Origin of the sequence: Flavobacterium terrisoli, assembly GCF_030167905.1 — a bacterium.
In the GTDB taxonomy this organism is placed as follows: domain Bacteria; phylum Bacteroidota; class Bacteroidia; order Flavobacteriales; family Flavobacteriaceae; genus Flavobacterium; species Flavobacterium terrisoli.
Map to the genome: position 1 here is coordinate 1 of NZ_JARGNA010000008.1, position 57,671 is coordinate 57,671.

Annotated in this window: 61 protein-coding genes and 1 pseudogene (1 of these 62 running past the window's edge); 33 read left to right on the forward strand and 29 right to left on the reverse strand. The window is 36.2% G+C overall.

Translation table 11 applies throughout. From position 1 onward, the window contains the following. From P1K33_RS11880 to P1K33_RS11920, 10 genes and pseudogenes are all read left to right on the forward strand, one after another. Positions 1 to 587: HAD-IC family P-type ATPase (locus P1K33_RS11880; RefSeq protein WP_284653196.1), on the forward strand; the 587-nt coding region annotated here is incomplete at its 5' end. 18 nt (positions 588 to 605) lie between these two features. Then, positions 606 to 944 (forward strand): annotated as a pseudogene (locus P1K33_RS11885) (MerC domain-containing protein); the annotation flags it as partial. 51 nt (positions 945 to 995) lie between these two features. After that, positions 996 to 1,214, forward strand: coding sequence for a GDCCVxC domain-containing (seleno)protein (locus tag P1K33_RS11890; protein WP_284653442.1), 219 nt, complete (start codon positions 996 to 998; stop codon positions 1,212 to 1,214). 105 nt (positions 1,215 to 1,319) lie between these two features. Further along, complete coding sequence (locus P1K33_RS11895; RefSeq protein ID WP_284653197.1) at positions 1,320 to 2,192, forward strand: DUF2911 domain-containing protein; 873 nt, start codon at positions 1,320 to 1,322, stop codon at positions 2,190 to 2,192. Between the two features lie 4 nt (positions 2,193 to 2,196). Further along, the gene (locus P1K33_RS11900; RefSeq protein ID WP_284653198.1) at positions 2,197 to 2,664 is read left to right on the forward strand and encodes a heavy metal-binding domain-containing protein; all 468 of its coding nucleotides are present in this window, start codon (positions 2,197 to 2,199) and stop codon (positions 2,662 to 2,664) included. A 35-nt stretch (positions 2,665 to 2,699) separates the two neighbouring features. Continuing rightward, a complete protein-coding gene (locus tag P1K33_RS15365) occupies positions 2,700 to 2,915 on the forward strand; it encodes a helix-turn-helix domain-containing protein (protein ID WP_350028980.1) in 216 nt (71 codons plus the stop codon). Between the two features lie 94 nt (positions 2,916 to 3,009). Beyond that, positions 3,010 to 3,303 (forward strand): helix-turn-helix domain-containing protein, encoded by a 294-nt coding sequence (locus tag P1K33_RS11905; protein WP_284653199.1) that lies wholly within the window; start codon positions 3,010 to 3,012, stop codon positions 3,301 to 3,303. A 7-nt stretch (positions 3,304 to 3,310) separates the two neighbouring features. Then, positions 3,311 to 4,138 (forward strand): transcriptional regulator, encoded by an 828-nt coding sequence (locus P1K33_RS11910; protein WP_284653200.1) that lies wholly within the window; start codon positions 3,311 to 3,313, stop codon positions 4,136 to 4,138. Then, positions 4,071 to 4,733 (forward strand): P-loop NTPase family protein, encoded by a 663-nt coding sequence (locus tag P1K33_RS11915; protein WP_284653201.1) that lies wholly within the window; start codon positions 4,071 to 4,073, stop codon positions 4,731 to 4,733. Before P1K33_RS11910 ends, P1K33_RS11915 begins: the two co-directional genes overlap by 68 nt. 18 nt (positions 4,734 to 4,751) lie before the next feature. Further along, positions 4,752 to 5,411: a hypothetical protein gene (locus tag P1K33_RS11920; protein ID WP_284653202.1), complete on the forward strand. Its 660-nt coding sequence runs from the start codon at positions 4,752 to 4,754 to the stop codon at positions 5,409 to 5,411. 74 nt (positions 5,412 to 5,485) lie between these two features. On the opposite strand, the gene P1K33_RS11925 is transcribed toward P1K33_RS11920, so the two are convergent. The 12 genes from P1K33_RS11925 to P1K33_RS11975 all read right to left on the reverse strand — a co-directional run bounded on the left by P1K33_RS11925 (position 5,486) and on the right by P1K33_RS11975 (position 20,515). Beyond that, entirely contained in the window at positions 5,486 to 6,244 is a 759-nt protein-coding gene (locus P1K33_RS11925) for a methyltransferase family protein (RefSeq protein ID WP_284653203.1), read from the reverse strand. 236 nt (positions 6,245 to 6,480) lie between these two features. Then, positions 6,481 to 7,077, reverse strand: a complete 597-nt coding sequence (locus tag P1K33_RS11930; RefSeq protein WP_284653204.1) for a hypothetical protein — start codon at positions 7,075 to 7,077, stop codon at positions 6,481 to 6,483. A 10-nt stretch (positions 7,078 to 7,087) separates the two neighbouring features. After that, positions 7,088 to 9,103, reverse strand: a complete 2,016-nt coding sequence (locus P1K33_RS11935; RefSeq protein ID WP_284653205.1) for an LTA synthase family protein — start codon at positions 9,101 to 9,103, stop codon at positions 7,088 to 7,090. Positions 9,104 to 9,114: 11 nt separating this feature from the next. Beyond that, positions 9,115 to 9,273 (reverse strand): hypothetical protein, encoded by a 159-nt coding sequence (locus P1K33_RS11940; protein ID WP_284653206.1) that lies wholly within the window; start codon positions 9,271 to 9,273, stop codon positions 9,115 to 9,117. A 103-nt stretch (positions 9,274 to 9,376) separates the two neighbouring features. Beyond that, positions 9,377 to 9,937 carry a hypothetical protein gene (locus P1K33_RS11945; protein WP_284653207.1) on the reverse strand — a complete coding sequence of 187 codons (561 nt, stop codon included), beginning with the start codon at positions 9,935 to 9,937 and terminating at the stop codon, positions 9,377 to 9,379. Between the two features lie 3 nt (positions 9,938 to 9,940). Further along, on the reverse strand, positions 9,941 to 12,046 hold the full coding sequence (locus tag P1K33_RS11950; RefSeq protein ID WP_284653208.1) for a heavy metal translocating P-type ATPase: 2,106 nt from the start codon (positions 12,044 to 12,046) through the stop codon (positions 9,941 to 9,943). A 70-nt stretch (positions 12,047 to 12,116) separates the two neighbouring features. Further along, on the reverse strand, positions 12,117 to 13,016 hold the full coding sequence (locus tag P1K33_RS11955) for a cation diffusion facilitator family transporter (RefSeq protein WP_284653209.1): 900 nt from the start codon (positions 13,014 to 13,016) through the stop codon (positions 12,117 to 12,119). 21 nt (positions 13,017 to 13,037) lie between these two features. Further along, on the reverse strand, positions 13,038 to 13,511 hold the full coding sequence (locus P1K33_RS11960; protein ID WP_284653210.1) for an MgtC/SapB family protein: 474 nt from the start codon (positions 13,509 to 13,511) through the stop codon (positions 13,038 to 13,040). A 24-nt stretch (positions 13,512 to 13,535) separates the two neighbouring features. Next, positions 13,536 to 14,723, reverse strand: coding sequence for an efflux RND transporter periplasmic adaptor subunit (locus P1K33_RS11965; RefSeq protein WP_284653211.1), 1,188 nt, complete (start codon positions 14,721 to 14,723; stop codon positions 13,536 to 13,538). A gap of 20 nt (positions 14,724 to 14,743) precedes the next feature. Next, positions 14,744 to 19,111, reverse strand: a complete 4,368-nt coding sequence (locus tag P1K33_RS11970) for a CusA/CzcA family heavy metal efflux RND transporter (RefSeq protein WP_284653212.1) — start codon at positions 19,109 to 19,111, stop codon at positions 14,744 to 14,746. Between the two features lie 98 nt (positions 19,112 to 19,209). Then, entirely contained in the window at positions 19,210 to 19,536 is a 327-nt protein-coding gene (locus P1K33_RS15370; RefSeq protein ID WP_350028977.1) for a DUF6660 family protein, read from the reverse strand. Between the two features lie 100 nt (positions 19,537 to 19,636). Beyond that, positions 19,637 to 20,515 carry a bestrophin family protein gene (locus P1K33_RS11975; protein ID WP_284653213.1) on the reverse strand — a complete coding sequence of 293 codons (879 nt, stop codon included), beginning with the start codon at positions 20,513 to 20,515 and terminating at the stop codon, positions 19,637 to 19,639. Positions 20,516 to 21,839: 1,324 nt separating this feature from the next. On the opposite strand from P1K33_RS11975, the gene P1K33_RS11980 reads away from it, so the two are divergent. From P1K33_RS11980 to P1K33_RS11995, 4 genes are read left to right on the forward strand one after another with little or no spacing between them, the layout of a single operon-like run. Next, complete coding sequence (locus P1K33_RS11980; RefSeq protein ID WP_284653214.1) at positions 21,840 to 22,259, forward strand: DUF6943 family protein; 420 nt, start codon at positions 21,840 to 21,842, stop codon at positions 22,257 to 22,259. Positions 22,260 to 22,280: 21 nt separating this feature from the next. Continuing rightward, a complete protein-coding gene (locus tag P1K33_RS11985; protein ID WP_284653215.1) occupies positions 22,281 to 22,460 on the forward strand; it encodes a hypothetical protein in 180 nt (59 codons plus the stop codon). Between the two features lie 16 nt (positions 22,461 to 22,476). Next, positions 22,477 to 22,830: a PcfK-like family protein gene (locus P1K33_RS11990; RefSeq protein ID WP_284653216.1), complete on the forward strand. Its 354-nt coding sequence runs from the start codon at positions 22,477 to 22,479 to the stop codon at positions 22,828 to 22,830. 4 nt (positions 22,831 to 22,834) lie between these two features. Continuing rightward, positions 22,835 to 24,124 carry a PcfJ domain-containing protein gene (locus tag P1K33_RS11995; RefSeq protein ID WP_284653217.1) on the forward strand — a complete coding sequence of 430 codons (1,290 nt, stop codon included), beginning with the start codon at positions 22,835 to 22,837 and terminating at the stop codon, positions 24,122 to 24,124. A gap of 219 nt (positions 24,125 to 24,343) precedes the next feature. On the opposite strand, the gene P1K33_RS12000 is transcribed toward P1K33_RS11995, so the two are convergent. From P1K33_RS12000 to P1K33_RS12015, 4 genes are read right to left on the reverse strand one after another with little or no spacing between them, the layout of a single operon-like run. Further along, a complete protein-coding gene (locus P1K33_RS12000; RefSeq protein WP_284653218.1) occupies positions 24,344 to 24,562 on the reverse strand; it encodes a hypothetical protein in 219 nt (72 codons plus the stop codon). Between the two features lie 7 nt (positions 24,563 to 24,569). Beyond that, complete coding sequence (locus P1K33_RS12005; protein WP_284653219.1) at positions 24,570 to 25,493, reverse strand: hypothetical protein; 924 nt, start codon at positions 25,491 to 25,493, stop codon at positions 24,570 to 24,572. A 12-nt stretch (positions 25,494 to 25,505) separates the two neighbouring features. Then, positions 25,506 to 25,901, reverse strand: coding sequence for a DUF5675 family protein (locus P1K33_RS12010; protein ID WP_284653220.1), 396 nt, complete (start codon positions 25,899 to 25,901; stop codon positions 25,506 to 25,508). After that, positions 25,901 to 26,662 (reverse strand): hypothetical protein, encoded by a 762-nt coding sequence (locus P1K33_RS12015; RefSeq protein ID WP_284653221.1) that lies wholly within the window; start codon positions 26,660 to 26,662, stop codon positions 25,901 to 25,903. The genes P1K33_RS12010 and P1K33_RS12015 overlap by 1 nt, the downstream gene beginning before the upstream one ends. Before the next feature lie 1,108 nt (positions 26,663 to 27,770). On the opposite strand from P1K33_RS12015, the gene P1K33_RS12020 reads away from it, so the two are divergent. Continuing rightward, positions 27,771 to 30,110 carry a GAF domain-containing protein gene (locus P1K33_RS12020; RefSeq protein WP_284653222.1) on the forward strand — a complete coding sequence of 780 codons (2,340 nt, stop codon included), beginning with the start codon at positions 27,771 to 27,773 and terminating at the stop codon, positions 30,108 to 30,110. Here P1K33_RS12020 and P1K33_RS12025 read toward each other — a convergent pair. Beyond that, positions 30,091 to 31,275 carry a Pycsar system effector family protein gene (locus P1K33_RS12025; protein ID WP_284653223.1) on the reverse strand — a complete coding sequence of 395 codons (1,185 nt, stop codon included), beginning with the start codon at positions 31,273 to 31,275 and terminating at the stop codon, positions 30,091 to 30,093. The genes P1K33_RS12020 and P1K33_RS12025 overlap by 20 nt on opposite strands. A 23-nt stretch (positions 31,276 to 31,298) precedes the next feature. Between P1K33_RS12025 and P1K33_RS12030 the strand changes: the two genes are divergently transcribed. Continuing rightward, a complete protein-coding gene (locus tag P1K33_RS12030; protein WP_284653224.1) occupies positions 31,299 to 35,006 on the forward strand; it encodes a metallophosphoesterase in 3,708 nt (1,235 codons plus the stop codon). On the opposite strand, the gene P1K33_RS12035 is transcribed toward P1K33_RS12030, so the two are convergent. The 6 genes from P1K33_RS12035 to P1K33_RS12060 form a co-directional block, all read right to left on the reverse strand. Continuing rightward, complete coding sequence (locus P1K33_RS12035) at positions 34,989 to 35,858, reverse strand: hypothetical protein (protein WP_284653225.1); 870 nt, start codon at positions 35,856 to 35,858, stop codon at positions 34,989 to 34,991. The two genes, P1K33_RS12030 and P1K33_RS12035, sit on opposite strands and share 18 nt — an antisense overlap. A gap of 435 nt (positions 35,859 to 36,293) precedes the next feature. Beyond that, positions 36,294 to 38,924, reverse strand: a complete 2,631-nt coding sequence (locus tag P1K33_RS12040) for a multicopper oxidase domain-containing protein (RefSeq protein WP_284653226.1) — start codon at positions 38,922 to 38,924, stop codon at positions 36,294 to 36,296. A 7-nt stretch (positions 38,925 to 38,931) separates the two neighbouring features. Continuing rightward, on the reverse strand, positions 38,932 to 39,183 hold the full coding sequence (locus P1K33_RS12045; protein ID WP_284653227.1) for a heavy metal-binding domain-containing protein: 252 nt from the start codon (positions 39,181 to 39,183) through the stop codon (positions 38,932 to 38,934). 30 nt (positions 39,184 to 39,213) lie between these two features. Continuing rightward, positions 39,214 to 39,936 (reverse strand): heavy-metal-associated domain-containing protein, encoded by a 723-nt coding sequence (locus P1K33_RS12050; protein ID WP_284653228.1) that lies wholly within the window; start codon positions 39,934 to 39,936, stop codon positions 39,214 to 39,216. A gap of 84 nt (positions 39,937 to 40,020) precedes the next feature. Beyond that, positions 40,021 to 40,581 carry a helix-turn-helix domain-containing protein gene (locus tag P1K33_RS12055; protein WP_284653229.1) on the reverse strand — a complete coding sequence of 187 codons (561 nt, stop codon included), beginning with the start codon at positions 40,579 to 40,581 and terminating at the stop codon, positions 40,021 to 40,023. Next, on the reverse strand, positions 40,581 to 41,099 hold the full coding sequence (locus tag P1K33_RS12060) for a DUF3347 domain-containing protein (protein WP_284653230.1): 519 nt from the start codon (positions 41,097 to 41,099) through the stop codon (positions 40,581 to 40,583). The genes P1K33_RS12055 and P1K33_RS12060 overlap by 1 nt, the downstream gene beginning before the upstream one ends. A 679-nt stretch (positions 41,100 to 41,778) precedes the next feature. On the opposite strand from P1K33_RS12060, the gene P1K33_RS12065 reads away from it, so the two are divergent. Next, the gene (locus P1K33_RS12065) at positions 41,779 to 41,982 is read left to right on the forward strand and encodes a YgaP family membrane protein (RefSeq protein ID WP_284653231.1); all 204 of its coding nucleotides are present in this window, start codon (positions 41,779 to 41,781) and stop codon (positions 41,980 to 41,982) included. 1 nt (position 41,983) lies between these two features. Beyond that, a complete protein-coding gene (trxA, locus tag P1K33_RS12070) occupies positions 41,984 to 42,286 on the forward strand; it encodes a thioredoxin (protein WP_284653232.1) in 303 nt (100 codons plus the stop codon). A gap of 104 nt (positions 42,287 to 42,390) precedes the next feature. On the opposite strand, the gene P1K33_RS15375 is transcribed toward trxA, so the two are convergent. Then, on the reverse strand, positions 42,391 to 42,762 hold the full coding sequence (locus tag P1K33_RS15375) for an anion permease (RefSeq protein WP_350028981.1): 372 nt from the start codon (positions 42,760 to 42,762) through the stop codon (positions 42,391 to 42,393). On the opposite strand from P1K33_RS15375, the gene P1K33_RS15380 reads away from it, so the two are divergent. From P1K33_RS15380 to P1K33_RS12085, 3 genes are all read left to right on the forward strand, one after another. Then, a complete protein-coding gene (locus P1K33_RS15380) occupies positions 42,674 to 42,928 on the forward strand; it encodes a PfkB family carbohydrate kinase (RefSeq protein WP_350028982.1) in 255 nt (84 codons plus the stop codon). The genes P1K33_RS15375 and P1K33_RS15380 overlap by 89 nt on opposite strands. 262 nt (positions 42,929 to 43,190) lie before the next feature. Next, entirely contained in the window at positions 43,191 to 43,853 is a 663-nt protein-coding gene (locus tag P1K33_RS12080; RefSeq protein ID WP_284653234.1) for a BON domain-containing protein, read from the forward strand. 1 nt (position 43,854) lies between these two features. Further along, on the forward strand, positions 43,855 to 44,409 hold the full coding sequence (locus tag P1K33_RS12085; protein WP_284653235.1) for a hypothetical protein: 555 nt from the start codon (positions 43,855 to 43,857) through the stop codon (positions 44,407 to 44,409). Between the two features lie 17 nt (positions 44,410 to 44,426). Here P1K33_RS12085 and P1K33_RS12090 read toward each other — a convergent pair whose 3' ends face one another. Both P1K33_RS12090 and P1K33_RS12095 read right to left on the reverse strand, forming a co-directional pair. Continuing rightward, positions 44,427 to 45,473 (reverse strand): response regulator, encoded by a 1,047-nt coding sequence (locus P1K33_RS12090; RefSeq protein WP_284653236.1) that lies wholly within the window; start codon positions 45,471 to 45,473, stop codon positions 44,427 to 44,429. Beyond that, positions 45,470 to 46,654, reverse strand: coding sequence for a PAS domain-containing sensor histidine kinase (locus P1K33_RS12095; RefSeq protein WP_284653237.1), 1,185 nt, complete (start codon positions 46,652 to 46,654; stop codon positions 45,470 to 45,472). The genes P1K33_RS12090 and P1K33_RS12095 overlap by 4 nt, the downstream gene beginning before the upstream one ends. 133 nt (positions 46,655 to 46,787) lie before the next feature. Here P1K33_RS12095 and P1K33_RS12100 point away from each other — a divergent pair, with 133 nt between their 5' ends. The 12 genes from P1K33_RS12100 (at position 46,788) to P1K33_RS12150 (ending at position 56,539) form a co-directional block, all read left to right on the forward strand. Continuing rightward, the gene (locus P1K33_RS12100; RefSeq protein WP_284653238.1) at positions 46,788 to 47,240 is read left to right on the forward strand and encodes a hypothetical protein; all 453 of its coding nucleotides are present in this window, start codon (positions 46,788 to 46,790) and stop codon (positions 47,238 to 47,240) included. Between the two features lie 15 nt (positions 47,241 to 47,255). Beyond that, positions 47,256 to 48,008, forward strand: a complete 753-nt coding sequence (locus P1K33_RS12105) for an MlaE family ABC transporter permease (protein ID WP_284653239.1) — start codon at positions 47,256 to 47,258, stop codon at positions 48,006 to 48,008. 1 nt (position 48,009) lies between these two features. Continuing rightward, the gene (locus P1K33_RS12110; protein ID WP_284653240.1) at positions 48,010 to 48,741 is read left to right on the forward strand and encodes an ABC transporter ATP-binding protein; all 732 of its coding nucleotides are present in this window, start codon (positions 48,010 to 48,012) and stop codon (positions 48,739 to 48,741) included. A gap of 5 nt (positions 48,742 to 48,746) precedes the next feature. Further along, positions 48,747 to 49,721 carry an MlaD family protein gene (locus P1K33_RS12115; protein WP_284653241.1) on the forward strand — a complete coding sequence of 325 codons (975 nt, stop codon included), beginning with the start codon at positions 48,747 to 48,749 and terminating at the stop codon, positions 49,719 to 49,721. 88 nt (positions 49,722 to 49,809) lie between these two features. Further along, complete coding sequence (locus P1K33_RS15385; protein WP_350028978.1) at positions 49,810 to 50,013, forward strand: YgaP family membrane protein; 204 nt, start codon at positions 49,810 to 49,812, stop codon at positions 50,011 to 50,013. Positions 50,014 to 50,023: 10 nt separating this feature from the next. Then, on the forward strand, positions 50,024 to 50,539 hold the full coding sequence (locus P1K33_RS12120) for a hypothetical protein (protein ID WP_284653242.1): 516 nt from the start codon (positions 50,024 to 50,026) through the stop codon (positions 50,537 to 50,539). A 30-nt stretch (positions 50,540 to 50,569) separates the two neighbouring features. Continuing rightward, a complete protein-coding gene (locus P1K33_RS12125; protein WP_284653243.1) occupies positions 50,570 to 51,406 on the forward strand; it encodes an ATP cone domain-containing protein in 837 nt (278 codons plus the stop codon). After that, a complete protein-coding gene (locus P1K33_RS12130) occupies positions 51,403 to 52,758 on the forward strand; it encodes an MBL fold metallo-hydrolase (RefSeq protein ID WP_284653244.1) in 1,356 nt (451 codons plus the stop codon). Before P1K33_RS12125 ends, P1K33_RS12130 begins: the two co-directional genes overlap by 4 nt. Positions 52,759 to 52,769: 11 nt before the next feature. Then, on the forward strand, positions 52,770 to 53,603 hold the full coding sequence (locus P1K33_RS12135) for a DUF6544 family protein (protein WP_284653245.1): 834 nt from the start codon (positions 52,770 to 52,772) through the stop codon (positions 53,601 to 53,603). 55 nt (positions 53,604 to 53,658) lie between these two features. Further along, positions 53,659 to 55,017, forward strand: coding sequence for an oxygen-independent coproporphyrinogen III oxidase (gene hemN, locus P1K33_RS12140; RefSeq protein WP_284653246.1), 1,359 nt, complete (start codon positions 53,659 to 53,661; stop codon positions 55,015 to 55,017). 41 nt (positions 55,018 to 55,058) lie between these two features. Continuing rightward, positions 55,059 to 55,790: a sulfite exporter TauE/SafE family protein gene (locus P1K33_RS12145; protein ID WP_284653247.1), complete on the forward strand. Its 732-nt coding sequence runs from the start codon at positions 55,059 to 55,061 to the stop codon at positions 55,788 to 55,790. Positions 55,791 to 55,816: 26 nt separating this feature from the next. Next, a complete protein-coding gene (locus tag P1K33_RS12150; RefSeq protein WP_284653248.1) occupies positions 55,817 to 56,539 on the forward strand; it encodes a YoaK family protein in 723 nt (240 codons plus the stop codon). A gap of 73 nt (positions 56,540 to 56,612) precedes the next feature. On the opposite strand, the gene P1K33_RS12155 is transcribed toward P1K33_RS12150, so the two are convergent. The 3 genes in view from P1K33_RS12155 to P1K33_RS12165 are tightly spaced (at most 21 nt apart) and all read right to left on the reverse strand, a layout consistent with a single transcriptional unit that may run on beyond the window. Next, positions 56,613 to 56,846: an HP1242/YdcH family protein gene (locus tag P1K33_RS12155; RefSeq protein WP_284653249.1), complete on the reverse strand. Its 234-nt coding sequence runs from the start codon at positions 56,844 to 56,846 to the stop codon at positions 56,613 to 56,615. Between the two features lie 21 nt (positions 56,847 to 56,867). Next, entirely contained in the window at positions 56,868 to 57,569 is a 702-nt protein-coding gene (locus P1K33_RS12160; protein ID WP_284653250.1) for a sulfite exporter TauE/SafE family protein, read from the reverse strand. Beyond that, positions 57,569 to 57,671, reverse strand: partial view of a FixH family protein gene (locus tag P1K33_RS12165; RefSeq protein ID WP_284653251.1) — the 3' end only. 350 nt of this gene lie beyond the right edge of the window; only the last 103 of its 453 coding nucleotides appear in the window; the start codon falls outside the window, past its right edge — the gene reads right to left on this strand; its stop codon occupies positions 57,569 to 57,571. Before P1K33_RS12165 ends, P1K33_RS12160 begins: the two co-directional genes overlap by 1 nt.

Genomic DNA, 57,671 nt, shown 5'->3' on the forward strand with positions numbered 1-57,671 from the left:
ATGGCATTGCAGTTGGTTTTGTATCAATAACAGACGCCATTAAAACCTCCAGCAAAGATGCCATAAAAGAGTTAATGCGCCAAGGTGTCGAAGTAATCATGATGACTGGTGACAATGTCAATACAGCTAAAGCAGTTGCTGATGAATTGGGATTAAAAACCTATAAAGCTGGATGCTTACCCGAAGACAAACTCAAAGAAATTAAAAAATTGCAGGCAGAAGGCAAAATTGTAGCCATGGCTGGCGATGGTATAAATGATGCGCCGGCATTGGCACAAGCCAACATTGGAATAGCAATGGGAACAGGAACAGATGTCGCTATTGAAAGTGCCAAAATAACTCTGGTCAAAGGCGATTTACAGGGTATCGTAAAAGCCAAGAATTTAAGCCATGCTGTTATGAGAAATATTAAACAAAATCTATTTTTTGCCTTTTTCTATAATGTACTTGGTGTCCCAATTGCAGCTGGTGTGTTATATCCGGTTTTCGGAATTTTACTATCTCCTATGATTGCAGCTTTGGCAATGTCTTTCAGCTCCGTATCTGTTATTATCAATGCCTTGAGACTAAGAGGTTTAAAACTATAATAATTAACGATAACACGAATGAAACTAAAAAATAACATAGATAAATTAGGAACAATCGGGATGTTCTTTACAGCATTGCTTTCGCCTTGCTGTTTCCCTCTTTTTGCATTTGTAGCATCTGCTTTAGGTTTAGGTAGTTTTGAACTTTTTGGAGGCTGGACGATGTGGATTTTTCAGGGCATGGTTGTTATTTCTATTATTGGTTTTTTCCTCTCCTATAACAAACATAAATGCATTTATCCTTTGTTAATAGCAATTCCAAGTGCAATTGTCATTTTTTACAGCTATTATTTTTGCAATAATGCGTATCAGGCATATTTTTTATATGCTGGTATGTTCGGACTTCTTATGGCTACAATAGTCAACTATTACAGAAACAAATTACACGGGACTTGCGACACATGCACTATCTACAATGGAAAATTAGTCGAGTTGAAATCAACTTTAACATGTCCAAACTGTGGACATAAAAAAGAAGAAATAATGCCAACCGATGCTTGTCAATTCTTTTATGAATGTCAAAGTTGCAAAACAATATTGAGCCCTAAACAAGGTGATTGTTGTGTTTATTGCAGCTATGGCACTGTAAAATGTCCTCCTATTCAATCAGGTGATAAGTGTTGCTAAAATATAGTTCAAGTCAGCAAGTGAAAATTATTTAAATTAAAGCAAAGTTTAAAGAATTAGATTAACATCTCAACATAATTAAAGAATTATTTAAAATTAAAATAAATGAAAAAAACCATCCTATTAAGTTTTATGCTTTTGCAATCTGTAATACTGTCAGCACAAGACAAAGTTCAAATAAGACTAACTGCCGCGAGCCCTGCCTCATCGTTTGAACAAGAAGTGGGCAGCGCAAAAATAAAAATGGCATATAGCAGACCATTAGTAAGAAGTCGAAAAATATTTGGTGAGTTAGTGCCTTTCGATAAACTTTGGCGTACCGGTGCAAGTGATTGTACAGTAATAACCACTTCCGAAGATATTTTATTTGGTAACAATGTATTAAAAATAGGTAGTTATTCCATATTCACCATTCCTTCAATAAATGAATGGACTATAATTGTCAACACCGATACTACTTTACATGGTGAAACTGGCTATGATGAAAAAAAGGATGTGATGCGTTTCAAAGTCCATATTGAAAAAAGTCCTAACTTCTATGAAACATTTACAATTGAATTAAATGACATCAATAGCAAAGGTGAAGCCTTTCTAAAAATACTTTGGGAAAATACAATGGTCAAAATACCAATAAAAAGTAAGGAGGACGATACCATAATGGCATTGATAGATCAACATGTTGTTAATGTGAAAACACAAGATGCCAACCTGTTATTTCAGGCTGCTAATTATTATTACAGCACTAATAGAGATTATAAACAAGCCATAGCATGGGTTTTAGAAGCAGAAAAATTAAAACCTGAAAATTTCAATTACCCAAATTTGAGACAAAAAATAGCATCCGAATTAAAGGACTATACTAATGCAATTGCAGCAGCAAAAAGAGCAATTACATTGGCTGATAAGGAAAAAATGAAAAGTACAATCGAGACACTAAATAAAAGAATAGCGGATTGGGAAATATTGTTAAAAAAATAAAGTCATGAAAACCAAATTATCAATTATCGTTTTTCTTTTTTTTATAAATCAATTTGTTGTTGCTCAAAGCAACTCACAGCAAACTTTTTACACTTGTGTTATGCACCCTGAAATCCATTCTCCAAAACCTGGGAAATGCCCAAAATGTGGAATGGCGTTGGTAAAAGAAAAACCAAAGAACGTAACTCTAAAAGCAAGTGCAAAACAAAAAATCATAACACCTGAAAAAAAGGAAACACTCGAAAAAACTAAATCCGAGTCGATAGATAACCTCGACAAGGAGAAAGACCATGATATGAAAAACATGGAAAACGTAAAAGTGAATTTACCTGTAAAAAAGAGAGTGATAAAAGATGAACCACCAAAAGTTGTACGATACGATTTATATGTTCGCGATACTGTGGTGAATTTTTCAGGAAAATCAAGAAGAGCAATAGCAGTAAATGGTCAAATACCAATGCAAAATACGTAACTAAAGTCATTGCACGGCATCGCGGGAAAGGTACAATAGAGTATATCACAGATCTTAAACTTGATTATATTATACACCTACTTAAAACAGAGAGCCGCTATCGTAATTACACGCACAAAGCACTGGGAGATGAAGTCGGTTTCGGTTCTACCCAAAATTTTACACGGGCTTTCAAAGCACGTACTGGCATCTCACCAACTTATTTTATCGGAAAACTAAGAAAATCTTCCAATGCTGATAATTTGGATTGATTTGCTTTTTTTCTTTCACAACTTGTGATTGACTTGTGAAACAAACTAAATCAATCTATTCAATTTTGCTCCATAACATTCAAACTTATCTATTATGGCAGTTGAAATTATCACCAAGCAGGACCTCAATGATTTTCGCATTTTACTGCTAAATGATCTAAAGGAAATCTTCCAAACCAACACCGAACAACCAAAACAATGGTTGAAGTCTAAAGAAGTCAGAAAGCTGCTCAATATCTCACCGGGCACTCTACAAACCTTACGGATAAACAAAACTCTCTCTTATACAAAAATAGGCGAAACTATATTTTATGCTCAAAAGGATATTGATAAAATCCTGGAGGAAAACAAAGTCAATTCCGAGAGAACGCTTTTCAACTCAAAGTAATTCGGTCATGAATTACATTAAGCACCTTACTGGCTTTTTTGATAAAGTGGCAATCGATCGTACTCTGAATCCGACTCATATAAGCTTGTATATGTCATTGTTTCAATTCTGGAACTGCAACCGGTTCAAAAATCCAATCAGCATTTCCCGGGATGAGATTATGCGTATCAGTAAAATCAGTTCTAAGGCAACGTATCATAAATGCCTTAAAGCCTTGCATTCACAGGGATACATAAAATACGAACCATCATACAACCCTTTTAGGGGTAGTCATGTTTTTATGTTCAATTTTTCAGAGAACCTCAAGCCATTTTCAAAAACCGAAAAGTCAGCTACTCCAATTTTTGAACCTGTTGATGAACAGGTTTTAAACAAGCAAGAGACAACTCCCAATACAAGTAATGTACAAGCTGTTGAACAGGCCTTAGTACCTTATATAAACGATACAAACAATACAAACGCTGAAAACAATCCAAAAATTTCAAACTTGGATGAGCCCGAAAAAAAAATTGAAGAAGAACAATTCATTTATAGGAATGATGACAACCCAAAAGAAAAAGATTCCGCGCAAAAAGAAAAGGTAATACCGCCAGAACTTGACGAGATACTTGAATATTTTCGGAATAAGGAATATCCCGAAATCGAAGCAAACAAGTTTTTCAATTATTTCAAAAGTATTGGTTGGCTTGTGGGAGGCAAAACACCAATGGCCAACTGGCAGGCAGCAGCAAATAACTGGATGCTAAATGCTCCAAAATTCATTTCAAATGAACGAACAGACAGATCACAACAACTCGACACCTCATCAGGAAAAGACTATTCAGAGCCTTTATAATTACGAAGATGTGATAAAGTGGATTGAGACAAAAGGAATTGAATTATATGGCAGTCATTTCAAAATAATGGAAAGTGATCATGCCGTTGTTTACCGATTGATTGCTTACTTCTTAAAGGACGAGGAAACAGCATTCAGATATAACCTAAACCTCAGCAAAGGAATTATCCTTTCCGGCCCCGTTGGTTGTGGCAAAACATCTTTGCTCACCATTATGAAATACTTAACACCTGTTCCGAATAAATTTTCCGTAAAGCCATGCAGGGATATAAGCTTTGAATTCATCAAAGACGGCTATGAAGTAATTCACAGGTATGCTAATGGTAAGCTTTATGCTTCCGAACCAAGAATATATTGCTTCGATGATCTTGGCATAGAGAATAACCTGAAATACTACGGAAATGAATGCAATGTAATGGCGGAAGTACTTCTAAGCCGCTACGACATTTTTATAGCAAAAAGAATTCCTACACATATTACAACAAATTTATCAGCTTCAGAGATTGAGCAGCATTATGGCATTAGGGTTCGAAGCCGACTCCGGGAGATGATGAACTTAATAGCTTATGATAAACACACAAAAGATAAACGTTAAACTAAATTATTTAAACAAATGAAAAATACAACAGATCATTTCTGGACATGGTTTCTAGAACATAAAAATAAATTAAAAGGCCTTAGAAATCTCAGTCCAAAAGAACAAAAGCATTATACATTTTGGCTCGATTGGCATCTGCAGTTTTATTTCCGCGGATTAGAGTATATTTTAATTTTTCCAAAATTGAAAAACAAACAGATACAGTTATTGATAACAGCCAATGGCAATCATGAACTTTTCAATTTAGCTATCGATCTTGAAAAGACTGCACCCAGGTTGTGGGATTGGAAAATTACCGCGCTTATACAACCGCACCAGGATCATGATGATATGAAAGCCGGATTAGGTGTGCCATATATCATGCAGGACATAACTCTTAAAACAAGCGAGCTTAAATTTTTTCCTTTGGAATATAATGGAGAAAATAAAATTGACATTATCGTTTATCTAAAAAACTATACTGTTTACTCGCACAACAAAAACTTATTGCTTCTGATTAATATTATAATTCAGGATTTGCTTGGCGAAAAATCGATGTGCGAAAACATCAATTTGGTGCAGCTTGCTCAAGTGCCAAATCAGGGAAATGATGAAATGATATACCTTTACGAATTACAATTGTATATCGATAAGATTAATATACTGCAGCCGCATAACTTTAGAAAACATCAATAATTACAAGGTATTTATATTTTATAAGTAAACTAATAGTCCATTCTTATTAAGCAATTCAAATATAACAGATTGCATTAATTCAATAGTTTAATAAGTAATCTTCGTAAATAGGTAATAATGCTTTTGCGCTTGATGATAAAATTTATCACAGCGCAAATTATACTTAAAACCAGAATTGCATAGGCAACTTTTTTTTTCTCCTCTGACAATTTACCCAAAATTTCAAAAGTAAAAAAGACAAAAAGGATCCTTGAAAACCGTAACATTTCACTTCTGAAGATTTTTCTCCATCCAAACACGCCATTTGCTTTTCTGTATAACCAAATATTAGGAATAAACGCTGGAACACCTTCGGCCCATCTTGAATATTTGAAACCAAATTTGCTTTTCAATCTTTTCTCCTTGGCCAAAATAATACGTTCTAAATAGAGTATGTATAACAATCCAAATGATATAATAAACCAAAAATCCCCTGTTATAGCAATCATACCAATCCATATTATTAAATCAGCAAGTAATAATGGATGACGAACAATTGAATAAGCACCAAGATTATAATGATACTGAATAGCAGTTCCTTTTGAATTCTTTTCTGTAAATGAAGGAGTGTATCCAATAATAATTATCCTTATGATTAGCCCTAAAATACTAATGCCTAAACAAATCCCTTCAAATATATTTTCATAAGGTGATTGTTTCAAAAACAAGCCATGCGGTAATTTTTCTAAATCAATTAAGACAAAATACCCTATTATAAGCATTACAGATGGCAAAGTCTGCCAATACTTATAAACCCGGGTACTTTGTCTCTCTAAATCTTCTAAAAGCGCCATATAACTATTTAAATTGCCTGACTACAGGTTCGCAATGCAATCTTACTTTCTGCCAAAATATATTTCACATATATAAAGTGACACTATGATAATACATATAATCAGAAATAATCCTGCCACGAAAAATAAAACAGGGCGAAGCTTTCTGCTAAATTTTGAAGGCTTATTACTAAAGCGTGAATGGCTTTGATAATCCCGTTTTTTTTTCTTTTTTTTCATTTGACAAAACCTCTAAATCAATTTTCCACTATTTTCTCAATTACCGAAATGGCATTTTTAAAGTTTTGCGGTTTAAAATTTGAATTCATCTTCTTGTTTAAAAATTTTATCAGGTTTCTTTTTGTACTTGAACCCCAGAAAGAATAAGTATTTATAAATTCATCTCTTGTCTTTACAAATACCTCTTCACTTAGATAACCTTTATTCTCATCTACGTAAAGTGAATTATCAAATACCTCAGATTTACTTCCGGTTCTGATTAGCCTATATAATTTCTTTTTTGTTCCAATCGTGTAAAAATCAGTAACATCACCTTTCATTATTATCTTATCACTTTGGAATATTCTGATAAAAGTAATTTCATCTAAGGGTAAAAAACGTTTTTCACTGGAAGTTTCTGATGAAAGATAGACTCCTTCAATTTTATTTTGACGCGCACCCAAGAGGATATTTGAAAAAATAGTATCTCCTGCTGTTTTTACTACAAATCCTTTATGATAAACTCGTTCTTTAACAGATGCGCTTCTAGAAACAGAATAGGAAGGAAAGCCTCCTATTCGCTGGCCATTCACACTAACGGTGAAAAGCATTATGAAAAAAAATATATACTTCATAGTGATTAAATCATTTAAGCAATTTATTAGTAAATAGATAATCAGCTGTTTGGTACCATGAGATAGTTTCACGGTAGAAATCATTGTCTTTTTTCTTTGGAATCAAGGAGTTTGTATTTGAATCCCAATTATAAAATGAATTTTTTCGTTGATCCGATAATACCATTACATCATTTCCTTTAATGAGTCCAAGTTTACGATAGGTAGCAATAAAGGCTCGTTGCTCAAATTTTGGATCAAAAACATTTTTCCCAAAGAAATTTGATCTGTAAGTCCAGTTAGCTAGTGAGAAAAATGTTGGAAAAAGATCAATTTGGGAACATTGTTTGTCAACCATTTGATTTTCCACACCTGGCATATTTACTATAAAAGCTGGGATTCTATAATTGGCGACATCAATCTCATTTTTTCCGGCGCTACTGGCACAATGGTCAGCAATAATTATAAAAACGGTATCTTTATACCAAGGCTTTTTGCTGGCGGCTTTGAATAATTCTGAAAGCGCATGATCTGTGTATTTTACTGCACCCTCTCTATTTTTACCTGATGGCAAATCGATGCACCCTTCAGGATAGCTATAAGGACGGTGATTCGAGGTTGTCATTACGAAATTGAAAAAACGTCTTTTGTTTTTATATTGCCTATCGGAAACTTCCAACATCTTTTCATAAATATCTTCATCGCTAATTCCCCATGCATTTTCAAATTTTACCTCGGAATCGGTAATTATCGTTCTTTTTGCCGCTATGTCATCTTTTAGGAAACTGGCACTTCCGTGCGTATGATCATAAATATGAAAGCCATTGCCTCCGAAGTAGGCATTCATATTATCAAAGTAGCCATCGCCTCCATAAAAGAAATTATTCGTATATCCTTTAGAAGCAAATACATTTGATATAGTATAGAGATTTGCATTATCAGGACGCTTAACTATACTTTGGCCCGGAGTTGGCGGTATGCATAAAGTAACAGCTTCCATTCCACGGACTGTTCTTGTACCGGCAGCATAAATATTCCGAAAGAAGATACTTTTACCTGCAAGGCTATCTAGAAATGGTGTTAGTTGTTCTTTGCCGCCCAAGGTTTGCATAAATTCTCCACTAAAACTTTCCAAAAGAACAAATACAACATTTTTCTTTAGTTCGGGAACGCTGTCAGAAGATATTTTGCGTGCAATGGAGAGGTTTGATTTTTCAAATTGAGCATCACCTTCAGCAAGTTCTTTTCTAACAATGCAAAAAGCATCATCATTATTTATATAACTGTAAAATTCAGGAAATTTCATCTGGTTATTTCGGAAAGCCGCAAAAAAGGAATATACTCCAGCTTTAGATAGTTCAGAATTATAACGATTTGAAGACCACTCTGCATCACTATTGCGTATCAATATTGTAAATCCTGTTACTACTAAAAAAAGAGTACAGCAAATTGTGATACGGCTACCTATAGAAGCACGTTTTTTAAAAGTATGCGTAAATTTCCCTTTTTTAACAAATAGATATAATGTTCCAATAGTAAGAAGTACCATTGCACTTATTAAAATCGGTAATGGATAAGATTCATTGATATTTCCAATGACTTCGTGAGTGTAGATTAAATAATCTACAGCAATAAAATTAAAACGGCTTCGAAACTCTTCCCAAAAAGTGAACTCCGCAAAAAAAGCGAATATGAAGATGAATACCGTAAGTGATGTAAAAAACCATATTAGTACTCTATCTATTTTTGAACCTATCCATTTGTTTGGGAACAAACTAAAATAGATAACTGCGGGAATGCTGGCGTAAGATACGGTTGCCAAATCAAAAATAAAGCCTACAAGGAAAGTCCGAAGGACATCACCGAATCCCCAAGAAACATCTGAGGCTTGCCAACCCCATAAGCTCAGCCTAATTAATGATGATGTTATAATGAAACATTTAATGAAATAAAATAACAGGGAAAAACGTCCCGTAAAGAATGGCAAATTAAACATTTTGAGAAATGTAGACTGTTTTTTGCCATATGCATATGAATGATTATTCATAACAATAGTTTTTAAATTAATCGAAATACGCCACAAAACCATAAGATTACTCCAACGATGCAAATGACTAATAAAAGTACTTCGTAGGGCTTGGTTGTCTCTTTGCGTTTAACGTCTATAAAGATCTTACCATTTTTGGTAACGACCTTTTTTTTGATTATTCTTCCCATTTTCAACCTTTTAGCTGGTAATATTTCTTTGGAGGAGTAGCTTTGAATGGATGGATTCTATGCTTTCGACAAAATTGAAAATGATAATTTCCATGACACTTCATTAAAGATAAGATTTGCGATACCATAAAATCATCATTGCATACCATGAAACCGGAGCAAGGGCTATTACACTTAACATACCCGGAAAATATCCATATCCATCCCCATGTCCGTTGAAAATTGGAAATACAAAATGTGCTAGTTCGGATATACCACAGCAACAGAGAAAAATCCAGGCAAATAGATAGCCAAAAGCATTTCCTCTCTTGATAAGGAATGGTGCTGATATCCAGCTGCCAATTGACAAAATCACAAGTAAAAACACCCAAAGAGAACTTATCTCAGGAGTTGGGACATTTGTAAACTCTGAAAGAGCTTCAAAAAATCCTGTATAGTTTTCTTCAACTCTGTGGATAAGAAATAGTCCTAATACAATCCAAAATATTACTTTTATATTCTCAAAGGGTGTTTTGTTATCTGATATCATCCAAAGAACAAATCCAGGCAGATAGCCACAAAGGAATATCAATGCTGGTATAATTCCGAACAGCCTGTATCCGATCAATGGAACAGAAATGGTTATTGCAAATGCAAGCAAAAAAGTAAAATATTTACTTTCCATGACTTAAAATTTCATTCTTTGTATTCTAACCGCGTTCAGTATGGCTAACAATGCTACTCCAACATCAGCAAAAACAGCTTCCCACATAGTGGCCAACCCACCTGCACCAAGAATCAGAACAACTGCTTTGACTACGAAGGCCAATGTTATGTTCTGCCAAACTATTTTTTTAGTCTGCTTTCCAATGTTTATAGCCATAGCAATTTTACTTGGCTTGTCGTCCTGAATTACAACATCGGCTGTTTCAATGGTTGCGTCACTTCCTAAGCCACCCATAGCGATACCAACGTGACTTAGGGCAACTACAGGGGCATCATTTACCCCATCTCCAACAAATGCAACTGTTCCGTGCTTAGCTTTGATTTCCTTAACCTTGTTAACTTTATCTTCTGGTAGTAAATCACCATAAGCATCAGTAATTCCAAGTTTGTCAGCGACAAATTTTACGACAGTACCTTTGTCTCCACTTAACATAGTGGTCTTTACATTCATTGCTTTTAGCTTATCAATTGTTTCCTGTGCATCTTTTTTGATGATATCAGCGATAGTTAAATAACCGACAAACTTTCGATCATAAGCCACAGCAATTAGGGTATATACTATTGAATTAGGATCAACATCGTATGGTATTGACAATTTATCCATCAATTTGAAGTTTCCAACCAGTAAACTTTTTCCATTGATAGTTGCTTTAAGTCCATGCCCCGAAATTTCTTGGACACCCTTCAACTCAATTTTAGTATCGACTTTACCTACATAATCGTGTATTGCCGTGGCTACAGGATGGGTGCTTTGGCTTTCCAATGCATTAACCATCTGAAGCATTTCTTTTTGATTAAATTGTTTATCGAAAACGACATCCTGAACTTTAAAAACACCTTCAGTCATTGTACCGGTTTTGTCCATTACAACATTTTGTATTTCTGCCATAACATCAAGGAAATTACTTCCCTTAAATAAAATACCATTTTTACTGGCAGCGCCGATTCCGCCAAAATAACCTAGCGGAATTGATATTACCAGGGCACAAGGACATGAAATAACAAGGAACACTAAGGCTCTGTAAAGCCAATTTGAAAATAGGTAATCATCAACAAACAGGTAAGGCAAGAATGCTATTAGAACCGCCAATAAAACTACTATCGGTGTGTAGATCTTAGCAAATTTCCTAATGAATAATTCAGTCGGAGCTTTTTGTGCAGTAGCATTTTGGACCAATTCCAAAATCTTCGAAAGTTTACTGTCAGTATAAGCGGTAGTAACTTTTACCTGTGAAACTTTGTTTAGATTTATCATTCCGGCTAAAACAGAATCACCTTTCACTTTACTATCAGGTTTACTTTCTCCTGTTAATGCTGCTGTATTAAAAGAAGCACTATCGGAAAGCAACTCTCCATCCAATCCAAGTTTTTCACCCGACTTAAGTTGAATAATATCACCCATTTTAGCATTCTCAGCTTTTATAGTTTGTGGTTCTTTTCCAACTAAGATAGTTACTTCGTCAGGGCGTTGGTCTAAGAGTGATTTGATATTAGCTTTGGCTCTTGATACCGCTAAAGTCTGGAATACTTCGCCCACAGCATAAAAAAGCATTACTGCGACTGCTTCCGGATATTGCTGAATCGCAAATGCACCAACAGTAGCAATAACCATTAAAAGAAACTCCGAAAAAATTTCTTTTTCTTTTATACTCTCAAACGCTTCTTTAATTACCGGAAATCCAACAGGAATATAGGCAACTAAATACCAACTTGTTCTTATCCATCCGGTAAACCAGGTTGGGGTAAAATAATTGTCAAAACCTATGGCAACCAGCAATAATACCAATGAGATGATTGAAGGCATAAACATTTGGAAAACACTTTGATTACTATCGTGACTGTGATCATGTCCATCATCTTCACTATGACTATGTTTATGTCCATCATCATGACTGTGCTCTTTATGCATTTTATCATGTTCTGAGTTATCCTTAACTACAGCCATTGCAGCTTTTCCATTTGTATTTTCTTTAATTAAATCTTTCGCACCTGCTTTGGTATAGATTTTTTCTTCTTGAGTGCAACAAAGCTGTTTGCCATTTGCATCATATTTATGTTTATGTTTCATTCCTTCACTTTTTAAAATTTGCATTCAGTTCTAAATAGATCAAAAATTCATTTATGGTAACAAAGCTCTTCTAAATGAAACTAGGCAAGTCCTGCTGGTTGGCAATATGCGTTTCAAACGTGGTATGACTAATTCCGTAAGTTGTATTTAATTCATTCTTTATTAACGATATTATCCCGTACATTTCAGACAATGTTGTCTCAGGCTTCATAACTAAATGCGCACTAAGGGCGTTTACTCCTGATGTTAAAGTCCAAATATGTAAATCATGCATTGAAAGAATACCAGGTTGTGATACAATTAATTCTTGAACAGTATCCAAATCAATTCCTTTTGGAACACCTTCCAATAATATATCCACAGATTCTTTCAGAAGGTTAAATGTCCTTGGAAGGATAAATACTCCAATTATTGCACTCATCAATGGGTCAATATAAAGCCAACCTGTTGTGAGAATAATTATTCCCGCAATGATGACGGCAACCGAACTAAGCATATCACTAAGCACTTCTAGAAATGCACCTTTAATATTTATACTTTCTTTAGCTCCTGCATTAAGGATTTTCATCGATATCAAATTCACAATCAATCCACAAAATGCTACTATCAACATTGGAATACCCGCAACCTTTGGCGGATCCTGAAACCGTTGATATGCCTCATACAATATAAATCCTGAAATGAAAAGTAGCACAACAGCGTTTATGATTGCGGAAAAAATTTCTGTTCGTAAATATCCATATGTCTTGGTTTTACTCACAGGTTTAGAAGCCATCCAAATCGCAAATAGTGAAAGTGCCTGTCCTCCAACATCTGTAAGCATGTGTGCAGCATCAGATAAAAGGGCAAGGCTATTCGACATCAATCCAACCACTACCTCAACTATAAAATAAAGAGCTGTAATAGCAAAAACGATTTTTAACGACTTTTTGTGTGAAGCGCCTGCTGAACTAATTATAGTTTCACTCATAAGTTAAATTTTTATCAGTTTTTAACCTGCCTCAGTTTCATCCTTGTCATGATGATGTACGCTCTTCTTTTTCCATTGAATGTACCACTTCTGATGATGAAGAGATAGTAAAAAGTAGAGTGCAAATGCACTGACAATTGCAATGATGAACATATTTAATCCTACCGCCACTCCAACCGCTGAAGTACACCACACTGTAGCAGCTGTAGTAAGACCATGTGAAGTACCTGCACTATTGTTCCTGTAAATAATACCGGCACCAAGAAAACCAACACCTGTGACAATATTGGCTATAATCCTTGAAGTTGCCATATTGTCCTTTACCAAATGAGCTGCAATAGCGGTAAATAGTGTCGCACCTATGCACACAGCGGCATAGGTGCGTATTCCTGCATCCCTTCCATGTCTCTCACGGTCAAATCCAATAAACGCTCCAAGCAGAAACGACACTACTAACTTTATTACAATTGTAAGCTCTTGATTATAATCCATCATATCTTTCAATTGATTTTGTATTCATTATTCTTCTTCTTCACCGCTATTTTTCATTTTCGACAACAGGTCATAAGCACCAGTTACTACAACTTTCCAATCTTTAAAGTTTGTTTCGTCATCAAAAAGAATTTCAGTGTAGTTCAATTCAGAAACACCTGTTTTTATTGGTGTTAACTTATATTGCAATGGAGTTGCAGCATTCTCACCAGCTTTTCCTTGATCTACAACAAAAATGTATTTACTCCCTTCAAATTCCACAATAGCACTATTTGGGACAGCCGGTAGTTGAGTGGCACCACTTTCTACCAAAGCTTTTAAATACATCCCTGGCAATAAACTGGAATCTTCCTTGTCCAGCTTGCAGTGAATCTGAACTGTTCTTTCGTTACTGATCTCTTTACCCACAAGCTTTACGGTTGCGGTTCTTTCTTTTGTTTCGTTGGCAAGCGTAAACCTTACTTTTTGACCTATCTGAAGCTTAGGAACATCTTTTTCGAATACAGTAAGTTCAGCATGAAGATTTCCTGTGTCTGCAATTTGAAACAATACATCTGTAGTATTTGCAAATGCACCAATATTTGTATTTACTTTAGTAACGTATCCATTGATTGGTGAATAGAGTGGAATAGTGCTTTGGATATTCCCATTTTCTAAAGACGTAATATTAATATTCATCAGTTGAAGTTTACTTTTTAATCCGGCTACTCGGGCACGTACACTTTCATATTCGGATTTTGAACGTTGCAAAGTTTTTTGCGCATTTACGTTCTCTTTTGACAATTGAGTCTGACGTTCAAAATCCTGCTTTAAATAATTTAATTGACTTTTTAAATCAATATAATCCTGCTGCGGTTGAATATAATCAGGGTTCTGCATTGTGGCTACAACCTGACCTTTACTGACTCTCATACCTTGTAGGAGTGGAGTGCTTTTTACGAATCCACCAAATGGAGTTGAAATAGATACCAAGTTTTGAGGCGGAACATCAAGAACACCATTTACTTTTGTAGTGCCGCTAAGCGCTTTTTCTTCAATAGTGCCCAGCGTTATTCCAGCAGATTTGAATTGTTGTTGATTGATAACCACTACATTCGACGGAACTGCTGCTTCCTCTTTAGGAGTTTCATTTTCAGATTCTTCAGCTTTTTTGCCACATGAAGCAAAAGTGGCTACGATTAAAAGGAAGGCTACTGTTTTATATACTAATTTCATATTTGTAATTTTATTGATAATTAATTTTTACCTGAAAGAAATTCAAGTAGAGAAATACTAAGGTTGTGTTGCAAAATCGCATAGAGATAATTTTCCTGGATGCTTGTTGCCGTTTTTAGGTTAAGCAAATTCTCTGCATAGCTGATATCTCCGTTTTTATAAGCACTTTCACTTTTTGACAATAATAAATCAGCATTTGGAAGCCCCGAAGACTTGTAATAATCTATGCTGGTTTTATTTTTGATATATTCCTGTACAGCCTGTTCATATTCACCTTTCAACCCAATTTGTTGGCCTTCAAGTGTCTTTTTCGCAATTTGCTTATTGATTTCGGCAGCTTTAACTCTTGAACGGTAATACCCATAAAAAACCGGGATTGAAATTCCAGCCTGAAATCCTTGAAACCGATCTGCCGATGTGGCTATTTGAGTTCCACTAGCGCTAGTTGGAGAGCCAATCAAAGACTGGTTGAAATACCCAAATGTCAAGTCCGGCAATGCTCGTGAGCGCTGAACCCTTTTCTCTTGTGTAGCAACTTCTATTTGCTGTTGAAGAAAAGCTAAACCAGGATTTGATCCCGAAGCTGAAAGATCGGCAGTCAATAAATAATCGCCGGGCTCAAACTTCGAATATGCAATAGTAACCGGTTCAGATCTTCCTAAAAGTGCCTGCAATTGTGCCAAGTATATGACGATGTTGGCCTTGTCCTGTTGAAGGATATTACGGGTTTCATTTCGTTGAGCTTCCGCTGTGCTTTGCTCCAGTAATGTGCTTTCTCCTGCTTCATACCTTAGTTTGGCAGATTTATAAAAACCTGAGAAAATACTATCCTGTTTGGTCAAAAGAGCTTGTCTGGCATACAAATACTCCAAGTTAATGTACGCTTGTTTGATACGATAGATTAATTCATTCTTTGTCACATTAAGCTTAAGCTCGCTGCTTCTGATCATAGCTTTTCCCAAAGCGGCGTTAGCGGCGAACGTGGTTGGAAAAGGAATAGTTTGGGAAACGGCAAAATTCTTATCGTTTTTTTCAAAACTATTGTATTGGCCAAACATTCCGGTAAGCTCTGTTTTTGGGATTTCTACTGCAGCCTTTTTCTGCTGCTTTTGATAAGAAACATCAAGATTGGCAACGCTCATTTCCCTATTATTTTTAACACCCTCTTCAATTGCTTGCGATAATGTTAATGGCGGATTTGTTGTCTGTGCCGTAGCGAAATTGATTGTAAAAAGCAATGCGATAATTGCAACTGTTGGACTAACTTTCATTTCTTTTTTCTTAAATTTTTCAAACCACATATATAAAATTGGAAGTACCAATAATGTCAGAAGTGTAGCAGTAAATAAACCGCCTATTACAACGGTCGCTAAAGGCTTTTGTACCTCACCACCGCTACCGTGCGATAATGCCATCGGCATAAATCCTAATGATGCAACTAATGCGGTCATGACTACAGGACGGAGTCTTACAGAGGTACCTTTTATCACAATTTGTTTAAGATCGGTCATTCCTTCCCGCTTAAGAAGATTAAACTCAGCAATAAGTACAATTCCATTTAATACGGCTACACCAAAGAGCGCAATAAATCCAACACCTGCCGAGATACTGAATGGCATTCCGCGCATCCATAGCGCAAAAATTCCTCCAATTGCGGATAGTGGTATCGCCGTAAATATCAATAGAGCTTGCTTAACTGATCCAAAGGCAAAAAATAATAATAAGAAAATAAGCATAAGAGAAACTGGAACTGCAATTGCAAGCCTGTCTTTTGCAGCCTGAAGGTTTTCAAAAGTTCCACCATAAGTAGGGTAATAACCCGGTTCGAATTTAATATGCTGTCCTATTTTTGCCTGGATTTCTGCTACTACGCTTTCCACGTCCCTTCCACGAACATTAAAGCCAACGATAATCCTCCTTTTTGCATCTTCTCTCTGAATCTGATTTGGGCCTTCTTTAAAACTAATATCGGCTACTTGGTCCAATGGAATTTGATTTCCATTTGGAGCAGTTACAAAAAGATTTTTAACATCATCCAGCGATTGACGATTTTCTTTACAAAGTCTTACAACAAGGCTAAATCTTTTTTCACCTTCGAAAACTAATCCGGCAGCTTCACCCGCGAACGCAGAACGAATGGCAGAGTTGACATCTTCTATATTAAGACCGAATTGTGCTATTTTATCTCTATGAAATCCGATTACAATTTGTGGTAATCCCGAAACTTGTTCTACATAAATATCTTCAGCACCTTTGATATTACCTGCAATTCCTCCAACCTCTTTTGCATATTTGGCTAGCTTATTCATGTCTTCACCAAATATTTTAATTGCAACATCCTGTTTGACACCAGAGATTAACTCATTAAAACGCATTTGGATTGGCTGTTGAAATCCAAATGTAGCACCAGCTAGATTTTCCTCTAACTTTTTCTGCATTTTTTCTGCCAAATCGGCTGTATTATCAGCTGTTGTCCATTCACTTTTATCTTTTAAGATAACCATCATATCACAAGCCTCAACAGGCATAGGATCCGTTGGAATCTCAGAGGAACCAATTTTACCAATCACTTCCTTTACTTCTGGGAAATTTTCTTTAAGAACTTTTGCCGTTTTTAAAGAGGTTTCAACGGTCTGGGAAAGACTGCTTCCGGTAAGAACCCGTAACTCAACTGCAAAATCTCCTTCTTCAAGAGTAGGTATGAATTCTGCTCCTAAGTAAGAGAAGATACCAACACTTATTGTCAATAGTCCGACTGCTATACCAATAATTAGAGCCTTTGATCTTAAAGCGAAAGCTAAAAGTGGCGTATATGCACGCTGAACAGCATTGATAATTCGATCTGAAATATTTTGCTTGTCGGTTACTTTTTTATTTAAGAAAAGAGCACTCATTACAGGAACATATGTCAGTGAAAGGATAAAAGCACCAAGAATGGCAAATGAAACTGTTTGCGCCATTGGTCTGAACATTTTTCCTTCTATACCAACCAAAGCAAGGATTGGGAGATATACAATTAAGATTACAATCTGTCCAAATGCGGCCGAGCTCATCATTTTACGTGCGTTGCTTAATACACTATGATCCATCTGGTCTTGTGTAAGTGTCTGTCCCTTGTGCTTGACATGGAGATAGTGCATTGTCGCCTCAATGATGATGACGGCACCGTCGACTATGAGACCGAAATCAATCGCCCCAAGGCTCATCAGGTTACCGTCAACACCAAAAAGGTTCATTAAACAGATTGCAAAGAGCATGGCCAGTGGTATTACGGAAGCTACGATTAAACCTGCCCTCAAATTCCCTAATAAAAGAACAAGGACAAAAATTACAATCAGCGCTCCCTCGGCCAGGTTTTTGGTTACTGTTCCAATAGCATTGTTTACTAATTTGGTACGGTCAAGAAATGGCTCAATAGTGACACCCTCAGGAAGTGTTTTCTCAATTTGAGCCATACGCGTTTTTACATTGCCAATTACTTTAGAAGCATTTCCTCCTTTAAGCATCAGTACGATTCCACCAACTACTTCTCCTTCATTATTACGGGTCATTGCGCCATAACGTGTTGCAGCACCGAGCTGTACATCGGCAACGTTTCTTATAAGTACAGGTGTACTGTTGGCATTGGTCTTGACAACAATATTTTCAATGTCCGCAATATTATTGATCAAACCCTCACTGCGGATAAAATAAGCGTTTGGTTTCTTATCGATATAGGCACCTCCTGTATTTTGGTTATTTTTTTCCAGAGCATTAAATACATCGCTAATGCTGATATTCATACTACGCAATTTATCAGGATTTAAAGCGATTTCGTATTGTTTTAGGAAACCTCCAAAACTACTTACATCGGCTATTCCTTCAACACCAAGCAATTGCCTTCTGACAATCCAATCCTGGATGCTACGTAGCTCGGTAGCGTCGTATTTTTTCTCATACCCTTTTTTTGCATGTAATACATATTGATAGATTTCCCCTAATCCGGTAGATACTGGAGCCATTGAAGGCATACCCATTCCTGGAGGAATTTGCTCGCTTGCTTCGTTAAGTCTCTCTGCGACCTGTTGACGCGCCCAATATACATCAACATTTTCCTTGAAAACTACAGTTACAACCGAAAGCCCAAAACGGCTAAAGGAACGAACCTCTTCAATATCCTTGATAGTGGACATTGTTTGTTCTACAGGAAAAGTTACAAACCTTTCTATATCTTCAGCACCGTTACTTGGTGAACTCGTTATAATCTGAACCTGATTGTTAGTGATGTCAGGTACGGCATCAATAGGTAATTGTTTGACGGAGTAAACTCCCCAGATTATTAGGCCTAATACCATAAGACCAATAATCAATTTGTTCTTTATAGAAAACTGAATGATTTTATTTAACATTGAAAATAATATAATGAATTAGAAAAATCAGCAAATAGGACATTTGCCGCTGTTCGTGCTAGTGCACAATTTTCTAACCCGAAGTTACTCGGGCATCATTATACTATCTGAGGGGGTTGCCAAATGCTTCCGTAAAAATTGGAATAGATTGCGGAAGTGTATGTAGAATTTGAAGTCTTTATTTCTTCAAACGCTGTCTGAGGATCAAATGAGATTGTAGGAAAATAATTTAAAGTGATTTGGCCACAACAATTACAGATACAAAATGGTGAGCATAAATCTTTGTCTTTATTTTCAGAATGATCTTTCTTATGTTGTGTGTAAGAAACTGTGGAATGTACTGAACTATTGCTCTGGATATCAACACATGGTTTTGTGGATAGAGCAAGAATAATAATAGCTAGTATTTGGCATAAGTACTTCACGCAACAATATTAGTAAATATTTTAATACGATTATACTTTTTTATTTTTTTTAGGATATCTTAAGAAAAATTTTGTCTCAAGAGCATCTAAAAAAATAGTTTTACATTTCGTAGTACAACCCTTTATCAACTTTTGCTGGTACATCTTTTTCTCCCATCATCTGCCTGATATTTATTTCAATAGTCTGCGCTATTGAGGTCATTGGTGTATCCACGGGCAGATTTTCAAAAGGATCCTGCATAATTATTGCTGTCTTTTCCACAGCTATAAATACTAGAGGGATTATAATAGAAATTACAATCTCTGTGATAAACTGACTATGATCTAATCCGAAAGGTAATAATGCAGTAAAAGTATAAATCAAAGTATGTAGAATAATACTATAAGAACGTGGAAATACCGTATTTTTTATCCTTTCACATTTGCCCATACTATCGCAAAGTCTAGTTATTACATCATTTAGCTGGAACTGTTGAAACTCTGATATTTTGCCCTGCCTTACGAGTCTGTTTATTTGTTGTGAGTGTTCGTCTAAAATTGCGTTAGGTAAATTTGCTGCTCCAATTTTATGTAGCATTAAATATTCATCAACTTTTTGGGAATAAGGCAGTTTTCTTAATGTTTCTCCCAATAGATGAACCCAAATTATCTGCCGTTCAGCAATTTTTTTTTGCTCATCAGTATCATCGGGAAGAAATTGTATAACGTTTCTAATAAGTGTGCGGCTGTCATTAACTATGGCACCCCAAACAATTCTTGCCTCCCACCACCTTTCATAAGATTGTGATGTCCTGAATGCTAACAAGACTGAAACAACTGTTCCCATCAAAGCCAAAATACTTAATGGAATATTTATTCCTGTAAATTCCTCACGAATATGAAGAAATCCGATGATTAATGCAAATATTACAACATACAAGATTTGCCATTTAATGAGTTTTATAAAATATAGAATCGATATTCTTCGGTTTAATAACATTTACTTTATTTTTATTTCACATTCTTTTATAATGCGGTTCATCTGAAATGGCTTTTGCTATTTAATTTTCCGTCGCTTTTGTTTTATCATTATATGATGGATAATCCTGGTACCATTAATGGTCTTTACTCATTCTTTAGTCCCAAAGGATTAATTGAAAATTATTCCGATTGGGAAGACAATATGGGTAAATGCAGAAGGTTATGTAAAACCCTGAATTGGTATTAGGTATACTTATACGAAAATATATTTTTTTCTTTATAGCTATCAATTCGAGAGATATTTTTTTTAATATTTTATAGCAAGTTGAATGAAATGAGATAACTATCGCTCATAATTGCCACTTCTAGCCAACGCTCCTAAAAAAATTACCGTCACAATTATTGATACAATAATGCGTACACTGCGTGACTTGCGCCGGTAATTTTTTCTCCCAAGCTTCTTTACATAATGTGGCATTATAGCTCTAAAGAGACTATAATAACATTATGTAAAAAAGCCGCGCACCCCACAAGCGGTAAGTATTTGCATTGCTTTTGTAAGTGCTGCAAATGGCTTAGAACTTCAGTTAGATTGCCTATTGATAAAGCCATTTGCAGCACCCACAAAACCAAATACCCGGCAACAGTATCATTTTTTATTTGCCACGACATCCCACACATTGCTTAGCGGCAGCAAATGCCAGTTCATTTATAATTAATTGGAACTAATCTTCAGCATCTGCTACCACAAAAGCAATCAGAAAATCATTATTAAGCAAATAAAAAATGATACACTTGCCCGCACTGCTGCCCCGTCGCACTCGGTAGTAACATGCATTGTTTTTTGAAGATGCTTTCCATTTTCACAGCATAAACTATTTGTAATTGAAACTCTCAATTCACAATCGCCTTTAAGCATCCTCAAAAAATCAAATCCAAGAAAGAGTGTGAAATTGCAGGGCTTGATAAAAAGACATTTTGATTGTAGCATTTGATATTTTATCAAGCCCTGCAATTTCACACCCTTTTCAAGACAATCCCGATTATTTATCAAAATAAAAAAGAGATAAAAAAGAGAGCAAAACTAAGCTCCGGGTATTCAAAAAAGCAAGTTCAAGCCCTGCGGGTTTTGAAAAAAATCTCCACCCAAACCTTTCCAAAACAACTCCTGTTTTCAGCATAAAATACCCGATTCTACAGAACGTATCGGGTAGTATTTTTTTCAAAAAACTTGCTTTTTTGAAACCCTCCACTTCAACAAACGGCTTTCTTTTTTCTCTTTTTTTCTTTTGAAAAATTTATGTGCGAAGCGTAGCGAAGCACATCCACTTTAAGCCGAAGCCATGAAGAACTACATTATTAAAACCCACAAAAAAGACACTAACTACGCCAAACCACATCTTTTCATTCTTAACAAAGGAATGAACAGCGGTAAGCCCCAAAAAGAGCCATTCACAAACAGTTTCGTTGTCATTTTCGAGAATGAGAACGACTGCGAAAGCATTTTTTGGATAACCTACAGCCTTTGGCAGTCCAAATTTTGGCACCGAAACCTCGTTGGGTCTGTAATTCCATTTTTGCGAATCAATGATTTCATAAAAGAATTTTCTAAAAAAGCCGATGAAATGTTGAGCGATTTCGAAGAGCATCAAAAAAATGTTCAGGCACTCCGCTTACTCGAAGCAAAGGCAACTCAATTTAATCAAAACCTCAATTTAATCAGTGATATGCGAAGAATCATTCTCCATCGCTATTGCAAATAATCAACATTTAAAAATTGAATTATGACACTATTTATTCTCTACCAAACAGACATCTGGAAAACTAAATCTTCACGGGTTTATTTCGGAGTATTCGATTGCAGACAAAAAGCATTGGATTGTGCAAAATACCATGATTTGTATGCACACAATTCAAAAGTAGTAATTGAAGAAGTTACCCTAAATCAATGTTCAGAAAATTAACCAAATAATATAAGCCATGAAAGAAACAACAGACCCATTTAAAGAAGCAATTTTAAATCATTTGCAAGAATTAGCAAATAATGATGCCTTGTTTGCCAAAACATTTAGCAAGCCATACAAAAATATTGATGATTGTGCTACATACATTCTGAGCGAAGTAAAGAAAAGCCAAAGAAACGGCTTTGCTGATGAAGAAATTTTCAATATGGCAATTCATTATTACGATGAAGAAACAGTTGAAATAGGAAAGCCAATATCAGCCAAAGTAATAGTCAATCGTTCAATTGCTGCACCGGCACGTACAAATGATACTCCAAAATCAACAACTAAAAACGTTGATGCTAATCAAACTTCATTATTCAAACTCTAACGCTATGAAACCAAAAACTGCGCTCGAAATAAAAATAGTTGAGTTGAGTAGGAACTTACCTCAAATAACACAACAGCAAAATGAATTAGCATTTACAAAATGCTTTGATAACTACGCGGTACAATCAAGAAAAAGCATCTTCTGTCTTGAATGTGGTCACAATTGGAAAGTTTCAGATACCACCAAACTTAAGAAAGTCACTTGTAAAAAATGCTCTAAAACGTTAGTTATAACTGAGAATTACAACAACGGACTAAAAGAAACAGATTACTACCAAATAATTACAACGGCTGATAAATTTCAGATTGTTAGAATGGTTTGCATCAGCAAAACCATGAGAAAGAATTGTCAATGTTCTCATTTTGCTCATGAAGTGATGCAGATATTCATTGATGGAAAAGGAAAAACCCGGACAATGTCAAAAAATGTAATGGGCTTATCCCACTATTATGACCAATGGATTGTCAGCAGTGAGCTATCCCTTAAATCTAATGACAACAATCGCAGATTCTCTTTAATACCAAGCTTTATTCAGCCAAACAAAAAAGTGTCGCCAATTGTGAAAAGGAATGGTTTTAAAGGTAAGTTCTTTGGTATTGCACCTCAAATATTGTTTAAGGTAATTCTATCCGATAGTATCGCTGAAACCTTGCTAAAAGCAAATCAACACGATATGCTGTATTATCATATTAGAAATACAAGTTTAAAATCCACAGGAATTTATTGGAATGCAATAAAAATATCCATCAGAAACAACTACCAAATTAAAGATGCAAAACTTTGGATTGATTACATTGATTTGCTTCAATATTTCATGAAAGACATTAGAAGCCCAAAATATGTTTGTCCCTTAGATTTAAAAAAGGCACATGATAAATTGATGGCTAAAAAGATAAAAGAAATTTGGAAAGGTACAGTTGAGGAAAACAAAAAGCAAATTGATAAAAACCAAAAGCATTACTTCAAAGCTAAGAAGCAATTCTTCGGATTGGTTTTTTCAGAAAAAAACATTTCAATAAACGTGATTGAAACAATAAAGGAATTTTTAGAAGAGGGCTGTATTCACAATCATTGTGTATTCACAAATGAATACTACAAAAAACAAAATTCACTAATTCTTTCAGCAAAAGTAAATGGTGTACATGCTGAAACAATTCAAATTTCTCTTGAAAACCTTGAGATACTTCAATCGCGGGGAAAAGGCAATAAAGCAACTAAGTATAATAAAGAAATTATTAAGCTAGTCAGCAAAAACCTTCCCCACATTCGGGCAAGAATGAAAACAGCTTGTTAATAAAAAAAGCCAAGTCGCAAGACCTGGCTTTCATTTTGTAAATCAATTATATTAATTTACTTTTTGTGCTTCTTAATAATACTTTTGAGTACTAACGAAATTGTAAAACTGACTATAGCTCCAACAGATGCTAATACAACAGTTTTCAAAACATCTGCCGATTGAATATTGGGTATAATACTCAAAAATGTCCCTCCGGCAGTACCCATTAAAGTATGATTATTTGTTTGCATTACTTTCAATCGTTGTTAATTGGCTTACTGCTGAGGCAACACCTCCGGCAACAACCAAATAGCCACCAACCGAAGTTACAATAACTGGTAAAGCAATTGGCGCTGCCAAAATAGTCCCACCAATAGCTGCCAACACCAAACCAACATTTCGAAGCACTTTAAAAAATTTCGGAGTGGGAGCTTGTGCTCTCTTAACAAGTTTCATGATACTGCTAATTTAAATTTGCGGTGAGGTAACAAGGAGGTTCACTAATTTCTCCAATTGTTCCATTAGAACCTCTGCCGCCAGTATCATCATCTGTGTCGTCATCGTAATCGCCACCTGTCGATGTTCCTGTTCCGTTTCTCCCTCCTGTATCAAAGACACAACCACGTTTGGGAATATATACTAAATCATATTCCACAACTGTTTCGCCATCATCGAACATTGCATACTCACCGCCTGAATTGCGCCCTCCAATATCAGAAGTTATATATTGACCTGTGCCCGCGTCGGTTCCCGTTCCACGACCTCCAATGTCGTTAGGATCATTTACCTCGCCAGTGCCAGAAGAAGTACCTTTACCACCGCCTCCAGTTTCACTGAGATAAGCAAACGTGCAATAGGTAGTAGAAAAATTGCTGAAAGGTAAAGTAGGGACATCTTGTCTTCCTCCAATGTCAAGTAAACCTCCACTGCTGTCTCTGCCATCGGTATCTAAACAATATTCCCCTACGGGTGGTCTGTTACCACCAATGCCCGGTCTTCCGATAATTACACCTCCGTTACCTCCAATATCAAAGGGGTCATCATCATCGTTGACCTGACCAGTATCGGAGGAAGTTCCACGTCCTCCAATGTCAAATGCAAACATACATTGAGTTTCTTTAGATGACAATGTAAAAGGTAATGTTATAGGGGGCTTTGTAGTGGAACTTCCTCCTCCGGTATCAAGATTCTCAGACACCAAATTAGTTAATAGTGTTGGTGTCGGTCGCTGATTGCCTCCAATGTCGAGCAAACCTCCTGTATCAGGTGTTTTGCTGCCGCCAATGGTAATAGTTGTTGTCGACTGTGAATAGCCGATGAATGTTCCTAGAACAGCAATTAAAAGAAACAACCCTTGTTTCAGTTTATTTAAAAAATTTGTTTTCATGATAATAAAAAATTAAGATTTGATAATGATTAAAACTCGTTGCTTTTCATCCAAAGCTTTATAAACAATCGTTTTGAGCTTGGCAAAAGCTTTTCGGGATAGTAGACCTAAACCGGCTCCCGAAATTTTTGTAATCGGTGCGATGCAGCCATTCAATTCTTTCAAAGCATTATTGGCAGGATGAAACAGAATTAGACTTCTGTTTTTTACTTCTATTAGTTCCAAATGCCATTTGAACTTTTTGCTGAATCGCTTTCTTATAAAATATTTCCCTTCCGGAATGCAGGAAACCTTCGTTTCGTTGTTCTTCCAAGGCAATTCAATTGTGTTGCAAATCACTTTGCCCTCGCATTCGAGTTTGCCATTAGTTCCATCAGGGAAATAAGTTCTGGTGAGTAATAAAACCATTACACACCGCTGTCAACTTTAGCAATTGATAATGGGTTGAAAGCACCATTTTTAAGTGGGTACATTTGACCATTAACTTCTTGGTAAAATTCAATTCCTAATGCAAGGAATAACGGTTTAGTGCTCGCAGCTGTAACCTGATTGGTTTGTGCAATCGCAACTGTCGCCACAGCATCCCAAGGTAGAATAGCTGTTTCTGAATGTTGCTCAATAAAGGTTTCCGCCTCGAAGTCAATTTCTGCACCTGCCGAAATAATTTTGTAATGCGTCGTCCCACTTGGAGCCGCTATCATGTTAACAGGCACAAACGGTGGAATATCCACAGTAATTTCACCACTAACACGGTCTATAGCACCAGTGTAGGGAGCATAAAGACTAGTGCCCAGCTTACCTCTAATGTTGAACTCAAAGCCCAATAACAATTCAGCTTCACCGTCAATCACATTTCGCAGACCTCTCTCACTAACCAAGTCAGCTTGAATAACTTTGACCATTTCTCGGGTAAGTCGACTTACCATTCTACCATCAGCAGAATTCAATAGCAAAGCTCTCAACGCGGTTCTAAGTAATTTTCCGGCCTTCCCAGCCCGTCCAAATTCAGAACCGTTTTCACGAGTTCTTTGAAATGCAGGATCACTTTCAATCCTACTTTTTTCGATACCTCCTTTCTCGCGGGCTAGGTGCCCGTCTTGAGAAGTTTTGTAAAAGGTAATACCTCCGATAGTACCTTTCAGTTTAATTATGCCTTTCTGTCTTGCCATAATTTCTAAAACTTTTGATTAATACTAATTTTCACAACTCACATCATTTCGTCAATCGTTGCAACATTTTCGTGAATGAATAATCAAAGATTCCGGCATTAGCCTGACATTTCAAAGGGTGACTGTCACATCCCAACAATAATTGACTATAAGTACCAATAATCACCTATTGTAATTCCGGAAAATAGTATAGATTTGCAGTTATAGTTGAGGTATGCTTACTGCATACCAAAGGCATAGTTAAAGTATCAAATGTGAAAAATGGGAGCAAGCAGCATTAGAGTGTGCATGTACCCGAAAGACGTTCAACGAATCATGGGTAAAGAATATACCCAGGCCAGAAGATATTTAAAGAAGATTAAGGAGCATCTGAATAAAGAAGATCATCAATATATTTCAGTTGAAGAATTTTGCAGGTATTCCGGTCTACCGTTAGAAGAAGTGCAGCGTTGTATGTTGTAGGGTTTTAAAAGTAAATTTGTCGTTTACAACCTTTTTAAAACCTAATCTAACCAGTTCAATAAGTAGTACAAAAAATGAACTTATACTTGTACATATGGGAGAAACGCCGTATATTTGATTAACAATTTTACGTTCTCTATCACACCCGAGACAGTGACCTATTTAGTGACCTGCCAACTACGACTACAGCGAATACCTTAAAATACTAGCATACAGAACGAGGTTCGAATCCCTCTTTCTCCGCAAAGGAAAACCGATTAGGAAACTAATCGGTTTTTTTATTTTATAGCCGCGTCAAAAGCGCGCTTTTGAAAGTGGATAAAAAATAAAAAAACTAACGGCTTGAAAAGCCGTTATGGTTTTCTTTTGCAAGGTTCTCCCCTCTGGGAACACCGAAGGTAATCCTGATAATTAATTGACGTGGATGTTATCTGATATTATGTAATGTTATTTACTGTTAAACAAGACTTAAAAATCATATTTCTATTCAGAGCCCAAGAAAAAATGGTTTGGATGTATTCTTCGTTTTTAGCTAATAATGACTAAGCCAAAAAAGACCATTTCTTAAAAAAATCAAACCACTTCAACTTCAATTGCCAGTTTTCAAATATTGGCTTATCTTTATCGGTATAATCAATTGGTCAAAATGAAAAGAAAATTAGAACAATATGAAACCCCTTTTATTACACAAATTTCATTTCACAAACTGATTGAAACATTAGAATCCATTGCTGTTTCCAATGTAGATTACCGAGCCAATTATGCTAAGGCACTCCTAAAAGAGATTGAGAAATTACCCCAATTCAGGACCGGGATACAAGATTTATCATTGATAGAAGAACACCAAGACTTAATCAAAAACCTTCTTGCTGATTTATTTCCAACGGCATTAACGCATAACGAAATTAAAGCTGTTGCGATTCCGTTTCACAACATCACCTTCAACTATACCGAAAGATTTAAAAAGATTCTCAATGCTGCTGGTGTCGATTTTGACATGAACATCAGGGACTTTGAAGACGACCTTTTTTACATCATGAATTGTTGCCTGATTCTAAATGACCATTACCAGCAAAGCATTGATTTTACCAATCCATTATTTTATGATATTCCCGACAGTAATGGAATTATGAAACATTATCGCATTTTATACAATGCCGATTTTATCGAAATCATACCAACAGAAAAAGCAATTCAACTGACACAGGAAGAAATCGATTATCTGATCGATAATTTTGACGATATTACTATTTGGAAAAAGAAATTTCCACAAGGGAGTTGGATACTGAAAGGTTTTGGAATAGTTCAACTTTATGACGCGACTACTGAAAGTTCGGTGTCAACCCTTAAAACCAATTTGTTAAAAGCCACCGACAACCATGATGAGGAATTGGAAGAAGATTTTCAATCCATTTTTAGGTCTATATTCAGAATCCCGGATTTAAAAATAGGTTTGACCATTTTTGACCCTGAAGAAAAAAAATTTATTCGTCCTAATGCCAGTAAAAAGAACATTCCAAGTCTTATCCTTGACGAAGCGGAAGAAGCGGAATGTGGTAAAAAATTATACGATTGCTTCTTCAACTGTGTCATTAAAGAACACCAAACCTTTATTATTTCTAACGTCGATTTTTTTGGAGAAAAAAAATCGAATGAGACTTTTGCTCTTCATCTGAAAAGTCAAGGCATTCAAAGCTGTATTATGGCACCGGTGGTGAAAGACGATGAACTGTTGGGCGTTTTCGAATTGGCTTCAGGAAAACCAAGAGCACTCAATAGTATTAATGCCAACAAACTGGATTTGATATTGCCCTATTTGGTCGATACGATGAGCCGTTACCGACTCGATTTACAAAACCAAATTGAAGCCGTTATCCAAAAAGAATATACCGCAATCCATTCGAGTGTGTATTGGAAATTCCGAAGAGAAGCACAAAAATATATCCGAACCGCATTTCAGTCCAAAGAATATGTCTTTAAAGAAATTGTCTTTAAAGAAGTGTATCCTTTGTTTGGGGAAATAGATATTAAAGGTTCGTCAGAACATAGGAACGAAACTGTAAAACTGGATTTAAAAAAACAGTTGGATTCTTTGATTGCTATTATTGAAAATCAGGAATCAAAAGCTAATTTGATGATTTTGGAGCAACGGAAATTTGAACTGAATTCATTTAGAACTGAATTGGATTTGCCTTTAAAAGCCGATACGGAACAAATCATGCAGCGTTATATTGAAAGTGAAATTCATCCCATCATCAATGCGGATAGCGCTTCGGAAGAAAGCAAAATATTAATAGAAAAATATTTTGGCAAAATTGACGAAAAGACCGGAATGTTCTATCAGGCACGAAAGAAATTCGACAATACACTGACAAAAATCAACAAAAAACTGGCTTCCATTTTAGACGAAAAACAATTGGAGGCACAGCAGATTTTCCCGCATTATTACGAACGATTCAAAACCGATGGCGTAGAACACAATCTCTACATAGGTGCTTCGATTGCACCGGACAAATCTTTTGACAAAATTTACCTCAACAACCTGCGACTTTGGCAATTGCAAACGATGTGTGAAATGGAATTAGAACACCATAAATTAAAAGAGTCTCTACCCTATCATTTGGAAGTTACTTCGCTGATTTTGGTCTTCAGTTCCCCTATTTCAATTCGTTTCCGTATGGATGAAAAACGTTTTGACGTTGACGGGACATACAATGCCAGATATGAAGTCGTAAAAAAACGAATCGATAAAGCTTTTATTAAAGGAACCCGTGAACGCATTACCGAAAAGGAGAAAATAACCATAGTTTATTCTCACGCCAGTGAGAAAAAAGAGTACATGGATTATATCAAATACCTGCAGTTTAAGGAAATATTGGAACCTAAAGTAGAACAATTTGAAGTAGAAGAACTCCAAGGAGTATCAGGTTTAAAAGGTATCCGGGTAAAAGTAGCGCATCAAAACATTATATCGGAGCATGCCTGAAAGCAATGACAAAAGCAATTACCGAAACAATGATTCCAATCATAAAAATGTTATAGGTAATGCGCAGTAAGCGGTATTTTCGTTCGAGCACCAAACCTAAATAATACAGGTCTTTGATCATCGAATTGTGCAAATACTCTCTGTCTTTCAACAACTCATTCACTGCCCATTGGTATTCTTCGAAAGGCATTTTAAAGAAATTGCCAAAGAACAACAAATTTACTTTTTTATCTTCAATATCTTGGCGTGTAAACTTGCCCGAAGTCACTTTTGGTTTGGTTGACAATATGGCAAAAATGATAGAAACCACACTGAAAAATACCATGATAAATGTTGGTATAATCAAATGTACATTGCCCGGACTGTCCAATTTTGGTACTATCGTCGACAATGCAATGGAAATAATAATCGCATTCACCGACAGTAATATATTTGCTTTGCTATCGGCAATCTCACTCAAACGAATATGATTCGTTAGGGTGATTTTGAACATGGTGTCAATACTACGATCAGGTCTTTCTTCCTTGTCTTTTTGCTTTTTTGTTTTTGCTGGTGTTTCCATAATATTGTTTTCAAGTTGGTTGATTCTTTTTCGAATCTTTTGAATGTTCTTTTCCTTTTGGGGTTGCCAATGTAACAGCGCATAATCACTTAAAAACCGATGGTGATTCGTGAGAAAATTTAAATTTTCTTTTGCCCATTCCAAATCGGTAAAATCTGTGTTTAGTGTCATTTTCAATTCTTGTTTTAAGAACTCAGCGCTCAAGAGATAATCTTTCTCGGCCAAATGGAAATAATCGGCATCACGAATGATATTTTCCAAAGCATTTACTGGCGTATGACCTTTTATGGTGGCATTAATCAGAGAAGTAATTGTGGCTATGTCTTCTGCTTTATAGTTTCTCTCCTGAAGAAATTTTTCCGCAATGACGACACTTCCGGCTTCATGCTTTTCACAACCGTTTGTATATCCGGTATCATGAAACCAAGCAGCTAGCAGCAACAATTCAAGTTCATGCTCGCTAACCTTTTGCCCGTAGGCTATGGTCTTAACCGCATTAACTACCGATAAAGTATGGTTAAAATTATGGTACAAAAATGAATCAGATAACTTATCTTTGAATAATTTGTAGACAAAATCTTCAGCTTGTTCTATAATCGTCATTGGCAAAAGTAAAAATCCAAGTTATGAAATTGTTTTGTATCAACAGTGCTACAAGCAAATATTGTAAACTTTTTGTCGTAGTAAGCGTCTTTGTTTTACTGCAATCTTGTGCTACGCATCAGCCACAATACAACAAAAATAATAATAAATCGGTTACGACAGAAGCAACAGACTCCACAAATGCAGTCCATACTTTTTACCTCATTGGCGATGCCGGTAATGCCGAAATGGATAGTACCATCATTACGTTGAAAAGCTTAAAAAAGAAGCTTGATAAATCAAATAAAAATGCTACCCTATTGTTTTTAGGGGATAATATTTATCCCGCAGGACTTCCAAAAAAGGAAGATTCTGAAAGAAAACTTGCGGAACATCGGCTTGACGTACAGCTTAATATTGCTGAAAATTTCAAAGGCAAGACCGTCTTTATACCCGGAAATCACGATTGGTACAATAATGGCCTTGACGGATTAAAAAGACAGCAAGAATACGTTGAAAAAAAACTGGGAAAGAAATCATTTTTACCCAAAGATGGCTGTTCCATTGAGTCAATCAATATAAATGAGGAGATCATCTTAATTATCGTTGATTCGCAATGGTATATTACCAATTGGGACAATCATCCGACCATTAACGAAGATTGTGAAATAAAGACAAGAACACAGTTTTTAGAAGAATTCAGAAGTGAAATAAAAAAAGCCAGAGGAAAAACAACTATCGTAGCCATACATCATCCTATGTTTAGCAATGGTGCCCATGGTGGAAAATATGACTTTAAAAGTCATTTACAACCGATACCCATCTTGGGAACATTAAAAAATCTACTTCGTAAAACAACAGGGATCAGTAATGCCGATTTACAAAACATTCATTACAACGAATTAAAAAGAAATTTGGTTGCCGCCGCCCAGCATAACGAAAAAGTGATTTTTGTTTCCGGTCACGAACATAATTTGCAATATATAGTAGAAGAAAATATCCCTCAAATCATCAGCGGAAGCGGTTCTAAAAAAACAGCGGTTAAAAATACCGGTAATGGCCAATATTCACATGGTGAAAATGGCTTTGCTGTTCTGAAGATTTATGCTGATGGCTCCTCAAAAGTAAAATTCATCAATGCTCAAACCGAGAATACTGAATTTGAAACCAAAATATTTGGGGCTGATCACAACAAAATAAAATATGAATATCAAAAGGTGTTTCCCGATTCGATAAAGACCTCCATCTATACCGAAAAAGAGACAACCAAGAGTAAATTTTACAGCTTTTTATGGGGTAAACGGTTCCGTCAATATTACAGTACGCCAATAACAGCAAAAGTGGTTGACTTAGACACATTGCAAGGCGGTTTAACACCGCTTAGAAAAGGAGGCGGAACACAATCCAGGGCATTGCGTTTAACCACTAAAGACGGCAGACAATTTGTAATGAGAGCCATGAAAAAGAATGCTTCTCAATACATTCAGGCTTCCATGTTTAAAGACCAATATGTTCAAAAACAATTTGAAAATACGGCTTCGGAAAACCTGGTTAAAGATGTATTTACAGGCTCTTATCCTTATGCGCCTTTTGTGGTTGGCACTTTATCCGATGCGATTGGAGTGAATCGATTAAATTCAAAATTATATTATATCCCTAAACAAAAAGCGTTGGGCGAATTCAACAGTGAATTTGGAGATGAATTGTACCTTTTTGAAGAACAGGCGTCCGATGGAAACCTATTGCTTAGCGAGCCAAACTTCACCGGCAATATTATCAGCACCAACGAAGTATTGTTGGAAACCCAATCTGATGAAAGTAAAATCGTAGATGAAAAAACCTATCTCAGAGCCCGATTATTTGATATGCTAATTGGCGATTGGGATCGGCATCAGGACCAATGGCGATGGTTAGAATTTAAAGAAAATGCAAAGACCATCTATAAACCACTGCCAAGAGACAGGGACCAACCCTTTTCAAGAATGTCAGATGGATTTCTTTTAGGCGCAGCGGTTCGTTTGATACCGGCAGCAAAACTACTCCGCAAATACGAGGATGATTTGAAAGATGTAAAGGGATTTAATACAGAACCATTTCCGTTAGATATCGCTTTTATCAAACAATCCGGTAAAGAAGACTGGGACGAGCAGGTAAAGTTTATTCAAAATAATATTACTGAAGAAGTCATTGAAAAGGCATTTGATAATGTTCCGAATGAAGTAAAGGATCAAACGGTTGTTGAAATCAAAAATATGCTCAAAAACAGAAAAGACAATTTACAAAAGATTGCCGACCGTTATTTTAATTTGGTAAATAAAACCGCAGTAATTACCGGAACCGTAAAAGATGACTTTTTTAAAATTTCCTGCCTCGAAAATGGAAGTGTAACGATAAACGGTTTCAGAAAGAAAAAAGATGGGCTTCCAGAAGCTTTTCATTCTAAAACTTATGATCCTAAAGTAACCTGTGAAATTTGGATTTATGGCTTAGACGATAAAGACTCTTTTGAAGTGACGGGGAAAAGCAAAAAAATTAAAATTCGGTTGATTGGAGGGCAAAATAATGATGATTTCAAAATAGAAAAGGGGCAAAACATTGTTATATATGACTATAAATCAAAGCAAAATGACATTACCAATGCTAAAAAAGCAACATTAAAGTTGCAAGACAGTTACGAGGTCAATGTTTATGACTATAAAAAAATCAAAAACAACATCAACCAGATAATTCCAATCATCGGCGCTAATCCGGATGATGGTTTTAAAATTGGCATAAATAATCTATATACCAGATATGGTTTTGAACTAAACCCTTTTAGTAGTCAACACCAAGTTAAAGCCGCTTATTATTTTGCTACCAATGGTTATGAATTGACATACAGATTGGAAGTAGCAAAGATTTTCAAACATCTTAACCTTGAAGTAACCACCGGACTGCAAAGTCCTAATTTTTCCCAAAACTTTTTTGGATACGGGAATGAAACGGACAATCCTGATGATGATTTAGGAATGGATTACAACAGAATTAGAGTAAGGTCTTATAATTTCATACCAAGCTTAAAATGGAGAAGCAAATCAGGTAGCAGTGTCAATTTTGGTATTACATACGAAAGTATCGAAGTTCAGAACACACAAGGCAGATTTGTTGAAAACAACCCACAGTTGCCAACGTATCTTTTTGATGAAGTAGAATTTATAGGTACCAGTATGACTTTCGATTTTGAAAATTATGACAGTAAAACCTATCCTACATTGGGAATGAAGACGGCCATCAGTATTGGTTATAAATCAAGTTTAGAAGAGGATAACAGCTATGGCTATATTATACCCGAAATAAGTATTACGCACAAATTGAATCCGTCTGGCAAGCTCGTGCTGGCTACCAAATTGAAAAGCCATATTAATATTGGAAACGATTTCGAATTTTACCAAGCCGCTTCAATTGGTGGAATAGATGGATTAAGAGGATTTAGAAACCAACGTTTTACGGGCAATCGATCCTTCTACCAAAATACTGATTTACGTTACAGTTTTAGCAGCATGAAAACCAGAATAATACCCATAAAAATTGGCCTATATGGTGGCTTTGATTACGGGAGAATTTGGTTAAAAGGGGAAGATTCCGATAAATGGAACAACTCTTATGGTGGTGGCTTTTTTATTAATGGCGTAGAAACGGTAAATGCAAATCTGGGCTTATTTAATTCCACAGATGGTATTAGAATTGCCTTTGGCCTAGGGTTTGGCTTTTAAACTTTCCAAACTGACTTCATATACATTACCACCGGTTTTTTTATCCTTCTCATCTGCAATCAAAAGTGTCTTATTGTCTTTAAAACACACGGCTTCCTTTTGAGAATAGTGGTTTAATTCTAGTACCGAAATCTTAGCGTTTAAAAAATCATCCTCATTAAAATCTTCAAACAACCAAACTTTACTATGGCTCAACAAAACAAATTTGGAACCATCCGGACTGATTGCTGCCCCAGTTATGGCACTATCATTAAACGCATCACCAGTTTTATATTTGCCTAATAATTCCGCTGCATGACTCCCTCTCTTATTAGGCACTTTATAAATCAAACAAGTGCCATCATAGTCTTTGCTTCTGTTTTTGGTAAACAGATAAAAGAAGCCATTTAGTTCAAAAAAAGCTTCACAATCATACAATAACTCTTTTTTAGTCGGCGGAAATTCGGTTTGCTCGGGATAGTAAAACGAAACTTTATATTGAGGTGCTATGGTTTCATTTTGAGCTACTGACGGATTGATTTTATAAATACACAAATCCTTTCTGTTATTGTCATTATTTCCAAAATCACCTAAAAATAAATTGCCTTGATTATCTGAAGCCAAATCTTCCCAATCGGTATTCTCGGCATTGATTAATAATTCTTTTAGTTGTTTTCCATTAAAATCAACTTCGTACACTGAGTTCTTGTTGCCACTATCTTCAATTACATAGAAGGAAGTGTTATTTTGAGCCAATTGTAAACCCGAAACCTCGTGTAATTTTTTTGGAAATACTAGAACATTTACAATATCAGAATTCTTATCCTGACAGCTAAATAAACATAATCCTATCAATATTATAAAGTTTTTCATATTTAAAGAATATTATACAAAATTACATATTTCTTGCCGGAGTAATTAAATTAACTCGTTAATGCGTTACTGCTGGTTATCCACCGATCCTAAAAAATACCGTGACAGTTATTGGTCAATAACCTGTACACTTCTTGACTTGCTCCGGTTATTTTTCAATATTGTTTTATAAAGCAATAATTATATTATAAAATAATCATAAATGAGAATCCTAATACCAAATTTCGTATGTTTACATTGCTTATTACAAAGTAATATAATGTAGTTGCCCTATAGGTGCACCTATCAAAATCAATCTTTGTCAAGCTCAGTAAATACTGATATTATTTAAAGATACCCGGAGCCTCTTTCTCCGCTAAAAAAAAGCCTCGTTATTCAGGGCTTTTTTTATTTTGGTTGACAATTCTTGCTTATTTACATTCAAAAAAGGGTCTTTTAATAATTAAGCATTACCCCAACTCCAAAATCCATATCACTATCATAATGGGCTCGTGCGCTGATGTTTTTATCAAAAATATAGCGCAAGTCAACCATATATTCACGATCAGTATTTACCATAAAACCTGCTCTAATTCTTGGTGATATTGGAATATCTTCACGCATCAACTGTAAACGCACATTTCCATCATGGTATAACTCACCTTGAAGGATAACAAGCATTGGCAAAGTGTAGGCTGCACCTATGCTGAATTGAGCCCGTTTGTCTTTTGTGTTTTTCTGCCCAAACAGGTTTTCCTCAGTCTCCCCCATTTCCATTTTCCTGTACCTCAAATCAAACCCAATAAATGGCATGAACCATTGATTCCGACCTATGTATCGCCCTATGTGGGTTTCAGATTCATATCCATGCATATCATTATACCCTAAACGCCATTCAGAGCCTATACTCCAACGGGTATTTGCTAACATTGCCATCCCATCGTTTCCATTTGTAGCGAAATCATTTTCTGCCATAAAATGAAATTCCCGGTCATCTGAATTTAATTTTCGGCGGGCGAATTTAGCATTAGGTAATTCAGGGTTTTTAGGTGAGTTTTCATAACTGAAAACGCGCCCCATTCCGCTCATCATGTGATAAAGGATGTGGCAATGAAAAAACCAATCACCGCCCGGCTCAGTTGCAGCAAATTCTATTGTATCACGTTCCATTGGCATGATGTCGATGATGTTTTTCATTGGTGCATAATCCCCCTGAGAATTTACCACGCGAAAGTCATGTCCGTGTAAGTGCATAGGATGTCGCATCATACTGTTGTTAAATAAAACGATACGCAAATTTTGTCCTTTTTTAATCAGGATCTTGTCCGTTTCTGAAACCACTTTATTATCCAGGCTCCAAACGTAGCGGTTCATGTTTCCTGTTAGTTCAAATTTTAATTCCCGCCACTCGCCATTAGGTAATGTTGTCTTCTCACGCGCACGCAGCATTTCATAATTCAGTGTAACTATGTCTTTAGGTATTGCATCCATGTTGTGTCCTGCATGATTGTTTTCTGTTTCCTCTTTTTTGGCTTTCTTTTTTTCTTCACCGGTTATTTCAGGATACATGACAGTATTCATGTCCATGATTTGGTTTTGCATTTTCATCCCGTCCATTTCAACCATATTGCCGTTCATGTCCATCATGTCATTCATCATTTTCATCCCTTCAAAATATTTAAGTCGGGGCATTTTCCCTGCTGAAACTTTTTCACCACTTCCAAGCCATAAAGAAGCCGATTTTGTACGGTCTTCGGGTGTGACTAAAAATTCAAAGCTTTTATTGTCGGGAATAGTAACTACCACATCATAAGTTTCCGATACTGCAATTAACAGACGGTCAACGGCAACAGGTTCGACCTCATTACCATCTGTTGCTACTACCGTTATTTTACCTCCTGCATAATTGAGCCAAAAATAATCGGATGCACCACCATTGGCAATCCGAAGCCTTACTTTATCGCCTGCTTTAAACTGTGGGTGTTCGTCCTGATTTTTACCATTAATCAGAAAATTTTCGTAATATACATCGCTTACATCCATTGCTGTCATGCGTTTCCATTCGTTGGTAACCTTAGTGCCAAAATGCCCTGATGCAATCGCTTCTGTATAGCTTTGTGTAGTCCCTTTTTTTATAGCAAACCAATCATTGGCATTTTTTAATCTGCGATGCACTTCCTCAGGTTTCATATCTGTCCATTCGCTCAGTAGCACAGGAATAGTCGGAATATCCCATTCTTCCCGTTTATTCATGATGAACATGCCATACATTCCAATCTGCTCCTGCAAACCGCTATGGCTGTGATACCAATGTGTACCATGTTGGATAATAGGAAACTTGTATAAATACTCCGCTCCTGGCTTAATTGGCATTTGTGTCATATAAGGCACGCCATCCATTTGATTAGGAAGAAATAGGCCGTGCCAATGAAGTGATGTTTCTTCTTTTAGATGATTATAAACATGGATCTCTGCCGTATCACCTTCAGTAAATGTCAACGTAGGCATTGGTATTTGTCCGTTAACCGCAATTGCCCTTTTCTTCTTTTTGCCATACATTACAACAGTATCGCGGATATGCAAATCGTAGCGCACAGTACGAGGTGGTTGCGCCGCTTTAACTGTTTTGATTTTACCCAAATTCTTTTTGGCAAGACTGATACTAGCGCTCAAATCATCCGTTGGCATATCCATCCGTTCCATTTCATGATGCTCATGATCCTCTGGCATAACTGCTTTAGTTTCATCAGTTGAAACCGTTTTTTTATCCTGTACTATTAATTTCATCCCACACCTAGGGCAGTTTCCCGGCTTATCTGAAACAATTTCCGGGTGCATAGGACAAGTGTATTTTGCCACAGTTTCCTCATTTTCAGGAACATTTGGGTTGCTTTTGGGTTTTACTGCCTTAACGGTTTTCGGTTTAGCCTTTGTCTTTTCCTTAACCAAATTCATTCCACATTTAGGACATTTGCCGGGTTTGGGTGAATGTACTTCGGGATGCATTGGGCAAGTATAACTAACTGACTGCGCCTGTGACAGTGAAGGAAGCATAATGAGGAAAAATATTAAAAATGCCTTTCTCATAATCCTATTACTTTACAGGTTCAGTCAATGCCATTCCACACTTTGGGCATTCAGAGCCTTTTTCTCCTTTTACTTCGGGATGCATCGGGCAAGAATATAGTTGTACAACCGACTTGTTTTCCGCAGTGCTGTCAGCAACCTTTTCAGTTGTTTCGGTTTTCTGTGATTCAATAGGTGCGGTACTTTCCGGTTTACTGCTTTTTGAATTACAAGCGGTTAATGAAAGTATGATAAATGATAAGATGATTAGATTTTTCATAATGATATGTTTTAATTTTTAAATATTTGTTTAAAGCATAGCCACAAGCATTACGCCACTCATAGCTATCATAAGTGCATCTTCAATGATGGTAACCTTACTCATTGGCAGGTTAAATACTGCACCAAGACAAGCACACTGAATTTGTTTTTTATTTAATACCGATTGCAATACGCCAATAATGCTTACTGACATCACAATAAATGTTGTCACATTGGTTACAAGCGGGTTAAAATCAATGAGGTTTGCAATACCCAATCCCAATTCAACAAAAGCATATAGATAGGCCCAAACAGGGATTTTACGGGCAACTACATCATACATCACATAACTCTCTGCAAATCCTTTAAGATTGAGCATCTTGAAAAAAGAAAAAACTAAAAAGAAACCTGCCATAAAATGCCTCATCCATTGCATAAGATTGAAACTGTCATTTTGCGTTTGAACAAGCAACGTGATAGCAGTAATGTAAGTGAAAATGGTTAAAATTGGCTTGTAGGTTACAAACCAACTTTTAGCCTGTTCTACTGTTTCGTTATGCTCAATAGCCGAAATGTGATAACGGCTTTCATCGCCACCTAATGCTTTTTGAAAGTCTGAAAGTGCAACGTGTTTGTCCATAGTGACTGTTGCAGTATTAGTGTCTTTCGATACCTCAACAGATGAAACATTTTCGATTGTCATTAAAGCGGATTTTACTTTTGCTTCACAGCTTCCACATGTCATTCCCGTAACCTGATAAGTGTGTGTCATGATATTTGTTTTTGATTTACAAGACAAAGTTCCAAATTGTCCAAATGAAAGAGTTGTACAATTTTGGATGAATTTTGTAAAGTTTTACAAATCTTCAATTTGCTTTCGCTTTCGGTCCTTGAGGTTTTTAAAGTAAGTTGGGCTAAACCCTGTTACTTTCCTGAACTGATTGCTTAAATAAGCCACACTGCTATAATTTAGCTGATAGGCAATTTCGCTTAATGATAATTCATCATAAGTAAGTAATTCTTTGACTTTCTCAATTTTCTGTGCAATTAGATATTTCTCGATGGTTGTTCCCTCAACTTCAGAAAATAAATTACTGAGTGCACTATATTCCTGACCAATTTCAGAGGAAAGGTATTGCGAAAGGTTAGTTTTCAAATCGTTGTCCCGCGAATGTACTAATTCGATGATGAGGCTTTTAATCCGCTCGATGATTTTACTTTTTTTATCATCGATGAGTTCAAATCCCAATGCATATAAATTGGCTGCCAGCGTGTCTTTAAGAGCTGCATCAATTGGGTGTTGCAATTCCACCTCACCCAACTCAACAGAAAGCGTTTTAACTCCCAATTTTTCGAGTTCAGAAGCGACGACCATTTTGCAACGCCGGCAGACCATATTTTTGATGTAAAGTATCATTACTGTATTGTTTCAACCGTTTTGCCGCAGCTGATCATCTGTGAACCATAATAGGGGTTTTTAATTGACTTTTCCTTGCTTAGCCAATTCGCTCCTTTACCACCATTTGCCATTGGGCAAAATTGATAATATACCGGCGTTTCTGTTTTAGATACTTTTAGGAGTTTATAAATAGCCGTTGAAAGGGTTACAAAATGGTCCCGTTGATGCTTTGCATCACGGGTATTGGAAATATGTTCCACATCTTCCGCTAAATCATTCTGAACTTTCATCCAAACGGTATGTTGCTCAGAGGTCAGTTTCTCCATATTAACATTTTTTATGACGGAAGTCAGTTCATTTGCTTTTTCAGCTGCTGATTTTCCATTAGTGCTTACTAATGCCTCTTTTATCTCAAAGTACTTTTCAAATACAACAGAAAGCTCATTTTGTGATTGGTTGGTTTGCGTATTAGCAATGCAGATATTTATAGACAACAATGCAAATATTGCTGTCACTATTTTAGAAAGTGATTTCATGATACTTTTATTAAATTATACAATTAAAAAACGGAAGCTATAGCTTCCAACTGGGCGTACCTGTGGCTATTGTGCAATTAGGACAAGCTTATTTTAGGTATGAGCCAAACTGTATAAAATCCCGCAGAAAGTCGGGATTGCGTATAATAAAATGAAGCTTTTTCAGTCGAAAAAACTATTTGGTTAGTATAAATTGAAAAGGCTGGGCTATTATTTAGCACTGTGTATACTATTGGATTAACACAAGAAGAATGCCCACATTTGCCGTTGCATCCTTTATGCTCCCCATTTTCATGATTTCTGCAGGACTCATCGCAACAATCTTTTTCTTTGGTTTCAGATATTTCTTTTTTACACGAATTTTTTCCATTACAGGCAAACGCGCTATTTTGCGGCAAACAAAATGCAAAAAGAATAAATAATATGAAATATCTAATTTTCATAGAGTACAAAGTTATTTAATTTTTAAATAAAAATTATAAGGTTACGTTAAACAATTCCCAGGCTCAAAATCAGACCGCAAGATGATTGCAATAATATATTAATAAAGTTATCATTATGCCTCCAACATATTCAAGATTATATATGAAAAATAAATGATGGTATATGATAAATATCACACTCTTTCAAAATGGAATAATATAACTTTGATTTCATAATCAAGAAAAAAGTTATTATTATGAAAAAAAACATGGGTTCTTTAGACAAAAAACTACGGGTATCCTTCGCTATAGTGCTTGCTTTTTTATATTTTACAGATACCCTAAAAGGCATTTTTGCAATACTGGCTTTAGTCATTGCTATCCTTTTAGTATTAACCAGTTTCATAAGTTTTTGTCCTATTTATACGTTATTTGGTTTAAATACTACTAATAAAGATTGATATGAATGCGAGCTTTAACCAAATAATAAATGCTGAAAAACCGGTCTTAATCGATTTTTATGCTACCTGGTGTGGGCCCTGTAAAATGCTTAGTCCTGTTTTGAAAGAAGTAAAAGACAGTTTGGGTGACCGCGTCTCTATTATTAAAATAGATGTGGATAAAAATCAAGGAATAGCTTCCTCTTATCAAGTCAGAGGTGTTCCAACAATGATGCTGTTTCAGAATGGTAAACAGCTCTGGAGGCAGTCTGGGGTTTTATCAAAGGATGAAATCATTCAAATGATATTGGAAAAGTCCAATTAAGAGCTGTGGCATTTATGGGAGCATTGCAGTCCTTACAGGCTTGCAAGTAGATAAGATCTGTCAATAATCCTGTTTTTACTTCTTTTTCATTACGTTGAAAAAATCTACAATTCAAGCGCCATTACCATAGAAAGAAAAAGCCAACAAAAAACAGTGATTATCATTATACAAATCACATTTAGCACTAGTCCTGTTCTCATCATGTTTTGAATTTTGATGTGTCCTTTAGCAAAAACTATCGCATTAGATGGTGTACCCATAGGGAACATAGAAGCACAACTCGCACCCAAAGTCATCGGAATTTCCAATAGCAAAGGATCAACATTTAATACTAACGCCAATGAGCTGACCACAGGAGAAAGGATAATAACTAATGCCAGGTTACTGATTACTTCACTTAAAAATACGGCGATAATGGTTACCAAAGAGAAAACGTATGCTTTAAAGCCGCCAAAAGTTATTGTAAAAAGCACCATTGGAGCTGGCGATAGTATGCTGGCCGGACTTGTTTTTGGTTTAGCAAATGGTGAAAGTCACGAAAGCGCTTTACATTATGGTATCGCTTGTGGAACAGCAACAACCATGAATTTGGGTTCAGAGCTTTGCAAAAAAAAGATGTTGAAATATTACTTAAAATTCTAAAAGTAACTTAAGTATTATTCTCCATGCTCCTAAAAAATAAGCTCAACCTGAGTGCCATCGAAGGGTTAAAATCAAGAGTATATTTCTGTGCAAGATTTTGAAATCTTTCAATCGAAGGATTTACATATTAACAACCCGACGATATCAAAAGCTATTTAAAACATTTTCGGCAAAATGCTTCCAATCATAAATGAATATGACGATGGTCATTTTATTAGCTTATAGTTTATTTCATTTTTGTATCCTAAAATAATAGCTAAAAATGGGAACCGATGCCATTTTAAAACAACAAATAGAAAAGGCGCTACAGTCTAATACAATGCTCAACAGTGCTGAATTTGAAGTAATGGTTCAGAACGGCTGTGTGGCGTTAACCGGCTATACCGATAAGTATTATAAAAAAGAAATGGCTAGGAAAATAGCAAAAGAGGTCCAGGGTGTTAAGACAGTTACTGAAGAAATTACCATAGTGCTGAACGATAATGTAAAATGCAGCGACACAGAAATAGAATTCAATATTTCTGAGAAATTCCGAAAAAACTTTGGCAATTCACACAAGGACATTAAGATTATCGTGAATGATGGATATGTTAGGCTTGAAGGGCAATTAAAATGGAAATATCAAAAAGACCTGGCCAATGAATGCATACAATATGTTATGGGCATTAAACAGATTGTAAACAATATTTCAATTCCCGAAACACGGGAATCAGTAATTAGTGAAAAAGATGTATTTGCAGCCATTTATGGTGATCCTTCAATTATTACCGAAATAAAAATTGAAATTTTCGGACAAAGGGTTATACTGAAAGGAAAAGTGCATAATGTAGAACAGAAAAATCTTGTGACACGTTTGGTTCGGAATGTTCCCAAAGTTAAGGAGATTGAAAATTTCCTGACCATAGACAAAAATTATGAAATTTAAAATGCAGAGAAAAATGGCTCATGACGACTTAAAAGTCAAAAGAAACAAAATACCGGAAATGGACTTTTTCGAGTGGTTTATTATTTTTATTATCTCTACCGGTATTATAGTCATTGAAAGATTTACACCAGTTTATATTAATAATTTTTATATCAGGTTGCTATTGTATATTATTTCGGCTTCATTACTTTCCTTTTGGATAAGCTGGATTTTATTTGGATATAATGCAGTAAGAAAAAGAGTGACAATTTTCATAGTTGTTGTTATTGTGGTTTTGTTGAAGGCCTATTTGACATGGGGTGGCAGTTGGAAAACACAAACGATTTTATACACTAATAAAAACGATGATGATAAAACTATAGAATTCCAAATGCGGGGCGACCGCTTTGCCTTTGGCTATAAAAAACGCATTGTGGAGCGTAAAAAAATTATGCCTTTTCTGGACTATGTCACCGATACAGATACCACCAAGATCAATACTGCGACTTGGAAACGCATCGATAAAAAAATTAATCAACTGGAACTAAAGGGTTTTAATGATATTCCTTCTTATTGATGTTGTTGAATTTGAAATCAATTCTTTAATTTCTCCAACTTTTTGGCGTCGAGAAAAGTAATGGCACTGCCTTTCTTCTCAATAAAACCTTCATCCTTAAAATCACTTAAGGTACGACTTACGGTTTCAGGAGCAGTACCCGACATCGCTGCCAGATCAATGCGGCTTATACTGATGCTGTCGCTATTATTTTCCTGTTTTTGTAAGCGCAATAAAGATTCTGCTATTCTTTTTCTCACCGATTGGTAGGCTAATTGTAACAATTGCTCTTCCTGTTGCCTGATTTGGTTGGAAAGTATTCCGATAAATTTTTCGGCTACATCAGGATATAAATTGATGAATTTTTCAAATTGGTCTTTTGGAAAATTAGACAAATGGCTGTCTTCTATCGCTATTGCCGTGTCATTATAAATATCACTTGAAAACAGTGTATTTATTCCTATAAAATCGTCAGTCTCAAACATCCCGGTCATCAGTTCCCTGCCGTCTTCCGCCATTTTGGTTGTTTTCACTTTACCATCAAGTACAATCCATATTCCCACAGAACGGTCACCTTCATAATATATTGGCTGATTCTTTTTAAAAGACCTCACTTTTCTTTCCTCCAAAGCCAGTTTCAATTCATTCAGTCCATCTTTAGCAGCCACAATAGTATTGAGCTTTTCTATTGATTTACTATAATATTCCTGTTGGATTTCTTTTTTCTTCAGCCTGGTTTCTATAGCGTTCAGCAATTCGGTATCATCAAAAGGCTTTGTAAGATAATCATCTGCGCCAAGTTCCATACCCTTACGGATATCTGCCCTTTCAGATTTGGCTGTCATAAATATAAAAGGAATAGCCTTAGTGGCATCATTCTTACTTAACAGATGCAATACTCCATAACCATCGAGGTCACCCATCATGATGTCACACAATATTAAATCCGGGACATACTTGATAGCCAATTCTGTACCAGTCTTTCCATTGTCGGCTTCATAAACTTCGTATCCACATAAACGAAGTATCTCTATTACATTTTCACGGATATCATTGTTATCCTCTATAATCAATATTTTTGTCATATTTTTGGAAATGTTAGTGTAAATAATGTCCCATCAGTATTGCTTTCAAAAGTAACTGCTCCCTTCATAAGTTCGACATGTCGGGCAACAATATTCAGCCCAAGACCGGTTCCCAGAATATTTCCCGTATTATGTGCCCTGAAAAAAGCACCAAAAAGGTATTTCTGATCCTCTTCGGGAATTCCTATTCCATTATCTTTTACCGAAATAATGCATTCTTTAGGATTGATTTCTGTCTTAAATTCAATTATGGAACCTTCTTCTGAATATTTGATGGCATTGGTCAGTAAGTTGATGATACAGTTCTTTATCAGGTTTTTATCAAGATTTACATTGGTGGTTTCAGTCAGATTGCTATAATTGATTTTCTGATTGGATTTTGCAAGTGTCTGCATTTCTTCTGTTATATCGGCAGCAAGCTCCATAAGATCAAAATTGGAAAAATGAGCTTCAACTTTGCCACTTTCTAATTTCTCGATTTGAAGGAAATTATTAAGGATTGCTGTAAGTCCGGTAACAGATGCTTTTATTTTAGCAGCGTGTTTTGAAATTTCCGATATTCCGGCTGATTCAGCATATTTATCTACCAGTGATGCCGAGAGTTGTATGGTACTCAATGGTGTCCTGAATTCATGTGAAGCCATTGATATGAACCTGCTTTTTAGTTGATTGAGTTCTTTTTCACTTTCAAGTGAATTGCTGATTTGTTCCTTAGCACTTTCCAGTGCAAGGATTGTTTCATTGAGCGATTGGGTTCTAACTTCCACCAGCTCTTCAAGATGTAATGTATAATCCTTTAATCGCTCCTCTACTTCTTTCTGCTGGGTTAAATCATGGATAAACCCAACATAAAAAGTATCTTCATTGTATTTTACCTCGCTAACGCCAAGACGCATTGGGAAAGTACTTCCATCGCGTTTGAGCCCGGTTACCTCACGTCCGATACCAATAATTCTTGGTTTGTGTGTAACATGATATCTACGCAGATAATGATCATGCTGCAGTTGATCGGGCTGTGGCATCAACATTGAAATATTGTTGCCAATCACTTCATCAGGAAGATAACCAAATAATTTACAGGCAGAAGGGTTAATACTTTGGACAATACCGGTTCCATCGATCGAAATGATACCATCGATGGCGTTTTGGACAATATCAACTAAAAGCTGTGAATTTTTCATTGAGAAACCTATTATGCCAAAGATAAAAAATTTAATGATTTAATAGTGAGGAGTATCATTTTTTCAAGTGCTAAAAATCATTCCGTTACCTGGCTAATTATCTCAAATTTGATAAAAACTAAAAGTCATCAAGATGAAATCATTAGCCATTGTATTATCCATGTTCCTCTTTGCCCTTTTGGGACAAATGTGCAATAACAAAGAAGAAAAATATGAGGATGAAGAATTATCTACTGAACAAACAACCGCATTCGCTTTGGAAGAAGCAGAAGCCAATTGGAAGAGATTTATGATTACGGCTGACAAGATGATTGCAATATCAGAAACAAACTTAAAATCACTTGAATCAATGATTAATCAAGACGATAATGTCAATGGAAATTTGAAATGGAAAATGGTTTATAATGCAAGTGAAAAGCACCTCAACAAACTTAAAGAAGAGCTCGAATCCCATAATGACGATGTTGTTGAGGGGATAAAAAACTCCAATTTACTGCAAATAAGATCCAACAGAGATTTCCCTTCGAAATTTCTACGTGAAATTATTGAACTCAATAATGAAATGGAAGATATCATTGACGAATAAGAATCTTAAAATCCCATGAAAGATTTCCTGATTGAAATAGGCGAAATCTCATACTTCATAAAGCGCTTCTTTAGAGAACTGCCTATGCGTCCATTCGAATTTAATGAACTGCTAAGACAATGTTTTTTAATTGGAAACCGTTCACTTCCGTTAGTGATTGTTACTGCCTTCATTATTGGGATGGTTTTCACTCTGCAATCAAGACCTACTCTTGAAGAATTCGGTGCAGTATCATGGATGTCATCAATGGTAAGCATTTCCATTGTTCGTGAAATAGGGCCAATTATTACAGCTTTAATTTGTGCCGGACGGATTAGTTCCGGCATTAGCGCTGAGCTCGGTTCTATGAAAGTAAGTGAACAAATTGATGCTATGGAAGTTTCCGGAACCAATCCGTTCCGCTACCTTGTTGTAACACGTATTGTTGCAACTACCTTAATGATACCGCTCCTTGTTATACTTGGGGATGCAACTTCAATTTATGCTTCTTTTTTAGTTGAACATTTCAAAGGCAATGTTTCCTTGTTGCTTTACTTTAATGAGGTTTTTGAAGCATTGAAATTTAGTGATATTGTTCCTGCTGTTATTAAAACATTCTTTTTTGGTTTTACCATCGGACTTATTGGATGTTACAAAGGTTATGCCTGTAAAAAAGGGACAGCCGGAGTTGGTATTGCAGCAAATGCTTCTGTAGTATTTACATCAATGCTACTTTTTCTAATTGACTTTGTTGCCGTTTTTGTTGCTGATATCATATACCAAACATAATATGAAACCAATAATAAATATAAAAGGACTCTTTAAGAGCTATGGTGCGAATCAAGTACTAAAGGGTTTTGATTTGCAACTAAACGAAGGCGAAAACCTTGTGGTCATGGGAAAATCAGGATCAGGAAAATCAGTGATGATTAAATGCATTGTTGGCCTTGAAGATTATGACGCCGGGTCAATTGAAGTTATGGGAAAAGAAATAAAATTCCTCAGCGATGAGGAGTTAAATAAAATCCGTTTAGAAATAGGCTTCCTCTTTCAGGGAAGTGCATTGTACGATTCGATGTCAGTCAGGGAAAACCTTGAATTTCCTTTACGTCGGCATCGCGAGAAATTTGGCAACATTGTAAACACTGAAACACAAGTATTGGAAGCACTCACTAATGTTGGACTGGCCCATACCATCGATATGATGCCTGAAGAACTTTCCGGTGGAATGAAGCGAAGAGTAGCTCTTGCACGTACATTGATTTTACAGCCTAAAGTAATATTATATGATGAGCCAACCACTGGATTAGATCCTCAAACTGCAAAAGAAATAGTGGCATTAATGCATTCGATACGCGAAAAATATAAGACAGCATCAATTGTCATTACCCACGATATTAATTGTGCAAAAGCTATTGGCGATCGTATAGTACTTCTAGTTGACGGAATCAATTATGCACAAGGCTCATTTGAACAACTTGAGATTTCAAACGATAAACGGGTTCAGGCCTTTTTTAAATAAAAATTATGAAAGAAACTACCAAACAAAAACTCAGTCTTGGAATTTTTATGATTCTTGGTTCTTTAGTATTTATTGTAGCCATTTATTTTATTGGAAACAAACAAACTCTCTTTGGAAGGACAGCAGTAATATATGCAGTATTCAATAACGTCAATGGCTTACAGCCTGGTAACAATGTCCGCTATTCCGGTATAGATGCCGGAACGGTCCGCGTTATCGAAATGATAAATGATACTACGATTCGGGTTGAAATGGCCATTGAAAGGAAAATATTAAAACACATCAAAAAGGATGCAGTGGCCGCGATAAGTTCAGACGGCCTTGTGGGCAGCATGGTTATCAATATAATCCCGGGTAATGGAAACCAGCCCGTATCTGATGGTTCTGTTATCAAATCCTATAGCCGCATCCGCACTGAAGACATTTTAAAAACCCTGAATGTAACCAATGAAAATGCTGCGCTACTGACAGCCGATTTACTAAAAATCACAAATAAGATTGAACAGGGCGATGGCAGCATCGGTGTTTTGCTCAATGATACCATTATGGCTTCAGATATGAAGAAAATGTTGCATTACCTTATGCTTACCAGCGTCGAAACATCGGTTTCAATGAGAAAATTAAACCGTTTAATTACATCACTCGAAAAAGATGATGGCGTTATTGGTGTACTAAAAGATACTGTAACAGCAACAAAAATAAAAAGCATCATTGTTAAGCTTGACCAATCGGGAACAGCAATGAATCAAGCAGTAAACCATCTTGATGGAATGATTCTGGAGTATAAAGAAGGTAAAGGTGCAGTCAATTATCTGGTAAAAGATTCCGCATCTGCGCAAAAGATGGATTCTGTTATTAATAATCTAAACAAGTCTAGCCAATTGTTAAAGGAAAATCTTGAGGCCATAAAACACAATTTCTTGTTGCGTGGTTATTTTAAAAAACAGTCAAAAGCTAAAGCAAAGGAAATGCAAAATTGATTAGCCTTTGGGATGTGACACAAATCATTTCTTATATGATTTGATACAAGTAAATTTACAAGTATAACTTAAAACCCAAAAAAAAAGGATGAAAAAAAATATAGGCAGAACCGATAGTATAATCAGGATTATCCTTGGAATAATCATGATTTATTTATCAAACACTCAAACCGTTATGGTTCAAATCCTTATAACAGCAATAGCAGTAGCGCTTATTTTTACTGCTCTAAATGGTCGTTGCTTGTTATATGTCCCTTTCGGCTTTAACACCAGAAAGAAAACAGATACTTAAAATCAATATCATGATAAGCAACATAAAAAAAGAACGGGTTGTATATATTTCAGTATTAATTATAATATTGGCATTGCTGCTCATTGAGCGCCTTACCGCTGTTGAAATTAATAATAATATCATTCTGTTTCTAATTGTGTTCACTACAATTGGAACATTGTCTCTTATTGTAAGTCAGTACCTCTTCGGTGAGCTATCCAGAAAGTATGTGATTCTACTTTTCCTTATTGTTTTTTCGGTATGTCTCGCTGTGGCTGTTCTGACTTGGGCTGATAATTGGAAGACTCAGTCTATTTTGTATAGAAACACAAAACATCCTCAGCAAACCATTGAATATCGGATGCGCAGCAAGCATGGTTATGGCTTCGAAAAACAGATAGTGAGGAGAAAAAGAATACTTCCATATTTAGATAATATAATTGTCGTAGATACTACAGCCATAGATAAATCAAAATGGATAAGAGTAAACGAAATGGTTAATGAAATGGGCATTCCCGGTGACTATGTTAACCTGCCTGATAATTGAAACCAGTTGAAATAAAGCACCTTTCGACCTATGAAAATCATAAAAAATTCAGGCGATATTGTCGATTTTAACAGAAGTAAACTAAAACACTCACTGCAGAGGTCTGGTGCGTCAGAGCGTGATATTGAAAATATAATGCTTACTGTTGAAAGTCAATTACATGATGGCATGAGAACCAGTCATATTTACCGTTTGGTTGGAAAAATGCTCAAAAGAATTTCAGCATCACATGCCGCCAGGTATAATCTTCGCACTGCCATTCAGCAACTTGGACCTGCAGGTTTTTTCTTTGAGAAATTTGTTTCACTCATTTTTAAGTCAGAAGGTTATGAAGCAAAGACCAATATAATTCTGCAGGGAAAATGTGTATCGCATGAAATTGATGTGATCCTGAAAAAAGACAAGATGTTAACGATGATAGAATGCAAATTTCATGCAAAAAGCGCAACAGTTTCGGATATAAAAGTTCCGATGTATATACTCTCGCGTTTCAATGATTTAAAGAATAATCAGCACAATATTTTTAATGACAGGGATTCTATCGACTATTGCAAAATCGTCACCAACAATAGATTTTCAACCGATGCCGAAACTTTTGCAAACTGTGCAGGGTTGGGATTATTAAGTTGGGATTATCCTAAAAACGACTGCCTAAAAACCAAAATTGACAATAATGAACTTTATCCGGTAACTTGTCTTACGACCTTGACTATTCTGGAAAAAGAAAAACTGCTCATTTTAGAAATCATCCTTGTAAAACAATTGATGGAATTTCCCGAAATGCTTGCTACTATCGGAATTAGCGAAAACAGACAGAAAAATATTTTAAATGAGGCCATAGGGCTTTGCAAATACTTACAGAAATGAAGATACAATTCCTTGGCGGTGCCGGAACAGTTACCGGCTCAAAGACGCTTATTGAAAGTAATGGTCTTCGAATCCTGATAGACTGTGGCCAATTTCAGGGTATCAAGGCCTTGCGTGAACTGAACTGGGAACCTTTACCGGTACTTCCGTCATCAATAGACTTTGTATTGCTTACTCATGGGCATTTGGATCATTGCGGATGGTTGCCAAGATTGGTAGAACAGGGCTTTTGTGGAAAGATATATTGCACTTCACCCACAAAAGATGTAGCAAGGCTCGTCATGCTGGACAGTGCCAAAATCCAGGAAGAAGAAGCAGAATTGGCCAACAAGGGAAAATATTCAAAACATCTGATCGCTGAACCTTTATACACCATAAAGCAGGCCGAAAAGGTATTGCCGCTTTTCCGCATTATTGAAACAGGAAAACCAGTCGCTCTTGATGCCGAAATTTCAGCTGAATTTTCCAATGCCGGCCATATCATAGGAGCCTGTAGCATATCATTGTGTATTGAAAACAAACTATTGGTTTTTTCAGGAGATATTGGCAGGGACAACGACGTATTAATGTTTCCTCCTGTGCGTCCTAAAAAAGCTGATTACGTTTTTTTGGAAAGTACTTACGGAAACAGATTACACCCTAAAGATGATGCCAGCCTTGAACTTGAAACGTACATCAATAATACAATCCGTAACAATGGTACAGTTATTATTCCCGGATTTGCAGTCGAACGTGCGCAATCGGTCATGTATCTTTTGTGGCAGCTAAAAAAAGAAAAACGCATTCCTGATGTGCCTTATATTTTAGACACGCCTATGGGCATTAGTGTACTCGATATTCTTCGTGAAAACAGCAAATGGCATAAACTTTCCCCGGAAGATTGTGCTGAAATGTGTGCTATGTTCACTTTGATTTCCAATTATGAAGATACCATAGCGACCATATATGACAAACAACCCAAAGTAGTCATAGCAGCCAGTGGCATGCTGACTGGCGACAGGGTTTTAGCATATTTGGAATATTACATTGGCTTAGCAACAACGACAGTAATAATTGTAGGCTACCAAGCCGAAGGAACACGGGGTAGAAAATTATTGGAAAACGCTACAGAAATTAAGATTTATGGAAAATATTATCCTGTAAATGCCAAAATATTAGAAATAAAGGGTTTGTCTGCTCATGGTGACCAGACCGATCTTTTAAACTGGGTTTCAGAATTGGAAACCAAACCTAAAATGGTATTTCTAGTACATGGTGAAAACCAACCGGCTGATGAAATGCGAATCAAAGTTCGCGAGCGCTATGGTTATGACAGCAGCGTACCTCAATTACTACAGGTTATAGAAATTTAACATCAAAATCCATGATAGTATTTATATACCTTGTTTTGGCAATAATTCTAATTGTGCTTATTGGATTATTGACCGCATTGAAAAAATTTGATGATAATGTTGAACATCTCTTTAAACAGTCCGATAAAATGGATGGCAATGTTTTTCATTCTGAGCAACTTTCAGGGCTGCCGGTTCCCGTTCAACAGTATTTCAGCCATGTGCTGACAGAAGGGCAACCCTACCTAAATTATGTCAGGCTCAAACATCATGGCCGCTTTAAAACATCAATCGAAAGTAAATGGGCAAGCATTAAAGGCGAAGAATATTTTACGGTCAACAAGCCCGGATTTATCTGGAAAGGAAAAATGAACGGTTTGACGGCAATCGATAGTTTTATTAATGGAGAAGGCAGCCTTAAGGTGTACTTTTTTTTCTTTATCAGGATTGCAAAAGGTTCAGGTAGTGAATTTTCACAAGGAGAACTACTCCGTTGGCTTGGGGAATGCGTATGGTTTCCAACAGCATTGCTCCCCAATGATTACCTGCATTGGGAACCACTCAACGACCATCAGGCCAAATTGGTTTTTGCGTATAAAAAATTAGCGGTGTATTATATTGTTACATTTAACGATGCATACGAAATCGTACAACTTGAAACCACCCGATATATGGGAGGAAAGGAACTTAAAACCTGGATTGGGAGGTTATCAAACTATAAAACATTTAATGATATAATGATTCCCACTACAATACAGGCAGCGTGGAGACTTGATCATCATGATTTTACCTATGCCGTTTTTCATCTTAACCGAATTGAATACGACCAGCCGGAAAGATTTAAGAATAACATTCTACCATTATGACCATCGTCATTTTTATCACTCCATAAGGTATTTACCTTAGCGGAAATTTAAACCAATGAACGAGTCACTAATCCAAAAATATAATGTTCCGGGGCCGCGTTATACGAGCTACCCCACAGTGCCCTACTGGAATGAAGATTTTAATTTTGACGTGTGGAAAAATACGTGTCAGGCATCCTATATAAAAAACAAAAATGATGGATTAAGCCTATATATCCATTTGCCATTTTGCGAAAGCATGTGTACCTTTTGCGGTTGTCATAAAAGAATCACTAAAAACCATCAGGTAGAAAATCCCTATATCCAGGCTGTACTTAAGGAATGGAGCTTATACTGCAGCCTGTTTAAGGAAAAACCAATTATCAGGGAAATCCATCTTGGCGGCGGTACCCCGACTTTCTTTTCAACTCATAATCTTAAGGCCCTCATTAACGGCATTTTTTCGAGTTCCAATAAAGCTTCCGACTGTGAAATGAGCTTTGAAGGACATCCCAATAATACCACAACAGTCCATCTTGAGAAATTGTATAAACTTGGATTCAGAAGGGTTAGTTTTGGTGTCCAGGATTATTCTCCAAAAGTGCAAAAGGCTATCAACCGCGTACAGCCTTTCGGCAACGTCGCCAAGGTTACCATGGAAGCAAGGGAAATAGGATATACTTCTATCGGGCATGATATTATTTTTGGTCTCCCTTTTCAACGCATAGAGGACGTTGTTGATACAATCGAGAAAACAAAGGCATTGCAACCTGATCGAATCGCATTTTACAGTTACGCACATGTACCCTGGATAAAAGGAAACGGCCAACGTGGCTTTAAGGATGAAGATATTCCGAAAGATGATGAGAAAAGAATCCTGTATGAAGTAGGAAAAAAACTGTTGCTGAGCAATGGCTATGAAGAAATCGGAATGGATCATTTTGCCCTTAAGACTGATATGCTATATATGGCTTCAGAATCGGGGAATCTTCACCGCAACTTTATGGGCTATACTACTTCAAAAACCAAAATGATAATTGGCCTGGGAGTTTCAGCTATCGGTGACTGTTGGCACGGTTTTGCCCAGAATGAAAAAAATATTGAAAAGTACTATCAGTTATTGGAAAATGATAGATTGCCAATCGTTAAAGGCCATGTTCTCGATACGGAAGATTTAATCATCAGACAGCATATCCATAACCTGATGTGCCGGTTTGAAACGTCATGGGCAGCTGACAAGTTATATTTTGATGAGATTCCATTGGTCCTTTTGCAACTCGGAGAAATGCAGGCCGACGGGCTTGTGACCATTGAAAACAAGTGTATTAAAGTTACGGCCACTGGAAAAGCCTATATAAGAAACATCTGCATGGCATTTGATTTACGCTTAAAAAGAAGATCACCACAAACCAAACTGTTTTCGATGACAGTGTAGCGCACATTTTGTATTTTTAAATTTTAATTCCTTTAGCAGTCTTGGAATATCTTGTCTATTTTATATTATTGGCCTTAATGGCAGAAATTTTAGGAACTGTCGGTGGCTTTGGTTCTTCAATGTTCTTTGTGCCTATAGCGAGCTATTTTCTTGATTTCCATTCGGTGCTTGGCGTTACAGCCATTTTCCATGTTTTAAGCAACCTCACCAAAATTGGGTTTTTCCACAAAGGCATTGACAAAAAACTTATAATTACCCTAGGAATTCCGGCTGTAGTTTTTGTAATACTGGGCGCTTATCTCAGCCAGTTCATTGACACCAAATGGCTCCAAATCGGATTGTCTGTTTTCCTAATTGCCTTGAGTCTTTTCTTCTTGATTTTTAAAAAAGTGGCAATCAAACCAACGACTATCAACAGTATAACCGGTGGCGTTACTTCGGGTTTTATTGCAGGATTGATTGGAACCGGTGGTGCCATAAGGGGAATAACATTGGCCGCATTTAACTTAAAAATGGAAAGTTTTATTGCCACTTCGGCCGTAATTGATTTAGCCATAGATGGAAGCAGAACCATTGTTTACGGGCTTAATGGTTTTATACATAAAGATGATTTATACCTCATTCCGATACTATTTGTGGTAAGCATCATAGGTACATTCATCGGAAAAAAATTGCTTCAGAAAATTTCGGAAGCGCAATTCAAAAAAGTGGTTTTGGTTTTAATCTTAGTCACAGGCATTATTACCGCATTCAACGTTGCTCAAAAGCGATAGTCAATTTCAAACAAAATTTAAAACAAATGTTTATACATCAGGGCAGAACCAGAACGGCAAAACACAATTTGCAAATAGCTTCATTGTTGTCTTTTGTCGCCGGACTTGTAAATGTGGCCGGTTTTTTGGCGGTAGCCAAATTGACGACTAATGTAACCGGACACTTTGCCTTTTTTGTAGATGAAGTTTTTAAATTGAACTTCTGGCAGAGCTTTATTTACTTTCTGTATATCTTTTTCTTTTTTCTGGGTTCGTTTTCGTCAAGCCTCATAGTTGAAGTCATGTCAAGAAGAAATGAAAATTATATCTATATCATTCCAACATCAATTGAAAGCTTAATTTTGTTGTTTATTGCGCTTTTGGGAAAGGGACTGATATTGGAAAATCCGAATCTGATAGCCTGCAGTTTGCTATTTGCCATGGGTTTGCAAAATTCATTGGTCACAAGAATTTCTAATGCTACTGTTAGGACAACCCATTTAACCGGTCTTTTTACCGATTTGGGCATCGAGCTTTCACAATTGTTTTTCTATCGGGAGGAAGGATCACGGGAGAAACTATATTCCTCCATAAAACTGCGATTGACGATAATCAGCTTCTTTTTTATCGGCGGTATTATTGGTGGCGTTTTTTATGCTAATATGGGTTTGCTTGTCCTCTTAATCGGTTCCGTTTCGTTGGCCTTAGGTATTATTTTTGATTCCATATCACTGAAAATAAAACGGCTTCAATCGAAGTACCGTCGTTAAAAAGGCCTAAAAAAAACCACGTCTTTCGACGTGGCCTCAACAACTAAAAATATTACAAACTACTAAAACTCTATTAATTACTTGCCAATATTGAAAATATGGCATCTTTTATATGCAGTAATTTGGCTTTCTTGGCATGAATGATAGCATCCGAGGCAAGTTCGGCTCCATTGTTAAGACGGCGAACTTCATGCTCTACTTCGTCGTATTCATCAAACAATTTTTTAAAATGCGGATCGGCCAATTTCAATTCGTGTATTTTAGTTTGGTGTTCCGGGAATTCGTGTAATAAATCGTGTTTATCCATATCTAAATTATTTAAGTGTTATTAATGACAATTGGGTGTTGACTGAACAAACAAACTCACGTCACTTGGGGAAACATAAGATATTCCTATGCCCAAACCTCTGAGGATAAACAGCACGCCAATACCGGCAGTGACTATCGGTACAATTTTGTTTATTTTATTCCTGATAGGATGTCCGAGTCTATGGCCCATATAAACCACAGCGCTCATCATCGGAATGGTTCCTAAACCATATAAAGCCATGTAAGTTGTTCCATACCATTCATTTTGCATGGCTAAGGCTCCGAATAAAGCGGTATAAACCAATCCACAGGGTAAGAATCCGTTTAGTAATCCTATCGTGTAAATTGAGGATAAAGATTTTTTTCTGAATTGATTTCCTAAGCCTGATTTAACTTTTGAAATCACATGAAAAACCGGTTTTGAAAAATTATACCGGGCAAAAACCTTCTCAGGTACAATTGCAATAACTATCATTACAATTCCAATAATGATGGATGTTTTTTGCTGGATTCCGGCCAGAAACAGTCCTTTTCCAAGTAAGCCAAAAATTAACCCCAAACCTGCATAAGCAGTAATTCTGCCCAAATGATATATTAAAATCTGCAATGCTTTTTTAGTTGGGTTGCTTCTGTCCAAAGGAAGCATCATCGCTATTGGCCCACACATACCAATGCAATGAAGGCTGCTGATTAATCCAAATATAAAAGCGGTATAAATCATTATTGAATGTATAGTTGTTTCTTGATTATATAATCTTTTCCTCTATAACTCCAGGATAAGGTCATGTCCCAATTGCCGCCAGCAAAATCCTCCTTAGGTATG

Excerpts from the sequence above, each read along its gene's own strand:
- P1K33_RS11895 (WP_284653197.1), top strand. The coding sequence starts at position 1,320 with ATGAAAAAAACCATCCTATTAAGTTTTATGCTTTTGCAATCTGTAATA.
- P1K33_RS11900 (WP_284653198.1), top strand. The coding sequence starts at position 2,197 with ATGAAAACCAAATTATCAATTATCGTTTTTCTTTTTTTTATAAATCAA.
- P1K33_RS11905 (WP_284653199.1), top strand. The coding sequence starts at position 3,010 with ATGGCAGTTGAAATTATCACCAAGCAGGACCTCAATGATTTTCGCATT.
- P1K33_RS11910 (WP_284653200.1), top strand. The coding sequence starts at position 3,311 with ATGAATTACATTAAGCACCTTACTGGCTTTTTTGATAAAGTGGCAATC.
- P1K33_RS11915 (WP_284653201.1), top strand. The coding sequence starts at position 4,071 with ATGAACGAACAGACAGATCACAACAACTCGACACCTCATCAGGAAAAG.
- P1K33_RS11920 (WP_284653202.1), top strand. The coding sequence starts at position 4,752 with ATGAAAAATACAACAGATCATTTCTGGACATGGTTTCTAGAACATAAA.
- P1K33_RS11925 (WP_284653203.1), bottom strand. The coding sequence starts at position 6,244 with ATGGCGCTTTTAGAAGATTTAGAGAGACAAAGTACCCGGGTTTATAAG.
- P1K33_RS11930 (WP_284653204.1), bottom strand. The coding sequence starts at position 7,077 with ATGAAGTATATATTTTTTTTCATAATGCTTTTCACCGTTAGTGTGAAT.
- P1K33_RS11935 (WP_284653205.1), bottom strand. The coding sequence starts at position 9,103 with ATGAATAATCATTCATATGCATATGGCAAAAAACAGTCTACATTTCTC.
- P1K33_RS11940 (WP_284653206.1), bottom strand. The coding sequence starts at position 9,273 with ATGGGAAGAATAATCAAAAAAAAGGTCGTTACCAAAAATGGTAAGATC.
- P1K33_RS11945 (WP_284653207.1), bottom strand. The coding sequence starts at position 9,937 with ATGGAAAGTAAATATTTTACTTTTTTGCTTGCATTTGCAATAACCATT.
- P1K33_RS11950 (WP_284653208.1), bottom strand. The coding sequence starts at position 12,046 with ATGAAACATAAACATAAATATGATGCAAATGGCAAACAGCTTTGTTGC.
- P1K33_RS11955 (WP_284653209.1), bottom strand. The coding sequence starts at position 13,016 with ATGAGTGAAACTATAATTAGTTCAGCAGGCGCTTCACACAAAAAGTCG.
- P1K33_RS11960 (WP_284653210.1), bottom strand. The coding sequence starts at position 13,511 with ATGATGGATTATAATCAAGAGCTTACAATTGTAATAAAGTTAGTAGTG.
- P1K33_RS11965 (WP_284653211.1), bottom strand. The coding sequence starts at position 14,723 with ATGAAATTAGTATATAAAACAGTAGCCTTCCTTTTAATCGTAGCCACT.
- P1K33_RS11970 (WP_284653212.1), bottom strand. The coding sequence starts at position 19,111 with ATGTTAAATAAAATCATTCAGTTTTCTATAAAGAACAAATTGATTATT.
- P1K33_RS11975 (WP_284653213.1), bottom strand. The coding sequence starts at position 20,515 with ATGTTATTAAACCGAAGAATATCGATTCTATATTTTATAAAACTCATT.
- P1K33_RS11980 (WP_284653214.1), top strand. The coding sequence starts at position 21,840 with ATGAAGAACTACATTATTAAAACCCACAAAAAAGACACTAACTACGCC.
- P1K33_RS11985 (WP_284653215.1), top strand. The coding sequence starts at position 22,281 with ATGACACTATTTATTCTCTACCAAACAGACATCTGGAAAACTAAATCT.
- P1K33_RS11990 (WP_284653216.1), top strand. The coding sequence starts at position 22,477 with ATGAAAGAAACAACAGACCCATTTAAAGAAGCAATTTTAAATCATTTG.
- P1K33_RS11995 (WP_284653217.1), top strand. The coding sequence starts at position 22,835 with ATGAAACCAAAAACTGCGCTCGAAATAAAAATAGTTGAGTTGAGTAGG.
- P1K33_RS12000 (WP_284653218.1), bottom strand. The coding sequence starts at position 24,562 with ATGAAACTTGTTAAGAGAGCACAAGCTCCCACTCCGAAATTTTTTAAA.
- P1K33_RS12005 (WP_284653219.1), bottom strand. The coding sequence starts at position 25,493 with ATGAAAACAAATTTTTTAAATAAACTGAAACAAGGGTTGTTTCTTTTA.
- P1K33_RS12010 (WP_284653220.1), bottom strand. The coding sequence starts at position 25,901 with ATGGTTTTATTACTCACCAGAACTTATTTCCCTGATGGAACTAATGGC.
- P1K33_RS12015 (WP_284653221.1), bottom strand. The coding sequence starts at position 26,662 with ATGGCAAGACAGAAAGGCATAATTAAACTGAAAGGTACTATCGGAGGT.
- P1K33_RS12020 (WP_284653222.1), top strand. The coding sequence starts at position 27,771 with ATGAAAAGAAAATTAGAACAATATGAAACCCCTTTTATTACACAAATT.
- P1K33_RS12025 (WP_284653223.1), bottom strand. The coding sequence starts at position 31,275 with ATGACGATTATAGAACAAGCTGAAGATTTTGTCTACAAATTATTCAAA.
- P1K33_RS12030 (WP_284653224.1), top strand. The coding sequence starts at position 31,299 with ATGAAATTGTTTTGTATCAACAGTGCTACAAGCAAATATTGTAAACTT.
- P1K33_RS12035 (WP_284653225.1), bottom strand. The coding sequence starts at position 35,858 with ATGAAAAACTTTATAATATTGATAGGATTATGTTTATTTAGCTGTCAG.
- P1K33_RS12040 (WP_284653226.1), bottom strand. The coding sequence starts at position 38,924 with ATGAGAAAGGCATTTTTAATATTTTTCCTCATTATGCTTCCTTCACTG.
- P1K33_RS12045 (WP_284653227.1), bottom strand. The coding sequence starts at position 39,183 with ATGAAAAATCTAATCATCTTATCATTTATCATACTTTCATTAACCGCT.
- P1K33_RS12050 (WP_284653228.1), bottom strand. The coding sequence starts at position 39,936 with ATGACACACACTTATCAGGTTACGGGAATGACATGTGGAAGCTGTGAA.
- P1K33_RS12055 (WP_284653229.1), bottom strand. The coding sequence starts at position 40,581 with ATGATACTTTACATCAAAAATATGGTCTGCCGGCGTTGCAAAATGGTC.
- P1K33_RS12060 (WP_284653230.1), bottom strand. The coding sequence starts at position 41,099 with ATGAAATCACTTTCTAAAATAGTGACAGCAATATTTGCATTGTTGTCT.
- P1K33_RS12065 (WP_284653231.1), top strand. The coding sequence starts at position 41,779 with ATGAAAAAAAACATGGGTTCTTTAGACAAAAAACTACGGGTATCCTTC.
- trxA (WP_284653232.1), top strand. The coding sequence starts at position 41,984 with ATGAATGCGAGCTTTAACCAAATAATAAATGCTGAAAAACCGGTCTTA.
- P1K33_RS15375 (WP_350028981.1), bottom strand. The coding sequence starts at position 42,762 with ATGGTGCTTTTTACAATAACTTTTGGCGGCTTTAAAGCATACGTTTTC.
- P1K33_RS12080 (WP_284653234.1), top strand. The coding sequence starts at position 43,191 with ATGGGAACCGATGCCATTTTAAAACAACAAATAGAAAAGGCGCTACAG.
- P1K33_RS12085 (WP_284653235.1), top strand. The coding sequence starts at position 43,855 with ATGCAGAGAAAAATGGCTCATGACGACTTAAAAGTCAAAAGAAACAAA.
- P1K33_RS12090 (WP_284653236.1), bottom strand. The coding sequence starts at position 45,473 with ATGACAAAAATATTGATTATAGAGGATAACAATGATATCCGTGAAAAT.
- P1K33_RS12095 (WP_284653237.1), bottom strand. The coding sequence starts at position 46,654 with ATGAAAAATTCACAGCTTTTAGTTGATATTGTCCAAAACGCCATCGAT.
- P1K33_RS12100 (WP_284653238.1), top strand. The coding sequence starts at position 46,788 with ATGAAATCATTAGCCATTGTATTATCCATGTTCCTCTTTGCCCTTTTG.
- P1K33_RS12105 (WP_284653239.1), top strand. The coding sequence starts at position 47,256 with ATGAAAGATTTCCTGATTGAAATAGGCGAAATCTCATACTTCATAAAG.
- P1K33_RS12110 (WP_284653240.1), top strand. The coding sequence starts at position 48,010 with ATGAAACCAATAATAAATATAAAAGGACTCTTTAAGAGCTATGGTGCG.
- P1K33_RS12115 (WP_284653241.1), top strand. The coding sequence starts at position 48,747 with ATGAAAGAAACTACCAAACAAAAACTCAGTCTTGGAATTTTTATGATT.
- P1K33_RS15385 (WP_350028978.1), top strand. The coding sequence starts at position 49,810 with ATGAAAAAAAATATAGGCAGAACCGATAGTATAATCAGGATTATCCTT.
- P1K33_RS12120 (WP_284653242.1), top strand. The coding sequence starts at position 50,024 with ATGATAAGCAACATAAAAAAAGAACGGGTTGTATATATTTCAGTATTA.
- P1K33_RS12125 (WP_284653243.1), top strand. The coding sequence starts at position 50,570 with ATGAAAATCATAAAAAATTCAGGCGATATTGTCGATTTTAACAGAAGT.
- P1K33_RS12130 (WP_284653244.1), top strand. The coding sequence starts at position 51,403 with ATGAAGATACAATTCCTTGGCGGTGCCGGAACAGTTACCGGCTCAAAG.
- P1K33_RS12135 (WP_284653245.1), top strand. The coding sequence starts at position 52,770 with ATGATAGTATTTATATACCTTGTTTTGGCAATAATTCTAATTGTGCTT.
- hemN (WP_284653246.1), top strand. The coding sequence starts at position 53,659 with ATGAACGAGTCACTAATCCAAAAATATAATGTTCCGGGGCCGCGTTAT.
- P1K33_RS12150 (WP_284653248.1), top strand. The coding sequence starts at position 55,817 with ATGTTTATACATCAGGGCAGAACCAGAACGGCAAAACACAATTTGCAA.
- P1K33_RS12155 (WP_284653249.1), bottom strand. The coding sequence starts at position 56,846 with ATGGATAAACACGATTTATTACACGAATTCCCGGAACACCAAACTAAA.
- P1K33_RS12160 (WP_284653250.1), bottom strand. The coding sequence starts at position 57,569 with ATGATTTATACCGCTTTTATATTTGGATTAATCAGCAGCCTTCATTGC.